81 protein-coding genes and 1 tRNA gene (1 of these 82 only partly in view) are annotated in these 50220 nt (G+C 69.7%); 71 read left to right on the top strand and 11 right to left on the bottom strand.

Going from position 1 to position 50220, the window contains the following annotated elements; all coding sequences use genetic code 11:
* The 25 genes from VG276_28170 to VG276_28050 all read left to right on the top strand — a co-directional run.
* Positions 1-327 carry the end of a PD-(D/E)XK nuclease family protein gene (locus tag VG276_28170; GenBank protein HEV8653166.1) on the top strand. The gene continues 753 nt to the left of window position 1, outside the view, so only the last 327 of its 1080 coding nucleotides appear in the window; its start codon lies off the left edge, out of view; the stop codon is at positions 325-327.
* On the top strand, positions 324-1247 hold the full coding sequence (locus VG276_28165) for a hypothetical protein (GenBank protein ID HEV8653165.1): 924 nt from the start codon (positions 324-326) through the stop codon (positions 1245-1247). Before VG276_28170 ends, VG276_28165 begins: the two co-directional genes overlap by 4 nt.
* Positions 1244-1843 (top strand): hypothetical protein, encoded by a 600-nt coding sequence (locus VG276_28160; GenBank protein ID HEV8653164.1) that lies wholly within the window; start codon positions 1244-1246, stop codon positions 1841-1843. Before VG276_28165 ends, VG276_28160 begins: the two co-directional genes overlap by 4 nt.
* Before the next feature lie 668 nt (positions 1844-2511).
* Positions 2512-2769: a hypothetical protein gene (locus VG276_28155; protein ID HEV8653163.1), complete on the top strand. Its 258-nt coding sequence runs from the start codon at positions 2512-2514 to the stop codon at positions 2767-2769.
* Positions 2762-3064 carry a hypothetical protein gene (locus VG276_28150; GenBank protein ID HEV8653162.1) on the top strand — a complete coding sequence of 101 codons (303 nt, stop codon included), beginning with the start codon at positions 2762-2764 and terminating at the stop codon, positions 3062-3064. The genes VG276_28155 and VG276_28150 overlap by 8 nt, the downstream gene beginning before the upstream one ends.
* Positions 3057-3302: a hypothetical protein gene (locus VG276_28145; GenBank protein HEV8653161.1), complete on the top strand. Its 246-nt coding sequence runs from the start codon at positions 3057-3059 to the stop codon at positions 3300-3302. Before VG276_28150 ends, VG276_28145 begins: the two co-directional genes overlap by 8 nt.
* Complete coding sequence (locus tag VG276_28140; protein HEV8653160.1) at positions 3295-3690, top strand: hypothetical protein; 396 nt, start codon at positions 3295-3297, stop codon at positions 3688-3690. The genes VG276_28145 and VG276_28140 overlap by 8 nt, the downstream gene beginning before the upstream one ends.
* A complete protein-coding gene (locus tag VG276_28135) occupies positions 3687-4193 on the top strand; it encodes a hypothetical protein (GenBank protein ID HEV8653159.1) in 507 nt (168 codons plus the stop codon). The genes VG276_28140 and VG276_28135 overlap by 4 nt, the downstream gene beginning before the upstream one ends.
* Positions 4190-4678, top strand: coding sequence for a hypothetical protein (locus tag VG276_28130; GenBank protein ID HEV8653158.1), 489 nt, complete (start codon positions 4190-4192; stop codon positions 4676-4678). The genes VG276_28135 and VG276_28130 overlap by 4 nt, the downstream gene beginning before the upstream one ends.
* Positions 4675-5334, top strand: a complete 660-nt coding sequence (locus tag VG276_28125) for a J domain-containing protein (GenBank protein ID HEV8653157.1) — start codon at positions 4675-4677, stop codon at positions 5332-5334. Before VG276_28130 ends, VG276_28125 begins: the two co-directional genes overlap by 4 nt.
* Positions 5331-5549 carry a hypothetical protein gene (locus VG276_28120; GenBank protein ID HEV8653156.1) on the top strand — a complete coding sequence of 73 codons (219 nt, stop codon included), beginning with the start codon at positions 5331-5333 and terminating at the stop codon, positions 5547-5549. Before VG276_28125 ends, VG276_28120 begins: the two co-directional genes overlap by 4 nt.
* Positions 5546-5821 (top strand): hypothetical protein, encoded by a 276-nt coding sequence (locus tag VG276_28115; GenBank protein ID HEV8653155.1) that lies wholly within the window; start codon positions 5546-5548, stop codon positions 5819-5821. Before VG276_28120 ends, VG276_28115 begins: the two co-directional genes overlap by 4 nt.
* Positions 5818-6189, top strand: a complete 372-nt coding sequence (locus VG276_28110; protein ID HEV8653154.1) for a hypothetical protein — start codon at positions 5818-5820, stop codon at positions 6187-6189. Before VG276_28115 ends, VG276_28110 begins: the two co-directional genes overlap by 4 nt.
* Complete coding sequence (locus VG276_28105; GenBank protein HEV8653153.1) at positions 6182-6418, top strand: hypothetical protein; 237 nt, start codon at positions 6182-6184, stop codon at positions 6416-6418. The genes VG276_28110 and VG276_28105 overlap by 8 nt, the downstream gene beginning before the upstream one ends.
* Entirely contained in the window at positions 6415-7233 is an 819-nt protein-coding gene (locus VG276_28100) for a hypothetical protein (protein HEV8653152.1), read from the top strand. The genes VG276_28105 and VG276_28100 overlap by 4 nt, the downstream gene beginning before the upstream one ends.
* Complete coding sequence (locus VG276_28095; protein ID HEV8653151.1) at positions 7233-7475, top strand: hypothetical protein; 243 nt, start codon at positions 7233-7235, stop codon at positions 7473-7475. Before VG276_28100 ends, VG276_28095 begins: the two co-directional genes overlap by 1 nt.
* The gene (locus tag VG276_28090) at positions 7472-7756 is read left to right on the top strand and encodes a hypothetical protein (protein ID HEV8653150.1); all 285 of its coding nucleotides are present in this window, start codon (positions 7472-7474) and stop codon (positions 7754-7756) included. Before VG276_28095 ends, VG276_28090 begins: the two co-directional genes overlap by 4 nt.
* Positions 7743-9212, top strand: coding sequence for a DnaB-like helicase N-terminal domain-containing protein (locus tag VG276_28085; GenBank protein ID HEV8653149.1), 1470 nt, complete (start codon positions 7743-7745; stop codon positions 9210-9212). Before VG276_28090 ends, VG276_28085 begins: the two co-directional genes overlap by 14 nt.
* Before the next feature lie 243 nt (positions 9213-9455).
* Positions 9456-9734 carry a hypothetical protein gene (locus VG276_28080; GenBank protein ID HEV8653148.1) on the top strand — a complete coding sequence of 93 codons (279 nt, stop codon included), beginning with the start codon at positions 9456-9458 and terminating at the stop codon, positions 9732-9734.
* A 1-nt stretch (position 9735) separates the two neighbouring features.
* Complete coding sequence (locus VG276_28075) at positions 9736-9957, top strand: hypothetical protein (protein HEV8653147.1); 222 nt, start codon at positions 9736-9738, stop codon at positions 9955-9957.
* A complete protein-coding gene (locus VG276_28070; GenBank protein ID HEV8653146.1) occupies positions 9947-10549 on the top strand; it encodes a hypothetical protein in 603 nt (200 codons plus the stop codon). Before VG276_28075 ends, VG276_28070 begins: the two co-directional genes overlap by 11 nt.
* Positions 10550-10612: 63 nt before the next feature.
* Complete coding sequence (locus VG276_28065) at positions 10613-10900, top strand: hypothetical protein (protein HEV8653145.1); 288 nt, start codon at positions 10613-10615, stop codon at positions 10898-10900.
* Entirely contained in the window at positions 10897-11169 is a 273-nt protein-coding gene (locus tag VG276_28060) for a hypothetical protein (protein ID HEV8653144.1), read from the top strand. The genes VG276_28065 and VG276_28060 overlap by 4 nt, the downstream gene beginning before the upstream one ends.
* Positions 11142-11339 carry a hypothetical protein gene (locus tag VG276_28055; protein ID HEV8653143.1) on the top strand — a complete coding sequence of 66 codons (198 nt, stop codon included), beginning with the start codon at positions 11142-11144 and terminating at the stop codon, positions 11337-11339. The genes VG276_28060 and VG276_28055 overlap by 28 nt, the downstream gene beginning before the upstream one ends.
* Before the next feature lie 58 nt (positions 11340-11397).
* Entirely contained in the window at positions 11398-11682 is a 285-nt protein-coding gene (locus VG276_28050) for a hypothetical protein (protein ID HEV8653142.1), read from the top strand.
* A 607-nt stretch (positions 11683-12289) separates the two neighbouring features.
* On the opposite strand, the gene VG276_28045 is transcribed toward VG276_28050, so the two are convergent.
* The 4 genes from VG276_28045 to VG276_28030 form a co-directional block, all read right to left on the bottom strand.
* Positions 12290-13432, bottom strand: coding sequence for a DNA polymerase III subunit beta (locus VG276_28045; GenBank protein ID HEV8653141.1), 1143 nt, complete (start codon positions 13430-13432; stop codon positions 12290-12292).
* 106 nt (positions 13433-13538) lie between these two features.
* On the bottom strand, positions 13539-13904 hold the full coding sequence (locus VG276_28040; GenBank protein HEV8653140.1) for a hypothetical protein: 366 nt from the start codon (positions 13902-13904) through the stop codon (positions 13539-13541).
* Positions 13905-14074: 170 nt separating this feature from the next.
* The gene (locus tag VG276_28035; GenBank protein HEV8653139.1) at positions 14075-15046 is read right to left on the bottom strand and encodes a DUF3560 domain-containing protein; all 972 of its coding nucleotides are present in this window, start codon (positions 15044-15046) and stop codon (positions 14075-14077) included.
* A gap of 109 nt (positions 15047-15155) precedes the next feature.
* The gene (locus tag VG276_28030; GenBank protein HEV8653138.1) at positions 15156-15332 is read right to left on the bottom strand and encodes a hypothetical protein; all 177 of its coding nucleotides are present in this window, start codon (positions 15330-15332) and stop codon (positions 15156-15158) included.
* A gap of 571 nt (positions 15333-15903) precedes the next feature.
* Between VG276_28030 and VG276_28025 the strand changes: the two genes are divergently transcribed.
* From VG276_28025 to VG276_28015, 3 genes are read left to right on the top strand one after another with little or no spacing between them, the layout of a single operon-like run.
* Positions 15904-16314, top strand: a complete 411-nt coding sequence (locus tag VG276_28025) for a hypothetical protein (protein HEV8653137.1) — start codon at positions 15904-15906, stop codon at positions 16312-16314.
* Between the two features lies 1 nt (position 16315).
* A complete protein-coding gene (locus VG276_28020; GenBank protein ID HEV8653136.1) occupies positions 16316-16714 on the top strand; it encodes a hypothetical protein in 399 nt (132 codons plus the stop codon).
* Positions 16715-16717: 3 nt separating this feature from the next.
* Positions 16718-18370: a hypothetical protein gene (locus VG276_28015; protein ID HEV8653135.1), complete on the top strand. Its 1653-nt coding sequence runs from the start codon at positions 16718-16720 to the stop codon at positions 18368-18370.
* Here VG276_28015 and VG276_28010 read toward each other — a convergent pair.
* On the bottom strand, positions 18367-18540 hold the full coding sequence (locus tag VG276_28010; protein HEV8653134.1) for a hypothetical protein: 174 nt from the start codon (positions 18538-18540) through the stop codon (positions 18367-18369). The two genes, VG276_28015 and VG276_28010, sit on opposite strands and share 4 nt — an antisense overlap.
* Positions 18541-18570: 30 nt before the next feature.
* Here VG276_28010 and VG276_28005 point away from each other — a divergent pair, with 30 nt between their 5' ends.
* The 14 genes from VG276_28005 to VG276_27940 all read left to right on the top strand — a co-directional run bounded on the left by VG276_28005 (position 18571) and on the right by VG276_27940 (position 26951).
* Entirely contained in the window at positions 18571-18819 is a 249-nt protein-coding gene (locus tag VG276_28005) for a hypothetical protein (protein ID HEV8653133.1), read from the top strand.
* Entirely contained in the window at positions 18816-18947 is a 132-nt protein-coding gene (locus VG276_28000; GenBank protein ID HEV8653132.1) for a hypothetical protein, read from the top strand. The genes VG276_28005 and VG276_28000 overlap by 4 nt, the downstream gene beginning before the upstream one ends.
* Positions 18944-19132, top strand: coding sequence for a hypothetical protein (locus VG276_27995; protein HEV8653131.1), 189 nt, complete (start codon positions 18944-18946; stop codon positions 19130-19132). The genes VG276_28000 and VG276_27995 overlap by 4 nt, the downstream gene beginning before the upstream one ends.
* A 1-nt stretch (position 19133) precedes the next feature.
* Entirely contained in the window at positions 19134-20576 is a 1443-nt protein-coding gene (locus tag VG276_27990; GenBank protein ID HEV8653130.1) for a phage portal protein, read from the top strand.
* Entirely contained in the window at positions 20573-21670 is a 1098-nt protein-coding gene (locus VG276_27985) for a hypothetical protein (protein HEV8653129.1), read from the top strand. The genes VG276_27990 and VG276_27985 overlap by 4 nt, the downstream gene beginning before the upstream one ends.
* Before the next feature lie 20 nt (positions 21671-21690).
* Positions 21691-23268, top strand: coding sequence for a hypothetical protein (locus tag VG276_27980; protein HEV8653128.1), 1578 nt, complete (start codon positions 21691-21693; stop codon positions 23266-23268).
* Positions 23268-24113 carry a hypothetical protein gene (locus tag VG276_27975; protein HEV8653127.1) on the top strand — a complete coding sequence of 282 codons (846 nt, stop codon included), beginning with the start codon at positions 23268-23270 and terminating at the stop codon, positions 24111-24113. Before VG276_27980 ends, VG276_27975 begins: the two co-directional genes overlap by 1 nt.
* Positions 24106-24399, top strand: a complete 294-nt coding sequence (locus VG276_27970; protein HEV8653126.1) for a hypothetical protein — start codon at positions 24106-24108, stop codon at positions 24397-24399. The genes VG276_27975 and VG276_27970 overlap by 8 nt, the downstream gene beginning before the upstream one ends.
* 3 nt (positions 24400-24402) lie before the next feature.
* Entirely contained in the window at positions 24403-24738 is a 336-nt protein-coding gene (locus tag VG276_27965) for a hypothetical protein (GenBank protein HEV8653125.1), read from the top strand.
* Position 24739: 1 nt separating this feature from the next.
* Positions 24740-25036 carry a hypothetical protein gene (locus VG276_27960; protein ID HEV8653124.1) on the top strand — a complete coding sequence of 99 codons (297 nt, stop codon included), beginning with the start codon at positions 24740-24742 and terminating at the stop codon, positions 25034-25036.
* 132 nt (positions 25037-25168) lie between these two features.
* Entirely contained in the window at positions 25169-25345 is a 177-nt protein-coding gene (locus VG276_27955; GenBank protein HEV8653123.1) for a hypothetical protein, read from the top strand.
* Positions 25346-25414: 69 nt separating this feature from the next.
* Positions 25415-25834, top strand: a complete 420-nt coding sequence (locus VG276_27950; protein HEV8653122.1) for a hypothetical protein — start codon at positions 25415-25417, stop codon at positions 25832-25834.
* 170 nt (positions 25835-26004) lie between these two features.
* A complete protein-coding gene (locus VG276_27945; GenBank protein HEV8653121.1) occupies positions 26005-26322 on the top strand; it encodes a hypothetical protein in 318 nt (105 codons plus the stop codon).
* A complete protein-coding gene (locus VG276_27940; protein HEV8653120.1) occupies positions 26319-26951 on the top strand; it encodes a hypothetical protein in 633 nt (210 codons plus the stop codon). The genes VG276_27945 and VG276_27940 overlap by 4 nt, the downstream gene beginning before the upstream one ends.
* A 60-nt stretch (positions 26952-27011) precedes the next feature.
* Here VG276_27940 and VG276_27935 read toward each other — a convergent pair whose 3' ends face one another.
* Positions 27012-27257: a hypothetical protein gene (locus tag VG276_27935; GenBank protein ID HEV8653119.1), complete on the bottom strand. Its 246-nt coding sequence runs from the start codon at positions 27255-27257 to the stop codon at positions 27012-27014.
* 59 nt (positions 27258-27316) lie between these two features.
* Here VG276_27935 and VG276_27930 point away from each other — a divergent pair, with 59 nt between their 5' ends.
* The 13 genes from VG276_27930 to VG276_27870 all read left to right on the top strand — a co-directional run bounded on the left by VG276_27930 (position 27317) and on the right by VG276_27870 (position 36596).
* On the top strand, positions 27317-29401 hold the full coding sequence (locus VG276_27930; GenBank protein HEV8653118.1) for a hypothetical protein: 2085 nt from the start codon (positions 27317-27319) through the stop codon (positions 29399-29401).
* Positions 29402-29404: 3 nt separating this feature from the next.
* Entirely contained in the window at positions 29405-30109 is a 705-nt protein-coding gene (locus VG276_27925; GenBank protein ID HEV8653117.1) for a hypothetical protein, read from the top strand.
* Positions 30110-30311: 202 nt separating this feature from the next.
* Entirely contained in the window at positions 30312-30578 is a 267-nt protein-coding gene (locus VG276_27920; GenBank protein HEV8653116.1) for a hypothetical protein, read from the top strand.
* The gene (locus VG276_27915; GenBank protein ID HEV8653115.1) at positions 30568-31020 is read left to right on the top strand and encodes a hypothetical protein; all 453 of its coding nucleotides are present in this window, start codon (positions 30568-30570) and stop codon (positions 31018-31020) included. The genes VG276_27920 and VG276_27915 overlap by 11 nt, the downstream gene beginning before the upstream one ends.
* Before the next feature lie 19 nt (positions 31021-31039).
* On the top strand, positions 31040-32752 hold the full coding sequence (locus VG276_27910; protein HEV8653114.1) for a hypothetical protein: 1713 nt from the start codon (positions 31040-31042) through the stop codon (positions 32750-32752).
* Positions 32749-33651: a hypothetical protein gene (locus VG276_27905; GenBank protein ID HEV8653113.1), complete on the top strand. Its 903-nt coding sequence runs from the start codon at positions 32749-32751 to the stop codon at positions 33649-33651. Before VG276_27910 ends, VG276_27905 begins: the two co-directional genes overlap by 4 nt.
* 2 nt (positions 33652-33653) lie before the next feature.
* A complete protein-coding gene (locus VG276_27900; GenBank protein ID HEV8653112.1) occupies positions 33654-33914 on the top strand; it encodes a hypothetical protein in 261 nt (86 codons plus the stop codon).
* Position 33915: 1 nt separating this feature from the next.
* Entirely contained in the window at positions 33916-34332 is a 417-nt protein-coding gene (locus VG276_27895) for a hypothetical protein (GenBank protein HEV8653111.1), read from the top strand.
* Positions 34333-34461: 129 nt separating this feature from the next.
* Positions 34462-34812, top strand: coding sequence for a hypothetical protein (locus VG276_27890; GenBank protein ID HEV8653110.1), 351 nt, complete (start codon positions 34462-34464; stop codon positions 34810-34812).
* A 1-nt stretch (position 34813) separates the two neighbouring features.
* On the top strand, positions 34814-35215 hold the full coding sequence (locus VG276_27885; protein ID HEV8653109.1) for a hypothetical protein: 402 nt from the start codon (positions 34814-34816) through the stop codon (positions 35213-35215).
* On the top strand, positions 35216-35698 hold the full coding sequence (locus VG276_27880) for a hypothetical protein (GenBank protein HEV8653108.1): 483 nt from the start codon (positions 35216-35218) through the stop codon (positions 35696-35698).
* Positions 35699-35703: 5 nt separating this feature from the next.
* Positions 35704-36171 (top strand): hypothetical protein, encoded by a 468-nt coding sequence (locus VG276_27875; GenBank protein HEV8653107.1) that lies wholly within the window; start codon positions 35704-35706, stop codon positions 36169-36171.
* Positions 36172-36176: 5 nt separating this feature from the next.
* Positions 36177-36596 carry a hypothetical protein gene (locus VG276_27870; GenBank protein ID HEV8653106.1) on the top strand — a complete coding sequence of 140 codons (420 nt, stop codon included), beginning with the start codon at positions 36177-36179 and terminating at the stop codon, positions 36594-36596.
* 26 nt (positions 36597-36622) lie between these two features.
* On the opposite strand, the gene VG276_27865 is transcribed toward VG276_27870, so the two are convergent.
* Positions 36623-36802, bottom strand: a complete 180-nt coding sequence (locus VG276_27865) for a hypothetical protein (protein HEV8653105.1) — start codon at positions 36800-36802, stop codon at positions 36623-36625.
* An 84-nt stretch (positions 36803-36886) separates the two neighbouring features.
* Between VG276_27865 and VG276_27860 the strand changes: the two genes are divergently transcribed.
* The 16 genes from VG276_27860 to VG276_27785 all read left to right on the top strand — a co-directional run bounded on the left by VG276_27860 (position 36887) and on the right by VG276_27785 (position 48232).
* Positions 36887-39868, top strand: coding sequence for a hypothetical protein (locus tag VG276_27860; protein ID HEV8653104.1), 2982 nt, complete (start codon positions 36887-36889; stop codon positions 39866-39868).
* Complete coding sequence (locus tag VG276_27855; GenBank protein ID HEV8653103.1) at positions 39868-40758, top strand: hypothetical protein; 891 nt, start codon at positions 39868-39870, stop codon at positions 40756-40758. The genes VG276_27860 and VG276_27855 overlap by 1 nt, the downstream gene beginning before the upstream one ends.
* Positions 40759-40761: 3 nt before the next feature.
* Positions 40762-43029 carry a hypothetical protein gene (locus VG276_27850; GenBank protein HEV8653102.1) on the top strand — a complete coding sequence of 756 codons (2268 nt, stop codon included), beginning with the start codon at positions 40762-40764 and terminating at the stop codon, positions 43027-43029.
* Entirely contained in the window at positions 43029-43421 is a 393-nt protein-coding gene (locus VG276_27845; GenBank protein HEV8653101.1) for a hypothetical protein, read from the top strand. The genes VG276_27850 and VG276_27845 overlap by 1 nt, the downstream gene beginning before the upstream one ends.
* Positions 43422-43428: 7 nt before the next feature.
* A complete protein-coding gene (locus tag VG276_27840) occupies positions 43429-43650 on the top strand; it encodes a hypothetical protein (GenBank protein ID HEV8653100.1) in 222 nt (73 codons plus the stop codon).
* A gap of 79 nt (positions 43651-43729) precedes the next feature.
* Positions 43730-44170, top strand: coding sequence for a hypothetical protein (locus VG276_27835; GenBank protein HEV8653099.1), 441 nt, complete (start codon positions 43730-43732; stop codon positions 44168-44170).
* A 6-nt stretch (positions 44171-44176) separates the two neighbouring features.
* Positions 44177-44512: a hypothetical protein gene (locus tag VG276_27830; GenBank protein HEV8653098.1), complete on the top strand. Its 336-nt coding sequence runs from the start codon at positions 44177-44179 to the stop codon at positions 44510-44512.
* Entirely contained in the window at positions 44509-44937 is a 429-nt protein-coding gene (locus VG276_27825; protein ID HEV8653097.1) for a hypothetical protein, read from the top strand. The genes VG276_27830 and VG276_27825 overlap by 4 nt, the downstream gene beginning before the upstream one ends.
* Positions 44938-45028: 91 nt before the next feature.
* Complete coding sequence (locus tag VG276_27820; protein ID HEV8653096.1) at positions 45029-45190, top strand: hypothetical protein; 162 nt, start codon at positions 45029-45031, stop codon at positions 45188-45190.
* Complete coding sequence (locus VG276_27815) at positions 45191-46057, top strand: N-acetylmuramoyl-L-alanine amidase (protein HEV8653095.1); 867 nt, start codon at positions 45191-45193, stop codon at positions 46055-46057.
* An 88-nt stretch (positions 46058-46145) separates the two neighbouring features.
* Positions 46146-46439, top strand: a complete 294-nt coding sequence (locus VG276_27810) for a hypothetical protein (GenBank protein HEV8653094.1) — start codon at positions 46146-46148, stop codon at positions 46437-46439.
* Positions 46436-46786: a hypothetical protein gene (locus VG276_27805; GenBank protein ID HEV8653093.1), complete on the top strand. Its 351-nt coding sequence runs from the start codon at positions 46436-46438 to the stop codon at positions 46784-46786. Before VG276_27810 ends, VG276_27805 begins: the two co-directional genes overlap by 4 nt.
* The gene (locus VG276_27800; GenBank protein HEV8653092.1) at positions 46783-47097 is read left to right on the top strand and encodes a hypothetical protein; all 315 of its coding nucleotides are present in this window, start codon (positions 46783-46785) and stop codon (positions 47095-47097) included. Before VG276_27805 ends, VG276_27800 begins: the two co-directional genes overlap by 4 nt.
* Complete coding sequence (locus VG276_27795) at positions 47094-47369, top strand: hypothetical protein (protein HEV8653091.1); 276 nt, start codon at positions 47094-47096, stop codon at positions 47367-47369. The genes VG276_27800 and VG276_27795 overlap by 4 nt, the downstream gene beginning before the upstream one ends.
* Positions 47370-47383: 14 nt before the next feature.
* A complete protein-coding gene (locus VG276_27790; GenBank protein ID HEV8653090.1) occupies positions 47384-47773 on the top strand; it encodes a hypothetical protein in 390 nt (129 codons plus the stop codon).
* Positions 47774-48157: 384 nt separating this feature from the next.
* Positions 48158-48232: transfer RNA gene (locus tag VG276_27785), tRNA-Met, on the top strand.
* An 84-nt stretch (positions 48233-48316) separates the two neighbouring features.
* Here VG276_27785 and VG276_27780 read toward each other — a convergent pair.
* The 4 genes from VG276_27780 to VG276_27765 all read right to left on the bottom strand — a co-directional run.
* Entirely contained in the window at positions 48317-48514 is a 198-nt protein-coding gene (locus VG276_27780; protein ID HEV8653089.1) for a DUF397 domain-containing protein, read from the bottom strand.
* A gap of 58 nt (positions 48515-48572) precedes the next feature.
* Positions 48573-49307, bottom strand: coding sequence for a DUF2637 domain-containing protein (locus tag VG276_27775; GenBank protein ID HEV8653088.1), 735 nt, complete (start codon positions 49305-49307; stop codon positions 48573-48575).
* Positions 49308-49312: 5 nt separating this feature from the next.
* Positions 49313-49801, bottom strand: coding sequence for a hypothetical protein (locus VG276_27770; protein ID HEV8653087.1), 489 nt, complete (start codon positions 49799-49801; stop codon positions 49313-49315).
* Positions 49802-49895: 94 nt separating this feature from the next.
* A partial coding sequence (locus tag VG276_27765) for a hydrolase (protein ID HEV8653086.1) occupies positions 49896-50220 on the bottom strand: 325 nt, incomplete at its 5' end.

Here is a 50220-nt window from a genome sequence, read left to right as displayed (position 1 = left end):
AAGCACGAACGGTGGATTCAGGCTGCCTGCTACGCGCTCGGCGTCACCGAGGTGATCGGCCAGCGCCCAGACCTGGTCCGCTTCATCGACCTCGACAAGGGCCCGTCGACCGACACCTACCCGGTCAAGCCGATGTGGGACATCAAGCTGCTTGACACCTGCCGGTACGCCCGCGACCTGATCGAAGGCCCCCCGGTCGCCACCTTCGGACCGTGCGGGATCTGCTCCTACACGGACTTGTGCTTTGACCTAGCCGGCAACGGCTTCCAGTTCCAGGCGCTCGAAGACCTCGAGCAGCCCGCCGCAGAAGAGGTGACCCCAGCATGACCACCACGGACCGTCCACAGCTCGCCAGGCTGGCGCAGCGCATCGACCAAGGGTTCATCCGCAACACCCGCGACGACGGCAAAGGGGAGGACTACGCGCCCCACCACGCCGTCAACCAGTTGCTGCTGCTGATCCTCGGCCCGTTCAGCTTCAAGCTCGTGCAGATCCACCGCGGTGATGTCCTCGAACGCATCCGCGAGGACCCGAACAAGGGCCGTTTCCTTGAGGGCAAGTCGGTGGTCAAGCTCCACAACGTGGTCGTGGGTGCCACCTTCCGGCTCGCCGCCACCGTGGACGGCGAGCGGGTGGTGATCGAGCAGACCGGTGATGTCGAGCACGCCGACCTGTGGCAGCACGACGGTGCCCGCCTGAAAGATGCCGAGTCGGATGCGCTGAAACGGTGCGCGATGCGGCTCGGCCTGGGCCTGCACCTGTGGGCCGACCGTGGCTACATCCTCGACAAGTGGCTCCCCGTCCCCAAGACACAGGGGAACGGGTCGGCGGCGCCAGCGGACTCGCGGACGCCGGCGCCAGCCGCCCCGCCCCCACAGCCTGCCACCACCCCACCACAGCAGACCCCCGCCGAACCGGCAGAGGCACCCCCCGCCTCGCCGACGGCGGACGCCCGGGCCACCTCGGCGACTTCCCCCGCCGAGGAGGCCCGGGCCACCATCACCCCCGGCGGCCCCCTCGAAGCCGCACAGAACATCGAACAGCTCGCCACCGCGCTCAACCGGTCACTCACCAACGTGATGCTGCGCTTGCGCCGCGCCGGCCAGCTCCCCCCCAACCACCCCCAGAAACTGCCCGAACAGCCGTTCGCCAACATCGACACGATCGACCAGCTCAAAGCGCTCGCCGGCGACGACTTCAACCTGGCCAAGGCGTGGCTGCTCGACGCCGCAGGAGCCCCAGCATGACCCGCCTCTGCTTCCTGGACACCGAGACCACGTCGCTCGACCCGGACCGCGGCGAGGTCTACGAGATCGGACTCATCGTCCGCGACCCGGGCAGCAGTGCCCTCGATTTGGAGTGGCGCTGGTGGCTACCCATCGACCTCGGCCGCGCCGACCCGATGTCGCTTGAGGTCGGCCGCTACTTCGAGCGTCGGCCGCCGCAGAGCCGCACCTGGACAGGCGCGCTCCAGTGGGCACCCGATCAGGCCGGCCAGGTCGAGCAGGCCGACACCTGGGAGGTCGCCGCCTCGCTGATGGAACTGACCGCCAGCGCGCACCTGGTCGGCGCCGTCCCCTCGTTCGACGCGGCGTTCCTCTCGCCGTTCCTGCGCCAGCGGGGCTGCTGCCCGGCATGGCACTACCACCTTTGCTGCGTGGAAAACCTCGCCGTTGGCTATCTCGCAGCGCAAGGCAAACCTGTCGCGCCACCGTGGGTGTCGCACGATCTCTCTACAATGATGGGTGTCGATGTAGAGAGGTACGAGAAGCACACGGCATTGGGAGACGCGCGGTGGGCGAGAGACCTGTACGACGCTGTGATGAGTGCGGGAGGGAGATAACCCGTGCGAACTGCGCCAGGGGCCTTTGCACCGCCTGCTATGCGCGATGGCGGCGGAACCAGCCTGACCGATGCCGGTACTGCGGCGGGAAGCTCGGGGATGAGCCGCTGCGTGGCCGCTCGCACGAGCGGTGCCTCGCCAACCGACGGAAACGCTGGGGGCAGTACCGCATCCGTGTGCTCGCCGGCTATGGCGGGAAGTGCGCGTGCTGCGGCGAGGCCGACCCGAGGTTCCTCACCATCGACCACATCAACGGGGACGGTCGCCTTCACCGGGAAGCCCTCGGCAGGGGGTCAGGCCGCGTCTGGCTTGACATCCTCAAGCGAGGCTTCCCGCCCGAGTACCAAGTGCTCTGCTACAACTGCAATTCCGGTCGCTCAATCAATGGTGGCATCTGCCCCCACCTCGACCCGCTTGGCACTTCCGCTTGGCTGGAGGGCAAGCATCGTGAGGTCGAGCGCTGGATTCGCGAGCGACAGCGGACGTAGCGCACCGGAGGACTTCGAGCGGCACACCGCGCTTGGCGACGCCCGCTGGGTGCGCGCCATCTACGACGCGGTCATGGCTGAGAGGCGGCAGCCATGAGCGCGCAGACGCCCGGGGCGCCTTCGCGGCGGGAGGTGCCCCGGGCCCAACCATCCCAGCCTCCCCGGTCCGAGGCTGGGCTGGTGGATGAGCACCTGCGGCACATGACCGACGGCCGCTGGCACGACGACTGCCGCTACTGCCGGCGACGCCGCGAAGAGGGCGGCACCGGCGTCCCCCCAGCCGAGATCCTTCGCAGTTACGAGCGGCGCAACGGGCCATCCCTCTTCCCCGATCTGCGGGTCGCACTGCTCGCCGGCGCCGACGCGCTCGAGCAGCTGGAGATCGGCGGCGACCTGGTCGCCATCATCGGCCACCTCGGCGGTGAGACCGATGGCTGACGTGGAGGTGCACACCCTCGTGAGCGAGGTGTTGGTGGACGGCGACCCGATGGTGAAGATCACCCACACGCCCGACGGGCGCGCATGCCCATGGCGGGTCACCGCGACCCCACCCGCAGGGCTCGGCGCCCCCGCCGACCGTGACCTGTTCGCCCTGTTCGACACCGAGCCGGCCGCGGTCCAGGCCGCCCAGGCCCTGGCACAGCGGCTGCATACCGCGCGGGAGCTGCTCCGCCAAGCCAACCAGCAGCTCCGCGAGGCCCGGGCAGGCCTCAAGGAGGCCGAGCATGGCTGACATCCTCGCCGCCCAAGCCCTCGATGACCAGCTCCTGGCCGTGTTGCGTGACGCGCAGGGGTTCCCGCTGTCCACCCGGCAGGTGTGTGAGGCGGCCGGGCCGATGGCATGGCCACCCGACTACATCACCTGGAAGCGGCTCGACACGCTCGCCAAGGCGGGGCGGGTTGAGCGGGTCAAGCTGGCGGGCTGGCGGCAAGTCTGGTGGCGAGTCTCCGGGACGGTCGGCGATGGGTAGGCCCAGCGCGGTCTACCAGCCGCAGCTCGCCGGCGAGCGGGAGTGCCTCAACTGTGGTGACCCGTTCACGCCGCTCCCGCACCCGGCGTGGGCTGGCCTGTACTGCCAGGAGGCGTGCTGGATCGCCAACAACGGCGGGCCACGCCGCCACCGCACCGCCTACCGGCCCCGCCCCGCCGCCACACCCCCGCCGCCCCCGCCGCCCCCGCCGCCCCTGGCCACGCCTGTGGCGGATGCGGTGACGCTCGAGGAGGCCGTCGCGGCACTGGAGGTCCGGCTGCCGCACCTGCAGCCGCCACCGCCGCGCCGGCTGGTCGTGGTCGGCGTGACCGCCTGCCCGCGGTGTGACACCACCCACAAGGTCTACGGCTACCGAGGTGCGCCATGAACCTGTGCGGACTCAGCCAGCCTAGCCAGCCAAAGCTGCCCGACGCCGGCCAGGGCACGTGCTGCTACGGCGCAGCGTGCATGGGGCCGGAGCGGTGCACGTGCTGGGAGCCCGTCTTCGAGGTGGAGCAGACCCCACCCGACTCCCAGACCGTCACCTTGCTCGCCGCCGGCGTCCAGCCGGTCACCCGCCAGCGTCCCTGCGACGACTGCGCCTACCGGCCCGACTCCCCAGAGCGCCGCGGCGACCCGAACGTCGCCGGCGACCAGGAGCTCCTCGAGCAGATCGTGCAGCGTGGCGAGCGGTTCTGGTGCCATCAGGGCATCCGCCGTCCGATCGCCTGGCGCCACCCCGCAGGCGTCCAAATCCCCGGCTCACCCGTCAACTATCAGCCGCCGATCATCGACGGCGTGCCGTACCGCGCCGATGGCACCCCCGCCGAAGTCTGTGCCGGCTGGGCGGCGCGGCGCCGCGCGCTCGAGACGCCGGAGCGGCAGCCATGACCAGCCCGGCGCGCCGCCAGATCGACCTGGCCATGAGCGAGGCGCAATGGCAGGCCACCGTCCTCGACCTCGCACTCACCCTGCACTGGCGCGCCCTGCACCACCACGACTCCCGCCGGCAGGTCGGCACCGACAACAACGGCAAGCCGATCCTGGTCGGAGACAAGGACGCCGCCGGCCTGCCCGACTGGCTGTTCATCCGCGAACGACACTTCTTCGCCGAACTCAAAGCCGAAGGCAAACAGCCGACCGCCAAGCAGCTCGAGATCATGGACGGGCTGCGCAAGGCCGGCGCCGAAGTGCACCTGTGGCACCCCTCCGACTGGCCCGAGGTCGTCATCGCACTCACCGGCCGATGGCACGGCAGCCGCGGCCGCGTGCTCGAGCTTCCACCGGAGACGCCCCCCCGGCGGACCATCCCCGACGTCGACCACCGCCGCGGCGATAAAGGCGTCTCCCCCGTGGACACCGGAGGTGCGACGTGAACACGATCCCCGGCGTCACCTTCCGGCCGATCGACCGGTGGCCCGGGTCGATGACCCGGCCGTGGGAGCGCCGCGTCGGCCGCCAGTTCAGCGCCCCCTGGACATCCACCCTGGACCTCCTCGCGCTGGAGCTCCGCCAGCTCAAGGCGGAAGACATCGTGCTGCAACTCGACCTGACAGAGCGGGACATCCGCCAGGACGGGCTGCCCCGCGCCAACGCGCGGCCCCCCGGCCATCCCGGCGTGATCCTGTCGTTCACCAGCCGCCACGGGGCGTTGCAGTTCGCCTGCGACACCTACACCTGGTGGGAGACCAACATGCGCGTCATCGCCCTCACCCTCCAGGCGCTGCGCGCCGCCGCACGGTATGGCGTGGTCAAGACCGACGAACAGTACCGCGGCTGGGCGCAGCTCCCACCGCCGGCGCCGCCCGACGGGCGCATGACGCCGGAGCAGGCCGCACGCATCGTCGCTGAGGGCGCTGACAACCCGGACGCCTGGGAGGACATCCTCGAGAACCTCATGGGCATCCGCCAGGCCTACTACCACGACGCGGCCCGCCGCCTCCACCCCGACGCCGGCGGCAGCCACGAGGCGTTCACCCGCATCCAAGCCGCCATGCGCGTCCTCGACCAGCACGCCAGGAGCCACACATGAGAGTGCCCCGCGTCGGGGAGCACCGCTGCCCCAAACCTGAATGCCGCCAGATCGTCGGCAACCACCTGTTCGCCTGCGCCCCCCACTGGTACGAGCTGCCCCGCGACATCCGCCGCGCCATCTACGCGACCGCCACCCGCCCACTCACCGACCCTGAGCGCGCCCAGATCGTCCGCGACGCGCTCACCGCCTGGGGCGCGGAGACCACGCCATGACCTGCCGTGAGGATCCCGACCAGCACCTGGTCACGTTGAACCTGCGGGCACGGCTCATGCGCCAAGCCGCCGACCAGGTGCGCAGCCCACTGCTCGCCGAGCATCTCCGTGAGACCGCCGAGCGGGTCGCCACCGAAGCGATGATGCTCGTCGCCGACTACGGCGCCGAACGGGCCGAGTGCCACTACCACGGTGACCCTACGTTCGGCGAGGACCCCGACCAGGTGTATGTCGGTTGGGCGCTCCAAGAGGGCGAGGTGCGGACCGGATGAGCGTCCCCATCTTGCATGTGGCCACCACCTCGGCGCTCGCCCTTGACCCCGAGGTGCACACCGTCTACATGGGCCTGCTCCGCGAAGGCAACACTAAGGGCCGTGAGGTGTGGCACTGCGACCATGCCCACCCCAAACGCCCCGGCGCCCGCGCGTGCGCCCGCGGCGAGCTCCGCCAGCGTGCCTTCCCCGAAATGAAAGGCAACTGGGGTGGTGTGACCCGCAACACCGGCCGCCGCGACCCGATCTACCACGAGCTCATCCACGTGCCCATCTGCCCCATGTGCGCCAAGGCGCTGCTACACACCCAGCGCGAACATGAGCGGCTCGAAGCGGCCGCCACCGCGAAGAGAGCCGATCATGCCTGACCCATCCCCCTTCGAGCTGTGGCGCCAGGCCGGCGGCGGCACCCCCGCCTACAGCCGTGAGGAATACCACCGGCTCATGGTCCAACACGGCCACCTCGTCCCCCGGCCAGCCTGCACCTGCGGCGCGGTCGACGCCGTTTCCGAGCACCATCAGGACTGCCCGCGCTACCAGGACAACGACCGGCGACTCCCATGCGGCTGGCTCCCCGGGGAGGACCGGCGGCAATGACGGTGAGCGCGCCACGGCAGACCGTCCGCGGCAACGGCCAGGCCAAGCTCCCCTCCGAGCCTTTGGTCGAAGCCATCCGCGCGTACACCCGCGCGCGCAATCTCCCCCTCACCGACATCCTCGGCCGCAACACCGCCGCCAAACGCGCCTTCGAACGTGCCGGCCACAACCCGACCGTGGCCGTCACCACCGTCGAGAAACTCTGCGCCGTGCTCGGCTGCCACCCCAGCGAGCTGTACGGCGACGCCTACGACCCCAGCGCCGCCCGCCGCCAAGCGCGGCAGCGCCCGGGGTCACGCCACTGGGCCGCCCGCATCCCGCTTACCACCTACCAGGCCATCTACGACGCGATGGCCGCCACGGCGGTCAACGGCCGCTGGACCGGCCACCTCACCAAGCTCGTCGCCGACGTCGCCCCCGACACCCCCTACAACGGCCTGCAACCAACCCTGACCGGACGCGGCTGGATCACCGTCGAACAGCGCGGCATGGGCGGCACCCGCGGCGACGGCCGCGTCACCGCTCGGCCGAGCATCTACCGGCTCGTCCGGCGTCCCGAGGCCGAAACCTGGCCATGCGAGACCTGCGGCGAGCCGATCACCAGCGTCACCGACGACGGCTACCTGATCTTCGCGCTCAAGCGCTACTGCTCCGAGCGGTGCGGCTGCCGCGCGCAGGAGGCCGCCTACGGCCGCAAGCTCGACCGGCTCCGCGAGACCGCCGGCCTGCCACGCACCGGCCGCCGGCGCCTGTCCGCTGCCGAAGTCGACGACGTCGTCCGGCTCCTGCGCCGCCTGCGAATGCGGAGCGGCTGATGGTCACCTTGCTGAGTGTGGGCAACTCCGAGGGAGAGCGCCGCTGCGACGCCCGCTGCCACCAGGCCACCGAGCCCGACTGCGACTGTGTGTGCGGTGGCCGCTACCACGGCAAGGGTCTCGCCCAAGCCCGCGAGCAGATGAGCCAGGACCTCCAAAATGGCCGCTTCGGTGAGGAGATCCGGGTCGCCGTCGAAGCGCTCCGCGAGCAGCTCACTCTCCCACTCGGCGAGACGCCATGAGCGCCCTCGTGGAGTGCCCCCGCTGCCAGGTGCTCCTCCGCGAGCATCCACTCCACGAGTGCCCAAGCTGCCACCGCTGGGCCAACCACCTCGAACCCGACGGACGCTGCCTCGACTGCAACCTCCACTGGACCCACTGCCCCGAGCATGGCCGCCTCGAACACGCCGGCACCAACCACCAGCGGGTCACCGCCCACCAGATCCTCACCACCCTCCAACAACGTCAGCAGCAGCCCAGCAACGTCATCGTCGGCCCCTGGGGTGCCAGTGCCAGCCAATGACCACCACCAGCCACCCCGCAACCCCGACGCCGAGGCCGCGGTCCTGGGCGCCATGCTGCTGGACACCGCCGCCCTGGAGCGCGCCCTCGTCACCTTGGATGCCGGCGACTTCTACAACCCCACCCACCGGCTCATCTTCACCGCCTGCGCGCACCTCGAAGCCGCCAGCCAGCCAGTCGACCCCGTCACCGTCGCCGCCCACTTGGCAGCCGCCGGCCAGCTCGAGCAGATCGGCGGCGCCACCTACCTCCACGACCTGCTCGAAGCCGTCCCCACCATCGCGCAGACCGCCACCTACCTCGACCTGGTCGCCCAGGCGGCCGCCGCGCGGCGCCTCATCGACGTCGGCCACCGCATCACCCAACTCGGCCACGAGCAGGGCCTCGACCCTGACAAGGCGCAGCAGATCGCTGCGGAGCTGCTGGAGCAGGTCGGCAACGCAAGACCGCACGCACTCGTCCGCGACCGCCGCCTCCAGGAGGCCCCCGTGTTCATCTTCGACCCGTTCGCCGACCTGCCCGCCATCTGGGGCGACGGCCAGGAGGTCGCCTGGCCATCCGGCGAGAGCCTCGTCATCGCCGGCCCGCAGGGCGTCGGCAAGTCCACCCTGGCACAGCGGCTCACGCTGGCCCGCATCGGTGTCGGCCCGGCCACGCTGCTTGGCATGCCCGTGGCTCCTACCGCCAGCCGCGTGCTCTATCTCGCCTGTGACCGGCCCGGCCAGATCGCCCGGTCCATGCGACGCATGGTCACCGAGGAGGACCGTGTCACGCTCGCCGAACGGCTGATGGTGTGGCGTGGACCGCCACCTGTCGACCTGGCCAAGGAGCCTCGCGCGCTGCTCAGCCTGGCCCGCAACGCCGACGCCGACACCGTCGTCATCGACTCCCTCAAGGACGCCGCGCTAGATCTAGTCAAGGATGAGGTGGGCGCCAGATACAACCAGGCCCGCCAAATCTGCCTGACCGAGGGTATCGACCTGCTGGAACTCCATCACCAGCGCAAAGCCGCAGCCGACAACAAACGGCCACGCAAGCTCGACGACGTGTACGGGTCGAATTGGCTGACCGCCGGTGCCGGCTCGGTGCTCCTATTGTGGGGTGAACCTGGCGATCCGATCGTCGAATTGAGTCACCTGAAACAGCCCGTTGAGGAGATCGGGCCGATGAAGCTGCTGCACGACGCCGAGACCGGTGGCATCTCCGTCCAGCAGGGTGTTGATCTGCTTACCCTGGTGCGCACTCAGCCTGGCCTGACCGCCGCCGACGCCGCCCGGCTCCTGTTCGACGTGGAGGGCCGCTCCGCTGAGCCCAAAGAGGTGGAGAAGGCCCGTCGGCGGCTCGACTCGCTGGTGCGCCGCGGCCTCGTCAAGCAGCAGCCAGGCACGCGCGGCCGCGTCGGCGGTGCCATCAACCCAGCGACCTACCACCCTGTCGTCGACCTGGACGCCCCATGAGCGACACCAGCATTCCGCCTACGTCCGTAATCACGGGGGTGTTCACGGTATTCACGGCCAGCAAGGCACCCTCACAGAACGGTATACACGCGACATCACGAATCCGAGCGTTTATGCAGGTCAGGGTATTCATGCCACTAATCACGGTTTTCACAGCGGCTGCCCCCCGGGGGGTGCTGTAAAGCACACCCCCCGGGGGAGGCACAGCACGCTACGAAACGGCCAGGAAGGACAACAAGCGCGATGCCCACAATAACCGGCGAGGAGTTCGAGCAGCACATGGACCTGCTCGCCGCAGCCGGCCGGATGCTGCTCCTCATCCCCGTCGACCAGCTCCTCGACATCGTCCACCGCGCCGAAACGCTCGGCCCCATCCTGGACCCGACCACCATGCAACAAGGCGGCTTCCGCCGGCTGCACGAGCAACGCCGCATGCTCGAAGCCGCCCAGGTGTTCTGCAACACCATCCGACAACTATGGCCCGACCAGGCCGCCGCACTCATGGCAAAAGCGGGTGGATGACATGCCGCGCCAGCGGAAACTGCGGATCGAGCTGTACGACGATGCGACCCCACCAGGCGGCAACCTCGACTACCAGACCATCGCCTCCGTCGAAATCGAATTGCCCGCCGGCACTGAGATCCCCGGTGAGCGGATCATCGAGGCTGCCAGGCGCGCCTACGTGCACATGGTTGGTGCCGACTTCCCGGAGTTCGCCCGCCACGGGGGCGCCGATGCCGAGTAGGCGCCGCTGGACCGCCGCGCACCGGGCCGCCCGCCGCCTGGCCGCCGCAGTCATGCTCCGCCAATGGAACCTTGACGCCGGCGCCGGCCGCTTCGACTCACCCGCCGGCCACATCGCCCGCCTCCTGGACGCCGTCGAGGCGACCGGGCTGCGCCTGCACATCCCACGCCGGCCAGGCACCAGCGCGCTGCTGGAGCGATGGGCGCGCGCCCTCGCGCTCCTGGATGTGCGTATCGCCCAGGCCGAGGACGCCGTCGCCGCAGGACGCGGCCAGGCAGACATGCGCACCTACCAGCGCGGCGGCGATCCCGTCGCCGCCCGCATCACCCCCGGCCAGGCTATGCAGTGTGCCGATTGCCCCTACCAGGCTGCCTGCGACTATGGCACCTGCCTGCATGTCGGCGAGCCCCGCACCGGCCCCACCTGGCAGCGGCCGCCCGCCTTCACCGACAAGGACCTCGCCCACCTCCGCAGCATCCGCGACGTCGCCCACGACCGGCTCCGCTACGACCTACGCTGGCTCGAAGATGCAATTGCGAAAAGCGACAACCGGGACGCGCGTGGTGTCGCCGCAGGTCATGAGAGTCATTGACGTTTGCTATGCCGAGTGTTTCGATACCGGCCAGAAGTGCGCCCCTACGCTGAGTTGCCCCCAGTGAGCGATGGCGTGTTCTGGCCCGAGCTGGAAGCGTGGCTGCTGGAACACGGCATCCGGGTCGCCGACTGCTACCAGGTCGCTATCCGCTGGACCGTCGACAGCGTCCATGGCGGCCCGACCTGGAACGGCCCGGTCCGCATGCAGGTCGACCTGTGGCGCAACAACGAGCAGGGCCTCCGCTACGTCGGCCAGGACGGCGAGATCGCCAGCGAAACCCTGATGATCCCCATGCGGCGCCTGCCCGCCGTCGAGGTCGTCCGCTACCGCCCCGAGGCGCCACGGTGAGCGGCGTCATCGTCCACGGGCGGTGGGAGACCTACGGCGATCTCATCCTGCGCGGCTGGCGCCATCAGCGCCCCGAAGTCATCCAGGCTGACCCTCGCACGCTGATCGTTGACGAGCTGCTGGAGGAGATCCGCCAGGGCAAGGCCAGGCCATGGGTCACCCTGGACGGCGAGGTGCTCACCATCCGTGGCAGCAACCGCACCGTCATCTACCGCATCGGCGAGCACCTGGAGGACTACCGGTGCCACGTCCTAGAGTGGCCGGACTGATGGACGTGACCGGGTTCGCCCAGCTCCAGCCGGTCAACATCCGGAATGGCATCCCCTGCTGCCCCTGCTGCAACGAGCCGATGATCCAGGTCGGGGAGAACGAGTGGCAGTGCGCCCTCGGCGTGGCGCTGTGGCGCTGGGTGCGGGAGCGGCTGGACGATGCCCAGTAGGCCCTGCCCCGGCCCCGCCAACGGCACCCCACCCTGCCCTGCGGGTGCGATGGTGACGGTGCGTCGTAACGTCAAGCAGGCCGGCCGCTGCATCCTGTGCCGGGCGGAGCACAACGCCCGTCACAATGCGCGCCGGCCGGACCTGCATGATCCCGCCGAGAAGCGTCGGCGCGCGCAGGTGGTCGCCGCCGCTGGCGGCTGGTGCCAGGGCTGGCCTGGCCATCCGCGGCATCCGAGCGCCGACCTGACCGCCCACCATGTCGACGGACCCGGCGGCGTCCGTCTCGTGGCGCTTTGCCGCTCCAAAAACAGCGCAATCGGGTCACCGAACCGGTCACAGTAGACCAAACGGACGACCAGATTGACCGGAAAGATACGATTATACCCTAATTTTGGGGTGGTTTGGGATAGTTTAGACCGATTTTCCCTGTGGAGTGTCGCCAAGCAAGACAAGCACCACGCTCAAACGTCTGAATCCGGTCGATCCGGCTGGTGGTTGGTTGACATGGTGTCGGACGTTGGCCTACGGTGGTCGGGACACTACCCGCCACGTCGGAGGCCTCCACCGTGACCGCCCAGACCGCCCAGACCACACCTGGTGAGCGCGAGGATTTCGGGCACGCGGAACATGCCGCCTGTGGCTGCGAGCCGGTCGGGCAGAAACAGATAGCCGATCGGCTGGGCGTGAGCGCGAAGACTCCCAACACCTGGTACGTCCGCGGCCTACTCCCCAAGCCTTGGGGGCGGGTAGGGAACGGCCCGGCATGGTGCTGGCCCCATCAGATTGTCCCGTGGGCGAAACAGACCAGGCCGAGCCGTTGGGATCGGAGCGGCGCGAGGGCATGACAGCCTAGGCGCCTACGCGCCCAGCTGCTGCCGCCCTGCTGCCGCCCTGCTGGGCGCGTGCCAAAGGGCCCGGGCGCGCGGCCCGGGCCCCAAGGGTGAAGCGGCTAGGGGATGCGAACGGGCATGATCAGGCCGCGGAAGCCGTTACCATCGGTCACCAAAGCCGGCTTGAGGCTATCCCGGAGCTGCATCGTCCCGTGGTCGACCGCGGCCAGCAGCTCACGTAGGTACAGCGGCTTGAAGCTGGTAGGGGTGAACGGCGTGTAGCCTGCCAGTTTCAGGCCTGGTAGTTCCGCCTCGACCTTGCCGATGTCCTGCCGCTTGCACGAGGCGGCGATGGTCGCGCCGCTCGCCTCGAGGATGATCGGCTCGCGTCCGAACGATGCCACGATCGCCGCGGCGGCCGCCGCACCATCGGTGACGTCGATGGTTGGCACATCGCCCGTCATGGTCGGGATCAGCCGCTCCCAAGTGGAGGGAAACTCGCCCTCTATGGCCCGGGCCCAGAACATCGACGGCCCAACCTGCACGCGCACCTCGCCCGTGCCGTGTGTGTCGGTGCCCGTGCCATGCCACCAGGCGCCGCCCTCGGTCGCCTTGTACAGCGCGATGGCCTGCTTGACCAGGGTGAGCGCCCGGGCGGGTAGCAGGAAGCAAAACGCCGAATCGTCTAGCTGTTCGGTCTGGTAGGTGTGGAGGCGATAGGAATCGGTCGCGGTCGCGGTCAGCGTGCCCTGGTCGCGCTTGACCTGGACCGCGGTCAACACTGGGCGAGCCTCATCGCCGCTGGTCGCTGGCAGTACCCGCCGCGCCCACGTGCCAAGCAGGCCGAGGTCGGAGGTCACGCGCACCTCGCCCTCTGAGACCTCGCCGCGCAACGTCGGATAGTCCTCGAGCGCGTTGACGTGGAGCGCCGCATGCAGGCCGCCAGCATGCATGCGCAGCAGGCCGGCTTCCTGGTCGAGCTCGAGCCGCGCGAGTGTTCCCTTTGGCTGGCGTCCCTTGAGGGTTGCGGCGAGCTCGCGCAACGGCACCACGACGGCACCAGTGTCGACCACCAGCGACGAGTCAAGCCGCGTCGTGCTGGTCAACTCAAGGTCCGTCGTGGTGATCGTGACCGGGCGGCCCCAGCCGGCCGCCTCGATCTTCACTCCGCCCAGAACGGGCAGGGTCGGACGACGCGAGCACGTGCCAGCCGCGACTTTGAGCGCGCGGACGAGCTCGGCATGGTCAACGTCGAAATGCAAACCGCCTGTCCCTTGGGTAGCCGGCTTCGGCGGGGTAGGTGGCGGGGTAGGCCGCGGCGGAGTAGCCGGCTGGGCAGGCTTCGGTGGCTGGGCGGGCTTCGGTGGGCTAGCCGGCTTGCTTGGCGCCGCGCTCGAGATTGGCCGCTTGACCGCTGGCCGCTTGCTTGGCTGCTGCCTGCTTGGCGGCCTCGCGCTTGACCTCCGCGGCGGCCGCGTTGTAGTCGGTTTGGGACTTGCGGTAGTTGCGGCCCGTGTACCGTTTGACGTAGCGGTAGGTGACGCGGCCACCCTCGAGGCGAATCCACGCAACCCATGCTGCCGGGCGCGGTCGATAGTCGGTTTGGTAGCCGTCCGAAGCCTCACCAGACCAGAGCTCGACTTTGACTGTGCGGCCGCCAGCAATCGTGACCTCTGCACGGTCGACAAGGCTTGCCCTGGCAGGAACCGCCGTATTGTTACCATCGCGCATCATCCGCCCCTTCTGGTGGCGTTTCGTCGTCGGTCTCGTCGTCGTCGGTCCAGCAGCGGGCATGGAGGCGGCCGCCCTCAAGCCGTAGTTCCACGTGCAAGCCGGATAGGGGATCCGCCCAATGCAGAACGCCCTCCAAGCCCCGTAGCAGGGCCCAGAGGGCGAGCAGGCGACTACGCACCTTGCACCGTTGGCGGGATCGAGGCCTCGCGGCGGCCGCGCACCTCGGGATAGGGGATTTTGTCGTTCCACGTGTAGCCGCTCGGGACAGTGAGTGACTTCGGATTCACCCGAAGCACTGGGCGCCAACGATTCCAGCGGTCCAGCACCTCGTCGCCCTTGGCGAAATCGCCCGGGCCCCACACTTTCGCGCCGCTCGCCTGCTTGGCTGCCACCACTTGGCGCCAGTGCTCGAGCTCGTCGGCGTTCTGCTGCTGCTGGGCTTGCAGCTGCTCCGCCCATTGGCCAGTAGCCGCCTCATGGTCTTCGACGTAGGCGACCTCGCCGCGCCCGTTCCGGTACTGCCGCTGGTAGCCCTGCAGCTTCCGGGCGATGTCGCGCTGCTCCGCCTCCAGCCGCTCAATCCGCCGCAACGTCGTGCCGAGAGACTCGCGCCGCTGCTTGTACCGCTCCGATGTCGCGGCCGCCTGCTGGTAGTGGCTCGCCTTGCCGTCTTCCTCGATCGAGCGGCGGATAGCGTTGTCGGCCCGCTTCAAAGCGGCCCGATGGCCACGCTCGGAGTGATGGCCGATCAGGATCGGCTGACCAGGCGGGATCGGCTCGAGGATGTCATGGAAGCGCTGGAATGCGGCCGCGGCCGCAGACTCCGCCCGTTCGGCCCGATCGGCGTAGGTGTCCGCGCGCTGTTCCGCCCGGGCCTCCCGTTCCGCCTCCGCCTCCGCGAACGCTCGAGGTGTCTCGTCAATCGACACCTCGACCTGGAAGCCTGCCGCGCGCAGCTGCTTGGCGGCCTGGTCGATGCGCCAGGTCTTCGCGGCCCGATCCCTGGACTGTTGGATGATCCATGCGCGGATACCGGGCGCCCAGCGGAAACCGGCCGTCTTGAGGATCGGCGCCGAACCATCGCCGCGGGCAGTGCCCTCGACAATGGTTCCCTCCGGGCGAGTATGGGTGATGGTGATCATGCTTCGGGCCCTTCCTGGTCTTCCTGCTCGAGGTCGCTCGAATCGGGCACCCAAGGGTTGGGGATACCGCCGTACTCGCGGTCATAGGTGGAGGTACGGTCGATCACCATCACCTCGCCCTGCCATGGTTGGCGGCCTTGTAGCCCTCGTCGTAGGCACGGTGCAGGTCGGCATGTTCGGGATCGGACGGCACCATGCGCTTGAAATGGCGGACTAGGGCCCAGTCGCCATGCTTGGCGGCCTGCCCTGCCCGCTTGCCGATGTCGTAGGCTTCCTGCTCTGTCATGGCCTACCTCGCTCTGCCGTGGTTGGCGCCGCCGCAATGGCAGTCACAGGCCGGGCCTTGTGCTGCCATGCAGGCCGCGGCGCATGGCTCCGGCTTGCTGGTGAAGATCGCCCAGCCCTTGACCGCCTCGAGCACCCAATCGAGCCTGCTCATCCTGTCCGCCCTTCTGTAGGTCAACTACCGACAGTCACAGTGTAGGACAACCACCTACAGTAGTCAACTGCAAACCTACAGGTCAGAGCGGGGATGGGCCTCGAAAATCACGATCGCAAACGCCCTGCTGACACCCCGGCCGACCTGTCTCGCACCATGTACGCATCGGCCCGGGCCGCCCTGGCGGGCATGATCGGTTCGACAGGAGCGGGAAGTTTTGGGCAAGCAAGACAAGTAACGTGGGCGGCGACCGAGCGTTCCAGCGAGAGTGAAGATATGGGCCTATTTGTTCTAGTTTATACCCATATTTTCGTCCAATATGACAGGTTTACACCCTTCTGATCCTGTCAAACTGGACATTAACTCGGTCAATGGAGACACGTTGGATGCCGCATAGCGGCCTAAAGGGGTGAACCGGATGCCGACGGTGCCGAAGTTCGAGCCGCGCCGGCGCAACGCCCGCGTCGGCCCCGTCAAGCTCCCCCCGGAGGGCCGCAAGGGACGCGCGCCGACCTGGCCACTCGACACGGTCCTGACCGTCGAGCAGCGCAAGCTGTGGGCCAAGCTGTGGCGCACCCCGCAGGCGGTCGAGTGGCAGCGGCTCGGCTGGACCCGCGTGGTGGCCCGCTACGTCCGCGTCGTGCTCTGGGCCGAAGAGACGCTCGACTCCAAGGACCTGGCGCAGGCGAGTGCGCTGGAGGACCGGCTGGGGCTGACACCCAAGGCGATGCGGCTGCTGCTGTGGACGATCGGCGACGATGACGCCGGCGAGGAGCTGGAGCAGCAGCGCCCAGCGGACGTGCGCGCTCGCCTGCGAGCGGTCGACTAGCATGACCAAGGCGGCCATCTGCGCGGCCTGCTGGGACATCGTCTCGCCCCGTCGCGCGTGGGAGACGGACCGGTCGTGGCGCTGGTGCGAGTGCGACCACATCGGCGTCCGCTGGCGCGACGGCGCCCTCGGCTTGCTCGAGGTCGCCAGCCTGCACGGCGCCGACGGTGTCCGCGTGCTCGGCCTGAACAACATGTTCCTCGAAGAGGGCATGCGCACGCGCGACGCGGACCCACAGGGCTGGCGCGCCTGGCATGAGGCAACCTGCGAGCAGGTCGAACCGCACTACCTGTTCCACAAGGACAAGCGCAATTGTTGGGCGCTGTTGGTCCGCCCGGGCGAGAGCGGCGACGTGTTTCTCATGGACTACTTGACAGCCAAGCGTGAGGCGGTCGAGTAGCCGATGCCGTGGCGGGGCCCGGAAGTGCCGGGCGAGTTCCCCACGCTCGGCTACCTGATCGGCGAGTGGATCGAGGCGAACTGCGTCATCCCTGACGGGCTGCTGCAGGGCCGCGAGTACCGGCTGACCGACGAGATGTGGCGGTTCCTGCTGCGCTACTACCGCCTCCACCCCGACGCCCGGCCGATCGACGTGGCGATGCTCGAGGCGAAGCTCCGCCACCCCGAGCTCGAGCTGCCCCCCTCGCCGTTCTTCTACCGCGGCGGGCTGCTGATGCGCGCGCAGAAGTGGGGGAAGGGCCCGTTCGCCGCGTCCATCATCCTCGGGGAGACGTTCGGGCCGGTCAGCTTCGACGGGTGGGACGACAAGGGGGAGCCGGTCGGCCGGGAGCAGCCGACCCCATGGGTGCAGATCGTCGCCACGGCGGAGGAGCAGACCGACAACACCTGGCTGTGCGTGTACGAGATGGCCAGCCGCGGGGAGATCGCCAACACCCCCGGGATCGACATCGGCATCGAGGACATCAACCTGCCCAGCGGCGGGAAGATCGAGCCGCGCAGCTCCAGCGGCAAATCGCGGCTGGGCGCGCGGACCACCTTCGACCTGTTCGACGAGACCGGGCTGATGCTCGAGTCCAACGGCGGCGTCCACCTGGCCACCACGATGAAACGCAACATCGGCGGGATGCGTGGCCGGTGGCTTGAGACGACCAACGCCTACGACCCTTCCGAGCAGAGCGTCGCACAGCGCACCCACACCTCCCCAGCCGAGGACGTGCTGATCGACTACCGGCCCCCGTCACGCCGGCCGGACCTCCGCGACGACCAGGGTTGCCTGGAGCTGCTCGACGAGGTGTACGGCGACTCGTGGTGGGTGGACCGCCGGCGGATCCTCGCGGACGCCCGTGACCCGGCGGTGTGCCCGACCCCGGCGGATGCGCTCAGGTTCTTCTTCAACGTGCTCGAGGTTGGCCAGTCCTCTGCGGTGGACGGGGCCCGGTGGGACAGCAAGGCCCGGCCCGGCAGTCTGGTGCCGAACGAGCTGATCTGCCTCGGGTTCGACGGGTCACGCGCGCTCGACCTGACCAGCCTCATCGCCAGCCGCGTGACGGATGGCCGCTGGTTCCACCTGCGGTCGTGGAAGCCGTCCGAGTACCCGGACCACAGGGTGCCGCGCGTGGAGGTCGACCAGGCCGTCACCGACGCGTTCGACGCCTACCAGGTGTGGTGCATGTTCGGCGACCCGTACCGGTGGCAGGAGTACTTCGACATCTGGGAGGCACGCTGGCCGACCCGCCTGGACGGCAAGCAGTCGACCCGGGTGATCGAGTTCCCCACCAACGTCGAGCATCGCATGGACGACGCGATCACCCGGTTCCTTGAGCACTTCGCTGGCGGGTTCACCCACGACGGCGATCCGCTGCTCGCCGAGCATGCGAAGGCGGCGGCGCTGGCGAAGGGGAAGCGGCGGCAGCCCCGCCCGAACGAGGACCCATCCATTCCCCGGTTCTTCCAGCGGATCGTCAAGAAACGCGAGGTGGCCAACATCGACGCGTTCGTCGCTGGGCTGCTCGCCGAGGCGGCGCGTGGGCAGGCGATCGAGGATGGCGCGCTTGCCCAGCGTCGGGTGGTGCTTGAGGGTCCGCTGATGGTCTAGCGGACCGGTGGCAGGCGGTGGAGCTGGGCTGGGGCTTGGCAGGTGGTGCAGACGCCCTTGATCTCCGGGTCCGCCTCGATGCCCAGTGCCGGGATGGCGATGCCGGCCAGGCGCAGGAAGCTGCGATGCCCGTTCGGGCAGACGGCCAGGTAGTCAACCAGCGAGTTCATCCGCACAGCGTATTCCCAGGAGATGAGCCCATGACGGTGCAGGCGTGGCAGCAGATCTTCGAGCGGGTCGAGCGGGAGGCACGCGGGCTGGATCCGGCCAAGGCGCTGCTGGCGGTGATCAGCGCGCCGCTGTTCGTGCTCGGCTTCCTGGCGGTGCTGATTCTCCAGGTCGCGTGGATGGCGGTGGCGTTCGCCTGGTCGGGTGCGCTGGTCGGGTGGCAGCAGGCCGGCGGCCTGGACGCGATCCGTGGCAAGCGGAAGGTGGACCCGTACGCATGAGGTCCGTCGTCGCCAAGCGGCTGCGCTTCGAGCAGGCCCGGCTGCGCGCCGCCGGCATCACGGTGCCCCGCCGGCTTCGCACGTTCCGGCGGTGGCTGGGCCGCTACCAGATCGGGAGGCGACCATGAGGCCGAGCGTCGGACGGATCGTCCACTACGTGTCCTATGGCACGCCAGGGCCGGTCGTCGGGCTGTGCGTGCTGAATCCGACCGGCCTGTTCTTCCACGCGATCGCCGACGGTGGCTGCCGCCAGGACGAGGACGGCAAGGCTGGCGGGACGTGGCACTGGCCCGAGCGGGTCGAGGAGAGCTGACGTGGGCCTGGCCGAGCGCGTCCTGGAGGTTTACCGGAGCCGTCGTGGCGGCGCGGAGCTGGCATCCCCGGTCGCCGGCGCGATCGCCCCCCCGTTCGAGGGCCTGACCGGGCATGCGGCCAGTTACGACCCGGAGAAGTATGGCCAGTATCTGGCCACCTCCAACGAGGTCTACTCCGCGGCGGCGTTGCGCGCCCGGCACATGTCGAGCCTCAACCTGCAGGTCTTCAACGGCTCCGGCCCGGAGCGCACCGAGCTCACCAGCGGCCCCGCAGTCGACCTGCTCCGCCGGGTCAACCCGTTCTGGACCCGCCGGCGGCTCGACCGGATGGACGAGCTGGCCATGTGCCTGTGGGGGGAGTCGTTCTGGGCGGTCGAGGGCGCGCTGGAGGGCAACCCGCAGGAAATCTGGTGGTGCAAGCCCACCCAGATGCGCCCCGTCCCCCACCCGAAGTGGTATCTCGAGAAGTTCCTGTACCTGCCGCTCACCGGCGGGCCGACCATCGAGTTCGCCCCGGGCGAGGTGGTGTGGTTCCGCTACCCGAACCCGAACGACGAGTTCCAGTCGCTGTCGCCGCTGACCGCCGCGTTGCGGGCCGCCGACACCGGCTCGGCGATGCTGCAGGCCAACGCCAACCTGTTCCGGCAGGGCCTGATGGCCGGCGGGCTGATCGTCCCCGACCACGACAAGGTCACCTTCTCCAAGCAGCAGCAGTTGGAGCTGGAGGAGATGCTGGAGCGGCGCTGGAGTGGCGTCGACAAGGCGCACCGCTGGAGCGTGCTCCGCTTCGAGGCGCAGCTCCGTGCGCTGAACGTCACCCCCAAGGATGCCCAGTTCGTCGAAGGCCTGGGGCTGATGGCCCGCCAGGTCTGGAATGCGCTGGGGATTCCCGCGCCGCTCATGAACGACCTCGCCTACGCCACGCTCAGCAACATGCGGGAGTTTCGTCAGCAGCTGTGGACCGACGCGCTCCGCCCGGACTCCCAGTTGCGCGCCGACGAGATCGTGCAGCAGTTCCTCCCCATGTTCGCCCGCACCCGCGGTCGCCCAGCGACCGCCGATCATGCCGAGTTCGACTACTCCCAGGTGCCCGAGCTGCAGCAGCTCGCCAGCGAAGGGTGGGACCGGGACCGCCGGGCGATCGAGATCGGCGCGCTCACCATCAACGAGTGGCGGCGCCGCCAGGGCCTCCCCGAGGTCGCGTGGGGTGACGCCTGGTGGGCGCCGGTCAACAAGAGCGCCGTCACCGGCGCGACCAGCAAGCCGCAGGGCGACACCACGCCGACCGGCGGCAACGGCGGGGATGGCGGCAATGGCGGCGGCAACGGCCAGGTCGACCAGCAGGAGGCGGCCAGCATGATGGCCGCCCTCGAGCTGGCGCAGATGGAGCTGCGGCACGGCCCATTCGCCCTCAACGGGCGCAACGGAAAGGGGCACCGATGACCGAACCACGGCGCGCGCTGACCCGCGGGCTGCTGCAGTCGCCCAGCGACGACGAGGCGCTCACGTTCACCGCGAGCACGACCCGGCTGAACCGCTACGGGTTCCGGCTGCGCCACGAGGGCTGGCGGATCGACAACTACAACGCCAACCCGGTGGTCCTGTGGATGCACATCCCGTTCCTCCGCCCGATCGGCCGGGGCCGCGCGTCGCTGCGGGACGGTCGGCTGCTCAACACGATCACCTTCGACCGGGACAACCCGTTCGCCGCCGACGTCGAGCGGCAGTACCGCGCCGGGTTCCTCAACGCCGTGAGCGTGGGAATCGACTTCGTCGACAAGAACGGCGCGCCGCTCACCGGCCGGCTGACCGCGGAGCAGATCGAGAAGGAGGCCTACTACGACCTCGCCGAGGTGTCGTCGGTGCCGGTCCCGGCCGACCCGGGCGCGCTCAAGGCCAGCCGCGTGTCGCTGGCGGCGCTCAGCATGTTCGGGCGAGAACTCCTGGAGGACTTCGGCGACCCCGAGCAGCTTGCCGGCTGGGAGGCGCTGATCGCCGACCCGAAGCTGCCCCCCGCCGGTGCGCCGCTGGCCCCACCCGACTTCCCCGCCCCGCCAGCGCCGGGCATGACCGGTGATCGGCTCGACCGCATGGAGGCGACCGTCAACCGGCTCATGGACCTGCTCGAGCAGACGCTGGGCCGGGCGCTGGAGGTCCCCCGGATCCAGCAGGCGCTGGTGGCGATCCCCTCCCACACCACCGCAGTGGAGGACTCGGAGTGGGACGCCGACGCAGCCGTGTCGGGGATGCCGAACGAGGCCGCCACGCTGCGCTACTGCCACGCCTGGCGTGACGCCGCCGGCGACCAGGACGCCAAGGCCTCCTACAAGTTCCCCCACCACCGCGAGCAGGGCGGCCCCGCCAACCTCGGCGGCTGCCGCAACGGACTGGCGCGCCTGGAGGGCGCCGACATCCCCGAAGCCGACAAGACGGGTGTCAAGGCGCACCTGCAGAACCACCTCGACGCCCAGACCCAGGAGGGCTGGACGCCGGCACCCAACGCTGTGCAGGACTTCCTGGCAGCCATCCGCCTCTGAGCGGGAAAGGAGCACGGCACATGACCGTCACGCTCGACGCGCTGGCCCTGGACATCCGCCAGCGCCTGGACGGCATCAGCGAAGACCTGTCGGCGCGCACCAGCGATGTGGCGCTCACCGGGATCGTCCGCGGCATCATCGAGAGCCTCGGCGACGACCCCGAGTTCCAGCGCAAGATGCGGTTCGGCGCCGGCGCCGACGATGGCAAGCTGGTCGGCACCAAGTACCGCCGCTGGGGCCTGTCCGTTGCCGACATCGAGTTCCTCCACGAGCTCCAGACCTCGTTGAAGGGGCAGAAGAAGGTCAACGCCGTCGGCATCTACGAAGGCCCCTCGGAGACCCTGAACAGCACGTTCGGCCAGGTCACCGACGCCTACTACCTCCCGGAGGCGCAGGTCCGCGAGCTGGACCGCAAGGCGATCGACGACATGTTCCCTCGCCTCCCGCTGACCATGTTCCACGGCCCCGACCGGGCGCTTGCCCGTCGTGGCGCGTGGGAGCAGACCACCGCCTACCAGCAGGCCATGGTCGCCCTGGCCGACACCGGCGCGATGGACACCGCCGAATCCGGGTTCGGGCAGCAGCTGATCGGCGCGCAGTACGTCGGCACCCTGTGGGATGCGGCCCGCCGCGACTCCCGCGTCTTCGGCCTGATCGAGTCGTTCGAGATGACCGACCCGACCGCGTTCCTCCCGGTCGAGGTCGACATCCCCGAAATGCTGTTCGTGCCGGAGTCGACCACTTACGACAACACCACCGGCCTGCCCACCGCCGGTGCCTACGCCACCGTCAAGACCGGCTCCAACCGGGTGCAGGTCAACGCCAAGAAATTCCTCATCCACCAAGTCTGGTCCGGGGAGATCGACGAGGATTCGATCATCCCGTTCGTGCCGTTCCTGCGCCGCCAGGCGGCCACGTCGATCGCGCACTACAGCGACAGCCTCGTGCTGAACGGCGATGACACTGCCTCGGCGACCGGCAACATCAACAGCGACGACCAGACCCCAGGCGCCACCAAGCACTACCTCGCCTTCGACGGGATCCGCCACGCCTACATCGTCGACAACACCGCCAACGCCGTGGACGGCGCGGCCGGCTACCCGACCCTGGTCAAGCTGCACACGCTGCGTGGGCTGATGCTGGACCGCCCGCGGCTGGTCGACTGGGGCCACCCCGCCGACCCCAACGACCTGGTGTACGTGAGCGACCCGGAGACCGCCGACCGGATCGCCCTCATCGACGAGGTCCTCACCGTCGACAAGTACGGCCCCCAGGCGACCGTGCTCACCGGCGAGATCGCCAAGATCGCCCGCTACCCGCTGGTCGGGGCGATGGCGATGAACCTGACCGCTGCGGACGGCAAGAGCGACGCGGCCACCCCCGCCAACAACATCAAGGGTGGCTGCCTGGCATTCAACCGTCGCGGCTTCAAGACGGGCTGGCGCCGTCGGGTGATGGTGGAGACGGAGCGGCTCCCAGCGACCGACCAGACCCGCCTGGTCTACTCGCTGCGGCTGGGCTTCGGCCGGTTCTCGCCGACCGGTGCGGCCTCGGCGATCGAGGCGGTCGCGGCGCTCTACAACCTGCTCGTCACCTGATGAGCACGGTCGCTGGCGGGCTCGACCTCGACGCGCTGCACCTTGCAGCCGGTGCGCACGGGCGCCGCGCGGACGGGACCAGCCTGCTCGAGGCGGCCGCCTGGTGGGCCGGGGAGGCGCATTCGGACACGCCCGCATGCGTCTCCCCGGTGCTGGCCACCCTTGGTCGCAGTTGGGCGGCCGCGTTGAACGACGGACCCCGGCAGCGGCTCAAGCCGCTCATCCCGAAGCTGGCGACCAGCGCCGACGACGGGCGCGACCGGTGGCGGGCGCTGCAACTTGCCGACTGGCTGGTCCGCAGCGCCACGCCAGCGCTGCTGCGCTGCGCCAGCCTAGCCGGCCACGCCACCCCACTTGAGCGGGCCGCGCCGATCAGCGACTGGGAGTCGGCGCTTGCAGTCCAGCCGACCGTGGAGGCGGCCGGATATGCCGCGCGGAGCGGGCTGGAAGCCGCGTGGGCAACATCGAAGACGGCCAGCCAGGCGGTCGAGGCGTCCACCTGGGCGACCCATGCCGCTGGCGTGTTCTCCGCACGGGATGGGTGTCTGCTCGAGCTGGACCGCGCCGACGGGCTCACGCTGACCGGCGCGCTGGTCGCTGCGCTGCGGGCCAGCCAGCGGCAGCAGGCCGACGGTGGAGCGTTGGAGCGGGTCTGCTCGATCGGCGCCGCGATGGCGGTCCGCCAGGCGGTCGAATGCGTGAGCGCCACCGCGCTGACCGCCGCGCTCCGCGCACCATCCGACAGCGCGTGGGCGGTGCTGCGGCCCACCGTCCGCTACCTCCAGGACGCCATGTTTGGCCTGTTCGGACAGCTGTGCGAGGAGACAGGAGACCAGGATGAGTGAGCTGCTTGAGGGTGAGGTCATCGTCCGGCGTGAGGCGGACGGGCGGGTGGTGGTCGAGCAGGCCCCGCCGATAGCGCGGATGAGCCTGGCGCTGCTGGCCAGTGCCGACCAGGTCACCATACGGGTCTCCGGCGACCGGCTGGTCCTCGGCGGCCAGGTCGTCTACCGCGTGACCGGCTGGGACCAGCAGTCCCACGCGCTGCTGCTCGAGCGGGTGCCCGGTCTCACCAACGCCGAGGCGGCGGCCGAGGCTTGGCCGGCCGGGTTCGGCACGAAAGGAGCATGACCGATGCCAAGAGAGAAGATCGCCACCTGGCCGAGCGATCGGGCCAGCCGGGTGACCGTGCGCGCCAGCGAATCCCTGACTGCCGACCGGGTGCTCACCGTCGCCGAGATCGAGCAGTTCCAGATGTTCGTGTTCGCGCCGACCGCGGCCCGCAACCTCGACCTGCCAGCCGAGGCGGCCAGCGCCGGCGCGTACCTGTTCATCTACAACGCCTCCGGCGGCGCGTTCTCGCTCACGGTCCGCAACCCAGCCGCCGCCACCATCGCCACCGTCGCGCAGAACAAGGCGGCGATCCTCTTTTGCGACGGCGCCGCCTGGCGTGCCCTGGTGGGAGCCTGACATGCCCCGCTACGAGGTCCTCAAGGACTATCGCAGCGGCGGTCACGGTCCGTGGGAGAAGGGCAGCAAGATCGAGCTCGACGCCGACGACGCCGAATGGGTCAACCGCGACTCCTCCGACACCCTCAAGCAGATCCCCGGGCTGGGCGAGGAGGCCAAGACCGGCACCCAGCCGGCGGGGGAGGAGACGGCGGGGGAGCGATCAGCAGGCAGCCAGGGCGCCATGACCACCGCCGACCACCCCGGCATCACCCGTCCCAGCAGCAGCAGCCGCTCGAGCAACCGTCGGCGGGGCTGACCCGGGGAGGGCGGGCGGGCGCCCCATCCCAACCCCAAGGGGGAGCGCCCACACACCGCCCAGCAACCGCATTATCGCAGGCCAACCGGCCCCCGTTCCCGTTCCATCCACATCCCAGAAGGGAGCAGCATCATGCGAACCAAGCGCACGCTCGTCATCGCCGCGACCCTCGCCGCGCTGTTCGGCGCAGCCACCGTCGCCCACGCGGACTCGCCCCCGCCGACCAACGGCGGCAACGGCGCCGGCCAGTCTGGGCAGTGCACCGGCAACCCGGCCGACCGGCCGGAGGTGTGCCCGGCGACCAAGTAGCAGTTCCCTGACCCCACGGTGGCCCGCTCAGCGGCCGCCCACCTGACCATGCCACCCGAAGGAGGCATCTTGAAGCGCATCCTGCTCGTCCTGGCCACGCTCGTCGGAGCGCTGACGCTGGCTGTGCCGGTCGCCCATGCCGGTGAGCCCCACTTCATCGACTCGGCATTCTCCGTGGCCCGCTCCGGCGACACGCTCACCGTCGGCGGCAAGGAAGCCGGCCTCGGCGACGAGGAGCAGATCGTCGTCACCGTGTCCGCCGACGCCGCCTGCCTCAACCCGGGGGAGAACTTCCCGCAGGCCGCCAACAAGCAGACATTCTCAACCACCATCACGGTGCCCGTGCAGAACGGCAAGGCCGACTACCAGGTCACCCTGACCTTCGCCGTCCAGCCCAGGTGCAACCCGCCCATGTCGCTGGTGATCGGCAACGTGACCGTGTTCGACAGCACCAACAGCCTCACGTTCACGTTCCCCGGCACGTTCTGAGCTGTCGCAGGGCGGGCGGCGGGCCGTGGCCGTGGTCCGCTGGGCGGGCGCTCAACCCTGCCCCCACAGGGGAGCGCCCGCCACCCAGCGTCAGCGCCCAGCATGGCAGGCCAGCAGGCCGCCGTGACCTTCCCGTGATCATCTCGTGAGCAGTCCGAAAGGAATCGACCGTGGCCGACGTCTACCCCTATCTGGCGCCCGGCGACCCGGTCACCCTCGACCTGGTCACCGGTGCCAGCGGCATCACCGGCAAAGTCGTCGCGGTCGACCTGACCGACGACGGCAGCCTGCGCTGCTTGTCGATCATCGACGACCCGGGCCGCTCGGACCCGCTGCGCATCCGCGGCGATCTCGTCGCTCTCTGGCGGCGGGGCGAGCCGGTGCGTCGGACTGTCCCACAGGGCATCGCTGTGCCTGCTGGCAACCTGGAGCAGATCCGCGCGGCGCTGCCCGGCCAGCCCAACGGCATGCAGGGGGGCCGCCAGTGAGCGCGATCCTCACCGACGTCTGCGTCAACGCGATGCTGGACTCGGCGGTCGCGGGCGCGCCCGGCACGGCGCTGTTCCTCGGCCTGCACACCGCCCTCGGCGCCGCCGGTGCCGAGGTGACCGGCGGCAGCCCGGCGTATGCGCGGAAGGCGATCACCTGGAACGCGGCCGCGTCCCGGGCCAAGGACATCGCCGCGGCGCAGACCTTCGACGTGCCGGCAGCCACGATCCGTGCTGTGCAGCTCTGGTCGGCGTCCACCGCCGGCACCAGCCGGGCGTGGCTGCCGGCAGGGAGCACGGCACGCCGCGCGTTCTCGGTCATCGCCGGGGACCTGGCCGGCAACACGATCCAATCCCCAGCGCACGGCCTGTCCGCGGGCCAGTCGGTGGTGTTCTGGGCCACCATCGGCGCGGCCCTCCCGACTGGCCTGGCGGAGGACACCGAGTACTTCGTCATCGCGGCCGGGCTGACCGCCGACGTGTTCGAGGTGTCGACCACCCTCGGCGGCTCCGCGGTGGACATCACCGCGATCGGGGATGGGGACGTGCAGAAGTTCACCCCAGAGGTGTTCGCCGCGCAGGGCACCTACCAGGTGAGCTCGTTCCCGATCAGCCTGCCAGCCGGATAAGAAGCGGCCCCGGCGGGCGACGCCGGTTGAGACCGCCGCCCACCAGGACCACCAGGGAGCCTACGGGGTGACGATGGCGGGGACCAGCTCATGCTGGGTGGTCCCGGTGGGGCAGTTCCCCTGGCTCTTGTCGAGCGCGTAGATCGTCTTGTACGGCTGCGGCTGGTTGGCGGTGCACACGTAGAACGTGTGGGACGGGTCGGGGCTGGAGGGGGTCGCGTCGGGGATGTCGGCCAGGGCCGTCCCACCGAGGGCAAGGACCGCCCCGACCAGCACGCCCAGCAGGGGGCCGCGCAGCTTCCGCACGTCAGTGTCCTTTCGTTGGGGTTCCTTGCGCTCACGTCGTACCCCGGGAGGGGTTGGGTATGCCGCTGTCGCTTGACACGATCCAGGTGCAGCCGTCCAATTCGAGCAGCTTCACCGGGGCGTCGGGTAGCGCGACCCTGCCCAATGGCACTGCTGCCGGGTCGACGGTGCTGATCGTCGTCTCCACGAATTCGGTGCTGATGAGCTCGCCCGGGTTCACCGACGATTCCGGGTCGCAGAGCGGCAACTCGCGGGTGTTCATCCTCCGCAAGTCGAACGTGGGCGCCGGGGAGACCTCGTGGACGCTGACCGCCAGCGCTGGCACGTTCAGCCGCTGGACCGTCTATGAGCTGGCCGGCCTGGACCCTGTCGCTCCGGTCGATGTGAAGAAGACCTCCACCACCGCCACCACGTCTGGGACCAGCGCGTCGACGGGGACGCTGCCCCGCTCCACCGCCTACGACGGGCTGGTGGTGGCCGCCCATGCCAGCTACAACTCGGTCTCGACGACCCCGACGACCTTCTCGGCCGACACCAACGGGTTCACGGAGGTGGATGAGGGGTCGGCCGACGATGGGGTGAGCAAGGCGGTCGACCTGTCGGTGTCGATGAAGACCACCGAGGTGCTGGACACGTTCGAGTGTGCCGCGACCGCCTCGGCCACGTTGACGGGGACCAGCTCGGCCAGCGCGACGATCGTGTGCTACGCCGCGGAGGGTGCCAAGCGTGAGCCGAACGTCGCGCACTTCTGGGGGTTCTTCCCAGGTGTGTCGTCGACACCGGCGGGCCTTAGCGTCGGCAACGCCGGCAGCCGCTATTTCGAGACGGTGGTCGGTGTCCCGGCGATCACCGCTGACGGGTTGCAGCTGACCGGGGCGGCGTCGGCGCAGAGTGTGGCGGCCGCGTCGATCACCACCGCGTTGCAGGCCGCGAAGGCGCATGTGACCCGGATCCGGTTCCGGCTCGATTCGCTGTCGGGGGACCTGGAGCTAGCCACGCTGACCGACAGCGGCGGCGCCAGCACCGTCGTCCGCTACGTGAGCGCGAGCCAGAAGATCGGGGTGAAGGTCGGGACCGGCACCGAGGTCCTCTCCGACGCCACCGTGACGACCGGGGTGTTCTACAACCTTGATGTGCGGGCGATGGGGACCACGACCGCACGCACGGTCGACTGGCAGCTGGACTATGGGGCCGGCCCGGTCGTCCAGACCCAGGCGACCTTCACCGCCGGGGCGGTCCTCGGGTCGCTGGTCCCGGTGCTTGGCTGGTCGGCCGCGCAGACGGGGACGGTCACCTTCGCGTACGCGCTGTTCTCGATCATCGCGGGGCACTACCCGCTCGGCGACTGGACGATGGTGCTGCTGAAGCCGGATCCGGCCGGCACCCTCACCCTCTCGGGGACGGCCGCGAACTTCGCGTTGATGGCCAGCAACGCTACGGGGGGTGCGTGGAACGCGACCACCGCCCGCGACTCGATCGACGAGGTCCCCCCGACGGTCGGCGCGTCCGCTGACGGGTTCTGCCAGGTCACCGCCGCCGCCTCCGACTACGTTGAGATCCCGATGGAGACCTGGCAGGCCGCCCCCACCGGCAATATCCGGGCGGTGCGGATGTGCGCGTGCGGGTGGGCGGCCTCGGCGACCGCCGCGACGATCGGGTTCCGCGGGTGGGAGGGGTCGGCTGAGACGATCCTGCTCGCCACCGTGGACACCAACTTCGACAACACGTCCACCCCCGGGTGGGTGTGCCAGATGTACCGGCCCGCGAACGGGTGGACACAGGCAAAGCTGGATGCGCTTGCGTTCCGGGTCGGGTTCTCCGACGACGCCACCCCCGACATCGGCATCCACGCGATCTACGCGGAGGTCGCCGTGCAGACCACCGCCACCCAAGCCATGTTCGGGACAAGCGGGGATGTGACGGTGAGCGCGTCCTATGACGCGGTGACCGGTGGGGTCAGCGGCCTGGCCACCGCCACCCCGGCGGAGCGGGGCGTCACGCTGCATTACGAGGTGAACGCCAGCCCGACGGATGTGGCCGTGGGCGCCGCCTCGTCCGACACGCAGGTGGTCGACGCGCCGGACCATCCGACCGTCAACTACGTGGCGATCTACCCCGACCCCGAACCGACCCCCTCGAGCTGAGCGATGCCGCCCACTGTCGTGGCCGTCGGCGTGGTCGACTCGGCCACCCCATGGGTTCCGGGCCTGCCAGCCGGGTGGGCGCAAGACGATGTTCTGCTGATCGTCGGGGAGAACACCGGCGGGGAGCCGGCGCAGGCGGCGACCGGGTACGCCCACGTCACCGGCAGCCCCGTCGTTGAGGGTGTCAACACGCAGCTCAACGTGCTGTGGAAACGCGCAACAGCATCGGAGTCCGCCCCGACCGTCACCGGTCCGAGCAACCACGCCGTCACCCGCATGATCGCCATCCGTGGCTGCCCGCTCTCAGGGAACCCGTGGAACGTGGTCGCCGCGGCGGTCGAGGCGACCTCGGACACGTCGGCGACCTGGCCGGGGGTGACGACCACCAGCGACGACTGCCTGATCCTGGAGATCATCGCCACCGGCGCGGACATCGCCACCGCACAGCTGGGTGCGCTCACCAACGCGAACTACTCGAACATCGTGGAGCAGATGGACAACTGGGTCACCACCGGCGCTGGTGGTGGGATCGGTCTGGTCTCGGCGACCAAGGCGACCAAGGGCGCGACCGGCCAGAGTACGGCCACGATCACCACCGCGAGCAGCAAGGCGCTGATGACCCTGGCGTTCCCGCCCGGCCCACCACCACCCGCAGGGCGGTTCGGGCGCTACCACCCCCAGCAGCTCGGCTCCCAACCGTGGCGATAGGAGGCCGGGATGGTGGCGCTGCCGTACCTGTCGATGACCCTGCCGTGTGATGTCTGTGCTGGAAACGTACCGGTTCGTTCGACGTATGTGTGCTCGGCGTGTGGCGCGACCGTTCACCAGCGTTGTGGTCGGATGGTGGAGATCACCCCGGCGAGTGCTCATTTTCTGTGTGCTGCATGCCTGGAGGGATGGAGGGCCCGCCGTGGATTTGCCGTTCGACCTGCCTGATGGGTCCGCCCTGATCGAGTTGTCCCCCGATGTGTTCCCGCGGCTGGACGGCCATGAGCTGGTGGCGAGCTGGCATGTCGGCGGCCCCGACTACATGCTGCCTCCCGACCTGAGCGTCGCTGGTCTCCTCGGCGACGTGGACGCGGTGACGGTCACCGTGCATCAGCGGTACGAGACCGGACGGCTGGTCCCCAACACCTACGAGATCGGCGTGTGGAGGCGGGTGGCTGATGGCGGCTGAGCTCGGCAACGTCTACACCATCCGGCAGACCGCCACGATCTTGACCGCGATCACGATCATCCAGGCGGTGGCGTCCGCGACCAAGCCGCTGGTCATGATTCGCGGGTGGGTGACCGAGTCCGCGTCGCCGACCGCCGCGCAGGCCGGCATCGAGATCGTCCGCAAGAGCGCCGCCGGGACCACCACCGCGATCACTCCCGTCCCGGTGCGCCCGTCGCAGGGCACCGTCAGCGCGACCGCGGGGCACAACGCCACCGCGGAGGGGACCGTCACTGACGTGCACGACGGGGAGGGCATGAACGTGGTCAACGGGTGGCTGTGGCTGCCAACCCCCGACGAGCAGATCGTCGTCCCGGCCTCCGGGATTCTTGGGAGCCGGTTCGCTGCGGCGCCGGCCACGCAGACGTGGCGGTATGGCTGGACGTTCGTGGAGATCGGCTAGCCCAGGGGGAGGCTAGCCCATGCCCGTCCGCGGCTACTACGGCAAGCTCCGCAAGCGGTATCAGGCCGAAGCTACCGCTGTCCGGAATCAGCGTCGCATGCGGGCGCTGGACCCGGGCATTCTCCCGGTCCCCCTGCAGGTCGCGGGGTTGCGGCTGTGGCTGGCCGCCGACCTGATCAGTGGCCTGTCCGGCGGTGCCGCCGTGGCGACTTGGGCGGATGCGAGCGGCCGCGCAAACGACGCGACGCAGGGGACCGGCGCCAACCAGCCCACCTACCAGACCGCCGTCATCAATGGCCTGCCGGTCGTCCGGTTCGACGGCAGCAACGACTGCCTGCTCCTAGCCACCAGCGACCTGCTCGCCGCGACCAACGCGATCGGTGCGATCAGCTTTTTCGCGGTCGCCAAGCTGAGCGCGACCGCCGCGACCACCAACGACTACCTGTCGATCTCCACCGGCACCGCCGCCAACTCGGCCCGCCTCAAGGCGGGGCAGCGCGCCCCCGCCGGGTCGGGGGTGTGGGGGATGACCGCCCGCCGCCTCGACGCCGACGCGGCCGCCAACATCGAAGATGCAAACGACGACACCGCCTGGCATGTCCATTCGGCGATCATGGACTACGTCAACGGCGACGGGTTCCTCAACCTCGACGGGACGCAGATCGGGTCGAACCTGGCGCTGACCAGCTCGGGGACGACGTCGGCGACCAACGCGCTCGCCGCTGCGGTCGGTGGCCGCGCGGATGGGCTCGGGGAGTTCTGGGCTGGCGACATCGCCGAGCTGATCATGTACGTCGGCGCTGCCAAGATCGCCGACGCGGACCGGGACCTGGTCACCAACTACCTGCTCACCAAGTACGCCATCACCGGTGGTGGTCAGGCCAGCTCCGGCGCGGCATCCGGCGAGCAGCGCACCGCCGGCACCAGTGTGGGCGTCAAGGGCGCCGCCGGCGCCACGGCCAGCGCGCAGCGGGTGTCGGGGCTGTCGACCGGCAGCAAGGGCGCCGGCGGCGCCACGCAAGGGCAGGCCCGGACCGCAGGGCTGGTCGCGGGCCGCAAGCAAGCCGCCGGGGCGACGGTCGGGGAGCAGCGCACCACCGGGCTCGCGGTCCGTGGCGCGCCGTTCGCCACCGGAGCGACCAGTGGCCAGCAACGCGTCACCGGCCAGAGCGCCGGGACCAAAGGCGCCGCTGGCGCGCAGAGCGGCCAGCAGCGCACCGCCGGGCTGGTCGCGGTCCGCAAGCAGGCCCTGGCAGGCACCAGCGGCGCCCAGCGCAGCGTCGGTACAGCGTCGGCGCGCAAGCAGGCGCTCGGCGCGACCGTCGGGGAGCAGCGCACCACCGGGCTGGCCACGACCGCCCCACCGCCACCGTCGGCCGGGACGGTCGGGCAGCAGCGGGTCACCGGCCTGTCGACGGGCCGCAAGGGCGCCATCAGCACCCAGAGCGGCCAGCAGCGCACGACCGGCGCGACCGCGGGGATCCACCGCGCCGTCGGTGCCACCAGCGGCCAGCAGAGGATAGGCGCCACCACCGCCGGGGCGAAGGGCGGCCGGGGTGCGACGGTCGGGCAGCAGCGGACCGCAGGCACAGCAGGAATGGGGCTGCCGGTCGTCCCCGGCCACGGCACCATCACGCTCGGCCCGCCCGCCGGCGCCGGCGGTGTCGCCCTCCAGCCGGCCAGCGGCAGCGTCGCGTTGGAGCCTGCCAGCGGAAAGGTGACCATCGGATGAGCGCCCCCACCAACCTGTCCTACGACATCGGCGACGCCGTCCCGCTCGTCTACACCATCAGCCAGGCCGCCACGGTCGTGCTCACGGTCACCGATCCTGACGGGGTCACGTCCACTCCGGGCACCACACAGGGTGTCGGCCCGCCGGCAACCCCAGGCGGCCCGGCGACGGTGACCTACACGGCCAACGTGCCCGCGACTAAGGCGGGCCCCTGGCGTGCCACGTTCGTGGCCACCGGCACGGTCACCGACACCGAAGAACAGATCTTCATCGTCCGCCGGCCGGTCGCCGCCGACATCTACTGCACCATCGGCCAGATCCTCGAACAGGCCGGCGCCGACGCCGACAACCTGCCCGAGCCGCTGCTGCGCCGCGCCGTCCAGGCCACCTCCCGCGCGATCGACCGGGCCACCGGCCGCCGCTTCTGGCCCGACCTCACCCCAACCATCCGCCTGTACCGGCCCCGCAGCCACACCAGCGTGATCACCCACGACATCGCCACCACGACCGGGCTGGCCGTGGCGACCGACGAGGCCGGGAACGGCACCTACTCGACCATCTGGGCGCCCAGCGACTACCAGCTGGAACCGTTGGACGCGGCAGCGGACGGGGAACCGTGGTGGCTGATCCGCGCGGTCGGCGACCGCCGGTTCCCCGTCCGGGACCGGCGGCGTGCCACGTTGCAGGTGACCGCCCGGTTCGGCTGGCTGACCATCCCCGACGACGTCAACCAGGCCGCCATCTTGAAGGCCACCAAGCTGTTCAAACGGCGAGAGTCGCCGGATGGGTTCGCCTCGGGGATGGGCGAGTACGGCCCGGTCCGCATCAGCCGCTACGAAGACCCGGACGCCTGGCTGCTGCTCGGCAACGTCATGCGCTACTCGACCCCGGAGACCTAGAGATGACCCTGCGGCAGCTCAAAATCACCGCTCCCACTGGCTTCGGCCGGCCCGCCACAGTCGAGCTCGATGGCGAGCCCATTGGGCAGGACCTGCGTGGCGTCGACCTGCGCATCGACGCGGACGAGATCGTCACGGCGACGCTCCACCTACTCCATGTGGCCAGCGAGTTCAACGGTCAGGCCGCCGTGACGCTGCCGGAGGAGACCCAGGCGCTCCTCAAGCGGTTGGGCTGGACCCCACCGGCCGAGGACGGCGGCTGAGGTGCCCCCCCCGCCATCCCTCGAGGCGATCCTCGGGGCGATCGAGACACGCCTGGACACCATCCAGGGCCTGTCGGTCGGTGACATGGTGCCCGCCGCGATCAACCCGCCCCAGGCGGTGGTCGGCGTGCCCGAGATCGGCGACTACCACACCGGGGTGGCGGCGCTTCGGACGGTCCTGCGGCCCACCATCACCGTGCTGGTCTCCTCCGCGATGACCGCGCTCGGCCAGCATCAGCTGGCCCGCTACGCCGACCTGGCCGGCCCCCAGTCGATCCCCGCGCTGATCCTGGCTGATCGCACGCTCGGTGGGGTGGTCAGCGACTGCCTGGTCCGCAGCTTCCGCCCGCTCGGCCTCCAGGATGTCGGCATCGTCGGCTACTTCGGCGGCGTGTTCACCCTCAGCCTCAACCCCTGATCTGGCGCTGCCGGGCCCGGTCGCCCACCTCCGGGATGGTGCGACACGCACCGGCCATCAGCCCGGGTCGCCCGCGGGCCTCCCGGCAGCAGGCGAAGCCTACCAGCCATACCACCTGAAAGGAGCAGCATGGCTGCTTTGGTTACCAACGTTGCGCCGCTGAGCGGGCTCGCGCTGTCCACGCTGCTGGCCGCGGCCAGCACACCCGCCAACGGCGACGACTACGAGACCGGCCCGGGCCTGTTCCTGCTCGTGCAGAACGGCGGCGGCTCACCGATCACGGTCACGCTGGTCACCCCCGAGCTGGTCGACGGGGACCTGACCGTCGCCGACCGCACCTCCGTGTCCATCCCGGCGACCGCTGGCCTGGCGATGATCCCGCTCACCCAGCGGTACCGCGACCCGGCCACCGGCCGCGGCACCGTGACCTTCTCCTCGACGACCAGCGTCAAGGCGATCGTCGTGCGGACGCTGATCTGAGATGGGCGTCCGCATGCGCCACCCCGACCTCGAGCAGGAGATCGAGGTCGCCCCGTCGGCGGTGCCACATCATCAGCGGGTCGGCTGGGTGGAGATCGAAGGGCAGACCGAGCAGGGCGAGCGGTGGCCTGCGGAGCTGCAACGGTTCGAGGGGCAGCAGCAGATCCGCATGCGCCACCCCGACCTGGAGGGCACCCAGATCACCGTCGCCGCCTCAGCGGCCCCCATGCACCTGGAGCGCGGCTGGTACGTCGTCCCCGACGAAAACGCGCCGCCGGCGGCCCCACGTGAGCCGGAGGCGGGCGCAGACGACCAGCCGCACACTCCGGCACCCCCCGCTCGGGAGAAGCCCTCCAGTCGCCGCCGTGCCAGCAGCAGCAGCCAGTCCAGCAAGGAGGAGTAGATGCCCGCCACTCCAATGACCGCGTCGGCCCGATACTCACCGATCGGGATCACCAAGGTCTACTTCTGCTCGGCGATCGCCAACAAGTCCGCCCCCACCCGCGCGGAGCTCAACGCCGGCACCGAGCTGAGCGGCGAGATCTCCGACATTGGCGGCTGGGAGCCGACCAGCGACTCGATCGACACCCCCGACCTGGCCAACCGGTTCGTCGGCAGCGTGCCCGGCCGGATCAAGGCCGACGAGTCCTCCCTCACCTTCTACCGCTCCTCCAACTCGGTCGACGTGCGCGGCCTGCTCCCCCGCGACACGGTCGGCTTCATCGTGTTCCTCGACGAGGGCGACGTCGCCGCCCGGAAAATGGACGTGTTCCCGGTCACGGTCGCCTCCGCGCCGAAGGACCGCAGCATGGAAGAGGCGGGCCGGATCGTCGTCAACTTCAAGATCTCCAGCACCCCGGCCGAGAACGTCACCATCCCCGCCTAGCTCTGATGGCGACAGTTCGGGTCAACCGCAACCTGGAGGCCGAGCTGACCGGCCACCTCGGGGAGGGTGGGCCGCTGGAGCGGGCGCTTGGCGACTTCGCCGACGAGATCGCCATCGAAGGGCAGTGGATCGCACGCCGCGAGTTCTACCGCACCGGCGCCTACATGGACTCCATCGAGGCCGAGAGCGGCATGAACGAGCATGGTGAGCTGGTTGGCCGGGTGTATGCGACCGATTTCAAGGCGCACTGGGCCGAGTTCGGCACCCAACACATGGCCGCCCGTCACATCCTGGCCCGGGCCGCGCAGCGGGTCGGCTTCCGGGTCCTCGTCGAGGGGACGCTTGGCACGTTCGGCCCGCCGACGCTGCTTGCGGTCAAGGCGATCGGTAGGCGGCGCCGCCGGCAGATCGGCGGCCGCCGGCAACGCGCGATCAGCGGGTCAACCGGGCGCCGCGCGATCACAGGAAGGTAGAAGCGATGGCCACGCTGGATCTCAACGCACGACGGGCCGCCCGCAGCGAAGCCGAGAACACCCCACATGAGCTGACGCTCGGCCACGACAAGGACGGCAACCCGCTGGTGTTCAAACTCAAGCCGCGGATGCCGGTCGAGTACATGGATCTGCTCCAGGCGGACCGGGGCGGCGCGGCGTTGCAGCTGCTGCTGGTCGACCCGGACCAGTGGGAGTTGCTCCGCGGGGCAGAACCCGACGTCGGCGAGCTGGAGGCGATCACCCGGCTGTACACGATGAGCTCGGGGGAATCCGCTGGCTCGCCGAGGTTCTCGACCAACGGTGGGCCGAACTCGAATGCGCCTTCCAGGCCTACTACCGACTCGATCTTGCCGGTGTCTGCTGGGGAGCGGGCGCTGTTGGCGTCCGACGGATCTTCACCCTGATCCGTGGTCTGCCGCTGGACCTTGAGTTAGCGGGCTACCAGCAGCGCCACCCAGATCGCCGCGGCCACCCCCAGCACGATCGGTATGGCCATCAGTATCAGCGCGCACCCTGACCCGCGCACAGCCCACGTCGCCGACCGTTCCGCCTTGTGTGCCTGTCGTTCCACCTCGGCCAGGTGCTCGTCGCGGCTCTTGCCGTCTGCCATCTGATCCCCCTTCCCTCGTCCGCAGTATGACCCGTCCGCGTCGGCTGTGACGCTGGGGTCATTCGACCATGATCGGGAGTCCCTTTGGCTGTTAGCGCCGGCGACGCCTACCTGGACATTCACCCGCAGCTGGCGACCGGCTTCGGGCCGAAGCTGGCCCAGCAGGTCCAGCGTCCGGCCACCCACGCCGGCGAGCAGGCCGGCCACCATTTCGGCCGGACGTTCGTGTCCGGGTTGAAGACCGCCGGCATCGCCATCGGCGCTGGCGTCGCCACGATCGGTGTGCTCGCCGGCCGCGGGATCCTCAAGTCGACTGCGGCCGCCTCGGACCTGAACGAGACTGTGTCGAAGACCAACGTGATCTTCGGCAAGAGCAGCCCGGTGATCCAGCGGTGGGCGCGTGGCACGACCACCTCGATGGGGCTGACCCGCAACCAGGCGCTGACCAACGCGGCCGCGTTCGGGGACATGTTCCGCCAGCTCGGCATCGGCCTGCCGACCACCACCAAGATGTCGCAGAAGCTGGTCGGGCTGGCCAGCGACCTCGCGTCGTTCTCGAACGCGGACATCACCCAGGTCCTCGACGCCCAGCAAAGCGCATTCCGCGGCGAATACGACGCTTTGCAGCGGTTCATTCCGAACATCAACGCGGCGCGGGTGGAGCAGGAGGCGCTGCGGGAGACGCATAAGAAGAGTGCGAAGGACCTGACCGCCGCCGAAAAAGCGCAGGCCACGTACTCGATCATGCTCCGCGACACGACCCGAGCCCAAGGCGACTTCTCGAGGACGAGCCAGGGACAGGCCAACCAGCAGCGCATCCTCACCGCGCAGTGGGGCGGCCTGAAAACCGTCATCGGCCAAGGATTCCTCCCCGCACAATTGGCCGTGACCAGGGCGCTGACGAGCAAGCTCATGCCCGCCCTGACCGCCCTGGCCGGCAACCTCGCACCCCGAGTCGGCGGGGGGGTCACCCGCATCGCCCGCTCGTTCGCCGACGCGATCCCCACCTCGAAAGAGCTGGGCCTGGGCCTCAAGGCGCTCGACGCGGCATTCTCCGGCGAGGGGATCACCACCGGCTCTGACTCGTTCGTCGGCAAGATGGAGCGGCTCGGCGTGTTCGGCCGCAAGGTGGTCGACTGGGCTGTCGACTTCCGAATCCACCTGAGCGGCCTGGGCAAGGAGGCCAGCAAGGCAGGGCCGGCGCTGGCAGCGCTCGGCGGCGGCGGCGGGGTGTTCACCAGCTCGCTGGCCATCCTCGCGCCGATCCTGGACGTGGTCGCCCGCAACATCCACAACCTGATCCCATGGCTGCCCGCCATCCTCGCCGGGTTCCTAGCCATGAAAGCGGTCCGCGAGGTGACCGCCCCCATCCGGGATCTGGGGCAAGTGGTCGCCAACATCTCGTCCCCGCTGACCGCCGTGGCGATGCTGGCCAACGCCCGCGGCAGCCGCGCGCTCGCCCTGGCGATGAAAGAGCAGGCGGTCGCCAGCCGTGGCGTGGCGGTCGCGCAGACCGAAAGCAACGTGGCACAGAACGCTGGTGTGCTCGCCTCGGTCCGCGCCCGTGTGGCGGCCATCGCGCAGGGCCTGGCACAGAAGGCGGTCGCGGCAGCCACCAAGGTGTGGGCCGGGGCGCAGTGGCTCCTCAACGCCGCCATGAGCGCCAATCCGCTGGTGCTTGTGGGCCTGCTGATCGCGGGTCTGGTGGCAGGCATCGTCATCGCCTACCAAAAATCGGAAACATTCCGCAAAGTCGTGCAAAGCGTGTGGAGCGGGATCAAGCAGGCGGTCGGTACGGCGGTGAACTTCATCATCGGGCTGCTGCGAGGCTGGCTGGACGTGCAGTTCAACGTCGTCGCCGGGATCCTGCGGGTCATGGGCAAGCTCCCCGGACCGATGGGCGCGCCGTTCCGCAAGGCAGAGGAGGCCGTCCGCTCCGCGAAGAAGACGGTCGACGAGCAGCTCGGCAAGATCCAGGAGCGGGTCAACCGGCTCACCGGCAAAGACATCCCGGTCACCGCCAGCTTGAAGTTGAATTTCTCCCCGACCTACACCCAGCAGGACTGGGTCGCCGACCGTGCCCGCGCCGGCAGGATGGCCGGCGGTGGCAGGCTCCGCGGCCGCGGCGGACCCCGCGCCGACCGGATCCCGCTGTGGGGCAGCAACGGCGAGTTCATGGTCAACGCCAAAGCCACCAACCGCTGGCTGCCAATGCTGCAATGGATCAACGCGCAAGGGCTCGCCGGCGGCGGACCGATCGGCCGGATCGACACCCAGGGCCGCACGGTCAACAAGATCGAAGCGTTCGGGACCGGGGTGCGCCAGCATGCCGCCCTCGCCGCGTTCCTCAAAGCGTTCGGCGGCGGCGCGATCAAGGCGTTCATCCGCAGGACCGACAGCCACCCCTACATTTGGGGTGGGGTCGGCCCCGGCGGGTGGGACTGCTCCGGCATCACCGGCAGCGTGTACGCGCTGATGCGGCACCTCAACCCCTACCGCCGCTACTTCACCACCGCCTCCAACTTCCTCGGCCTCGGCTTCCGACCGGGCGCTGGCGGGTCCTACACGATCGGGGTGAACCGGGCCGGCGGCCACATGGCCGGCAACTACCGCGGCCTAGCGTTCGAGGCCGCCAACACCCGCGCCGGCATCCGGGTCGGCAGTGCCGCCCGCAGCGTCTCGTCGTTCCCAGCGCAATACCACATGGCCCGGGGCGGCCTGATCGGCGGGCTGGCCGACTGGCTGGGCCAGCAGCGTGGCCTCGCCGTCGGCGGGGATCCGGCCAAGCTCCGCATCGAAAGCCTCGACCAGGGCGGGATGCTCCTCCCCGGCCACCTCGGCTACAACGGCACCAGCCGCGCCGAACCAGTCGGCATCGACTACGACGCGCTCGCCGCGGCGATGCGGCGGGCCGGTGTCGGCCAGGTCGGCATCAACATGCGCGAGCTCGCCGACGTGATCGTGAACGCGATGCGGCGGGCCGGTGTCGGCCAGGTCGTCATGGACGGCGCCCGGGTCGACCGGGTCCTGGCCACCGCAGCGACCCGCAACGCAAGGCTTCACTGATGGCGGGCCAATTCTGGCTTGGCCCGCCTGGCGCGCTCGTGCAGATCCGCGCGCCGTCCGCGTTGGACCCGACCCTGATCCGCAAGGGCGGCGCCCACGAGCTCCTCGCCGGCGGCAGCGTCCGCGACACGCTCGGGTATCGGCGGCGGTTCCAGTTTGAGTGGCAGAACCTGCTGACCACCGACGAACTCGCCCAGCTCGAGAACCTCTACCTGCTCGGCGGGCCACTTGTCTTCGTCGACCCCAGCCGGCGGAATCTGCTGACCGCCAACCAGTCGACCGGCACCGACGCGCTCGACACGACCGAGGGGTTCTCCGCGCCGTTCCAGGGGACCGTCACCTCCGACACGACCCAGTTCAAGAGCGGCAGCCGGTCGTTGAAGTGGGACACGGTCACGTCGCTGACGGTGACCAACCGTGGGGTGTATCTGCCGACCACGGCCGGGTCGACACCGGATGCGACCTGGGCGGCGATCCTCCCCTCGACCGTCTACACGTTCTCGTCGTATGTCCGCGCGAACGCGGCGATCACCATGTACGCCGCGATTGACTGGCGGACCGCTGCCGGCGCGGCAACCGGGTCGACGGACTTCGGGAGTGCGGTGGCGGTGTCGACGACGGACTGGTCGACCCGGCTCACCTGCGCGAACAAAACCTCCCCCGCGACGGCCGCCTACGCGGTCCCCTCGGTGCTGGACTCGACCGCCCCTGGAGCGATCCGCCTGGTATTCCACGACGAGCTCCAGCTCGAGCAGACCGCCGCAGCGTCGGCATGGGCGATCGGGACAGGCACCCCCCGGGTGTACTTCGACAGCTTCAGCTCCACGTTGGAGCGGGCGTGGGACGCCGACCCCCGCTGGAACGCAACTGCTGTCCTGGTGGAGGTCTAGCGTATGCAGTCCGCTTCCGGTGCGCTCGCCACCGCGATCCTCGGGCAGGAACGCCGTCCCGTCTGGCGGCTCCGGGTCGACTGGAACCGGTCGGGGAGCTACACCGACCTGGCTGTCAAGGACCTGTCCGCCGACGTGGTCGACTGCACCATCACCCGGGAGCTCTCCACCGACCTCCCCGACGCGGCGAAGCTGTTCGCCGGCAGCGCCGCAGCCAGCGCCACCATCACGCTCGCGCACGGTGATCTGGCCGACCCGTCCAAACACACCGCCTGGTACTACTCACCCGCCAACGCCGCCAGCCCGCTGGCGGCCTATAAGCGGCGTGGCGCCCCCGCGACCCTGGAGGTCGGCTTCGTCGGCTCGAGCGGCCCCGAATACCTCCCCGCGCTGGTCGGGTCAGTCCGCACCCTCGAGGTTTCCTCCGGCGGCAGGACCGCAACATTGCAGCTGGTCGACCGGGCTGAGACGATGCGGCAGCAGGTCACCCTGCCGATGATCGTCGCCGATGGGGAGACCGCTGCGGGTCTGAAAGTCCGGCCGGGACTGCGGACCACGTTCCTGGCCGACTGGATCTTCCGGCAAAGCGGCTACTACTCGTCCCCACCTGCCCGGTCGGGCTGCCGGTTCCTGGCCACCATGCACGGGTCCGCCTGGCCGGAGATCGGCATCGCCTCGCAGCTGTACGGCGTCAACGGCCTCCAGGTCCCCTTCTCGGTCACCCCCGAGTTCCCAAGCTACGACGCCAAGTTCGTCCAGGCGACGATCACCAGCGCGCTGAGCGACCCGAGCCTGCGGTACCTGCTCGGTTCGGGGACCACCATGTCGGCCAACAACGGCGCCGAGCTGCTGTTCGAGGGCTGGTTCAAGCTGCGGAGCACCGCCCAGGACCAGCCGCTGTTCTGGGTGTTCCGTGGCGGGTCGGGCGCGACGTACGCCTCGCTGTACTGGCAGACCGGCAACAACCGGCTGGTGTTCACCACCAACCGCGGGCTCGGCAACGGGGCGGTCATCGGCCCGACGGTCACCCCCGGGACCTCCAGCTGGCATTACATCGCCGTGCAAGCGTCGTTCACCTCCACCGGTGTCGACGTCACCTTCCGCTACGACGGGACCACCACCGGGCCGACGACCATAGCGACCTCATCGGTGACCGGGGCGGAGAGCTGGGACACCATCACCCTCGACCAGGGGATCATCACCGGGTTCGCGACCGGCGGGAACAATCTGTTCGCCGAGGCGGTCCAGCTCACCACCGAGTCGACCATCTCTACATGGAATGATGGGTTCGTCCCAACCGTCGACCTGCATGTCTCCGCAGCGATCGACTCGAAGATCCTGGCGGTCCCCCCCGCCACTGAGGAAGCCTGGTCGCTGCTCCAAACCATCGCTGGTGCGGAGTTCGCCACCACCGGGTTCGACGAGACCGGCCGGCCGTTCTGGTGGCCGCGGGACCGGTGGACGACCCCGCCGTACACCACCAGCCAACGCACCCTGTCATCCACCACCGCGCTCGAGGAGCTTGCAACCGTCGAAGCGGTCGACCAGGTCCGCAACAAGATCGTCATCCGTGCGAGCCAACCGCAGATCCAACCGTCGGGGATCGTGTGGCGGTCCGTGATGGCCCATCCGATCCCGACCAGCGGCCGGACCCTGTATGCACAATTCGACAATCCGGTCGCCAACCTCGACACCTCGGTCGCGCATCAGCTCGCCGGCGGGTCGAGCCGCTATCTGGCGTCCACCGCCCGCGATGGGGTCGGCGGGCAGATCTCCAACCTCGGGTTCACGGTCACTCCGTTTGCGACCAGCGCCCTGATGGCGGTCACTAATCCCAACGGCAGCCAGGTCTACCTGGTCGCCGACGACAACGACGGTGGCACCACCGGCGCGCCCTATCTCATCCTGGAGGGACAGTTCGTCCTGTTCGACCAGTCAGCAGACAACACCCGCCTGCGGGTCGAGGTGTCCGACGCAACCTCGATCAGCGACTACGGTGAGCAGCTGTTCGAGGTCCCCGACAATCCGTTCCGTCAGGACCCCGACCAGATCAACGGGATCGCCGCGGACCTGCTCACCGCGACGAAACAGCCGGGCCCTGCCTACAGCAACGTCACCATCGTCGCCGACCCGCGGCTCCAGCTGGCCGACAGGGTCACCGTGCAGGACCCTGGCGGGCTGGAAGTCGCCGCCGACGCGCACCTGTCACGTATCGAACTCACCCTCAATGAGAATGGGATGCGGCAGACCGTGAACTTGAGGAGTGCCTGATGCCGGAGACGGCCAAACTGTCGGACCTGCCGGTCGGCTCGACGCTGCTGCTGCCCTGCCGGCTCACCGCCCGCGGGACGGGTGGAGTCACCCTAGACGTGCTCGCCCCCGGCGGGGGTGGCGCGACCGTGACAGGGCAGGTCCAGATCGCCCGCCCGTCGGGGACGGTCACCGGCGCGTGGACCAGCGACCCGGCCGACCAGCCGGTGCGGGTGGTCGCCTATGCGCTACAGGTCGGCAATGTGGTCCGCAACCGGGAGACCGGTGAGGTGCTGGTTGTGCAGGCCGTCGGACTCGGCCCGACGGCGGATCGCTGGTCGAGCGCGACGTCGGGGTCACCGTCGTATTCGGCGGACGGGTGGATGGTCATCGGGTCCGCGACGATCCCATGACCCGTCGATGAAGGGCGTCAGCGTGATGACGACCAACCGGCTCGACCGCAACGGCCTGCTCATCAGGGACGGCCTCATCCCGGGTCAGCCTCGGGGCTGGTTGCAGTTCCGCACATGTCGGCGTTGCGAGTGGTTCGGCCACGCCCCGATCCATGTGCGGCTGCTGCAACTGACCCGCTGTAAGCGATGCGGGCTCGCCTTGGCCGTCGACGAACAGGATCCCGTATGAGCCCGCTCGGCCTGCTGCTCCTGTGGGGCCTGCTGTGGATCGGGATCGCGGAGTGCATGGATGAGCGGATGGGCCGCCGATGATCCGCGACTCGCTCCTCACCCTCGACCATCGGGTGGCGCTGCTGGCCGAGTGGATGCGGCGACGGGTCGGGTACCGTGGGGCCGCGCTCGGAGCGTTCGCCACCTTCGACCTCGTCTGGGCATGGTCGCTGATCGACCCGACCGCCGCCCGACCCCTCAAACAGGCCCCCACCTACCATGTCGTCCTCGCGTTGGCACCACTCTGGGTATGGGCGCTGGGGATGGCCGCCATCGGGGTCCTGTTAGGGGTACAGGCGTGGATGGATGATGACCGGCTCGCCTACGCCGCCGCGATCGGGATCAAACTGATCTGGGCGACCGCGACGGTGGCGACATGGCCGGTCGCACACTGGCAGATCCTACGTCCCACCGTGATCTTCCTCACCCTCGCCACCCTCGTCAGCGTGTGCGCGGCGGGCCTGCCGGTCAGAGAGTAGGCGAACGTGCCAGCGTGGCTGCCAGGGATCCTCGTCGCGCTGGTCGGCATCATCCCCGCCTTCCTGGTCTTCCAGCAGGCCGACAGGGCTCGGAAGGACACCGCCAGCAAAGCCACCCGCGACGACGTCCGCGACGCGTTCGACACCGCCCGGAAACTCTACGAGGGCGGGATCGCGGAGGCCGAGCGGCGGATCGAGAACTGCAACCGGCGGGTCACCGCGCTCGAGGGCGACCTCGAAGCCGCCCGGATCCGGGAGCGGAGCCTGCGCCGGTGGGTCGGCCAGCTCGAGGCCGCCCTCCGCGACGCTGGCGTCGCGACCCCCAACGGGGAACCGCTATGAAAGCAGCGCTCGGCATCGTCGCTGTGGTCGTGTTCGTGGTGGCCGTGGTCGTCTCGGCGAACACCTTCGAGCCGACCCTGCCGACGACGACCACGCTGCCGCCCATCACGACCGAGCCGGTGCCGTCGTCCGGTCGGGCGCCGCCGACGACCACGTCTCTGCCTTCGTCGACGGCCCCGGCCGGACCACCCGGGCCGCCAGTGCCGGGCCCGCCCGGCGCGCAGGGGCCGCCAGGACCGGCCGGAGCGTCAGGCATTGTCATCGTCGCCCTGCCACCGCCACCCACGACCGGGCCCGTGGCCACCACCCAGCCGGCGACCACGACCACGGTCGGGGCGACCACGACCACGACAACGAGACGATGCCGGGTGCCGCAGAGCACGGTGAACCCGGCGACGACACAGCGGCCCTGTCTGCCGCACTGACGTAGGAGCCCGCTTCCCGGCGGGTTAGGCCGGCCCGGTTCCCATCGCCGGGCCGGCCGTCATTTGGGAGATGGGAGGATGGAGGAGAGCTATGCCACGCCAACCTGATCTGCAAAGCCCCGCCGCGCAGCTCCCACCCCCGCAGGGTGACTGCATCGCCGACACCCCCGCGTTCCTGCTCGAGCAGGCGGCCGCCTACCACGGCAACGCCGAGCCGGAGCCGATCCCGGTCGACCCGGAGGAGCTGACCTGAATGGCCCTCCTCGACTTCGCCGGCAGCCCACACGGCGGTGACCACTGGCTCCTCCCCGAGTGGAACACCCAAGGCAAGATCACCCCGACCGCGATCATCGACCACTCCCAGGTCGGCTCCACCCTCGGCACCTACTGGTTCTTCCACGACTCCACAGGGGTCGAATCGCACTTCTCGGTCCGCGGGATCCGGTCCGGCGCCCAGGACGGCCAGATCATCCAGTTCATGGACACCGCCCGTCGCGCCGACGCGAACCTGGCCGCCAACGACGAGGCCATCTCGATCGAAACCGAGGATGGGGAGCTGGTCAACGGCACCTGGGTGCACGACCCGAACGTCCAGCCGTGGACCCGCGCGCAACTGGAAAGCCTCCGCTGGCTCCACGACAAGCTCGTCGAAGTGCACCCGACCATCCCACGGCGCACGGCCACCACCCCGTGGGACTCGCCGCGGGGACTGGGCTACCACAGCCTGCCGGGGATCAACACGTTCGCCCACCCGGACATCAACCCGTGGACGCCGGCGCTTGGCAAGACGTGTCCCGGGTCGGTTCGGATCAGCCAGTGGGGCTTGATCTTGCTGCCCGCGTTCCTGCACCCAGAGGAGGAGATCGACTTGACCAAGCAGGAGTTCAAGGAAGCGTGGAACGAGCTGACCGCGCAGGGAATCATCTACGGTCAGGACAACTGGGCGGACGCCTTTCGGGTGTATGCCGACAAGGGGGACAAGCTCATCGCGGCAGTGAAGGACACCAACCTCAAGCTGCAGGCGACGCTGGACGCGCAGGCGGCCACCAACGCCAAGCTCGACCAGCTCATCTGGCTGCTCACCCCGGCGGCCCCGGCGGCCCCGCCGCCAACACCATGACCTCGCCTGGCGTCGACCGGTTGGCGGAGCGGCTGGCCCCTAGGATCGAGCGGCGCCTGCTCGAGCTTGCCCGGCGTCGGGGCGGGCGGTGACCACCACCTACGACCTCGGCAGCGGCCACCAAGCCCGTCTCTACCGCACGACGACCGCCGAGTGGCCGATCGGCGCGGTCGACCTGCACCAGGCGCCGGACGGGTCGCCGTGCGGATGCAGCCTGCCGTTTGCCGATAGCCCCGTGGCGTGGCGCACCCAGGCGGACGGGTCGGTGCATCCCGGCTGGCAGGTCATCTCCCACGACCCCCTCACCCTGGCACCGTCGGTCGTGTGCCCGCGCTGTGGCGCGCACGGCTTCATCATCGACGGAAGGTGGCGATCAGCATGACCCAGGCGCATCCGCCCGGGGTCGATGTGACGACGCGGCTCACCTACGGGGATGTGCGCTGCCAGTGCGTCCGCTGGCACCGCCCGGTCCCGGCTGAGGAGGAGAGCCACCACATCATCCCGGTCGGTGCACCGTTCCACGGCCCCGCCAACGGCGACCAGGTGCTGCTCTGCCCGACCTCCCACAGTGCCGTCCACGCCTGCTTGCGCGTGCATCTCAAGGCCCGCACGCAGGACCGGAAACCGACCAAGGCCGAGCTCCGGCCCTACACCCGCTACGTCCGGAAGCTGGCCCAGGTCGCCATGGACGCGCTCGGCCCGCAGGCCGACATCCCGCTGGACCCGTGAGCGCCCCGCTCGACCTCGGCCACGACCACACGCTCCGCTACACGAGCTGGGCGCCGGACCGGGAGCTCAACCCGCAGTATGCCGACCTCCCCGACGTGGAGCGGATCGGCGCGATCATCGCCCACCGCCGCCCGGACGGTTCGCTGTGCGAGGGCGCGATCTTCTTCGACGGCGACACTGCGCGGCGGGTGCTGCCAGACAAGCCGCGGTGGACGGTCGAGTCATGGGAACCGCTCACCCTGAGTCCGTCGCTGCTGTGCCACTGCGGCGACCACGGGTTCATCCGGGAGGACCGATGGGTGCCAGCGTGACATATCCCGAGGGCGAGCCCGGCGTGGTCGACCTCGGCGAGCGGCACTTCGCAATGGCCCTCATCACCAACGACGCGGTCGTCGGCTATCTGTGGTGGCATGACTGCACGACGGAACCCAAGGGCTGGTCGTGGCTCGGGCAGTGGGGCGACCGTCGCTCAGGCCACCAGATCGTGGACACAGACCCGGTCCACATCGAGCCATCCATCCTGTGCCCGCAAGGCTGCGGCGACCATGGCTTCGTCCGCGAGGGCCGCTGGGTCCCCGCCTGAGAAGGGAGGGCATCATGGACACCCCGAGCAGACGCCCGGAGCCGCTCCGCGCCCGGGCGCTCATCGTCGCCACGGCCGCCGCCGCCATCCACATCCTGGCCGTCAAAGGCTGGATTCCCGCCCTGAGCGATAACAGCGAGCAGGCGGCCGCGGCCGGCGTGGTCGACGTGGTCGGCGCGCTGGCCACCTGGTGGCTTGCCCGCTCGCACGTCACCCCGACGTCGGATCCGCGCTCCAGCGACGGCAAGCGGCTGGTGGTGGCCGGCTCGGAGAGCCCGCCGGCGGCGAGTCGAATCGCCGAGCAGCAGCCACCGCGACCCAAGCGTGGGGGCTACTCGTCCGGTGCGACGCGGGCCAGCGACCTGCCACCGCCCCCACCTGACCCAGGCAAGCCCAGCCCCTGACGGTAGAATCCGACCGCCACGGCTAGGCCATGGCTGGAGCCCCGGTGTCCGGGCGCACAGCGCCCCTGCCCTTCACGGGTGGAGGCGCTGCTGCTGTTAGAATCCTCGGCAGAATCGCCAAAGAGGGGGGCCACCATACCGCCGGGTCCTACCCGGGCTGGTGGTGGCCACGCTGAGAGAACGGTCGTTCAGGCGAGCTGCCCGCCGATCCTGACTCGCCGGGGATGGTGGGCCTGCCCGGCACCAGTGGGTGCCCGGTCGACAAGCTACGAGTGGCGAGGGGCGGCCGATCGAGCAGTCTCAGCACCCCGCCCACGAGAAAGACAACGAGCGCCCCACCTTTTCGGGTGGGGCGCTCGTTGGCGTTCGGGCTAGAATCTGGTCCGGCCCGTAGGGCAGGCTGGCCAGCCCGCTGGGTTCATAACCCAGAGGTCGAGGGTTCAAATCCCTCCGGGCCCACGACAACCAAATAGAGGAAGCGCCCCGGTCCCCACCGGGGCGCTTCTCACGTTGCCTACTCGGCGGGCCGGTTGGGCTGCTCGCTCATGGTGTGCCTTCGGGGAGGTCGAACTCGCTGGCTTTCACCCCTGCCACGAACGAGGCCCACTCCGCCGTGGTGAAGGCCAGGCGGGGCCCGCAGGGGTCTTTCGAGTCGCGCATGAGGACCACTGGCGGTTCGATGGCGACCTCCACGCAGCCGTTGCTGGCACTCCGCGAACTCTTCCGCCACTTCTCGGTCATGACCGGCCCTCGGTCGGGCTGATTCACCGGGTGCCTCTCCCCCATCGCTCTCCCCCATCTACCTGCGGTGGTTCCCGTTGGTCGAGATCCCCCGTTCGGACTTCACCTCGGCGAGGGCTTTGGACGCCCATGAACGGTCCATGGTGATGCCCTCTGCCTTCAATTCTTTCATGACGCTCGAGTCGGTCGTCCTGGCGAGTGCCGTGTCCGACTTGAGACGGAGTTTCGCACGCGCAAACTCCGCAACCGACAGGTGTCCTGTTTGGCCGGCTTGCGGAGACGTCGGCCTGCGGATCTGCGCGGCCAACCGCCCCGGCACCTCACGAACCGGCGGAATCTCACCCGGGTCGAAGCCCATCAGGTGCGAGGTCCACCGGCAGATCGCCACAAGCACGTTGAACGCGAGAATCATCAGCACCGGGGGAAGCGCCGCGATCAGCATTCCCACCTTGTCACTGCCGGCATGCAGGATGTTGATCCAGATGCTACCAACCGCACAGATCGTCATGATCGTCAGCGGCCCGAACGGGTAGCGGCTGATCTTGCGCGGATCCGGCGCCAATGGCCGCAACGCCACCGCGACGATCGCGGCGAATTCGGCGATCAGAAACCCGGCGTCCAGGATGAGCGGATAGACCTTGGCGGCCTTGGCGGAATAGTGCCCGTGCGCGAGCACAAGATGGTAGGCGGCGTCGTAGCTCAATGCGACCGCCACGGCCGCAAGGCCGGCGGTGAGCACGGCCGCGCTGATGATGCCGACCTTGGCCAGCGGCGGGAAGTCGATCCACTGCATTCTGGCTACCTCCTTCTGGTCGTGGTGGTGGGCGGGCTGGTGGTGGGGGAGTGCTGCTTGACCCAGGCGTTGGCCTGGTCGCGCAGATGGGTGAGCCAGGTCTGGATGGGACGGGTGAGGTCGGCAAGGTCGAGTGCCTGTGCCGGCGCGGGCGCGGCGGCGGCCGGCTTCGGTTTGGCGTCGGCCGGCTGTTGGGGGTGCGGCTGCGCGACGGTCAGCGTCACCACCGTGGCGATAATGACCACCAAGGCATATTCGGAGAGGGCGCGCAGGAGCGCACGCAACCCGCCGTTGGCGTGGTAGCTGCCGAGGATCGTCACGACCAGCCAGCCCAGCCCGATCACCAGCCAGCCGCCAAGCGTGCGGGTCAGCCCGATCGCCCCGCCGGCGGCGGCCAGGGCCAACACGAGGATGGCGTGGCGGAGCAGCCGCCGATGGCTGGCCTTTTCGGGGAACAGGGGAGTGGTGTTGATCTGGGATTGGCGGGTGGCCATCAGGACCTCCAACGGGGGAGCAGAACCCGCAGTGCCTGGCCGATGGCGAGGCCGATGGCGACAGCTGCGGCGAGATCGAGCGGGCTGAACCGGGTCACGGGTGCCTCCTCTGGTAGGAGCGGGCAAAGCCCAGGACCTGGCGGACGTACCACCAGGCGTGGTTGTAGGCGTAGATCGCTTGGCTGATGTTGCGTGGGGCGCCGTTGGCGCACAGCAGCCGCGCCGCCGCAGGGATCGCGTCGGCGGGGTCGTACACGTTGCCGCCCCGGCCGTAGGCATCCCACGTCGAGGGCGGACCGTTGCGGATGTTGAACTGCATCGGCCCCGAGCAGCAGCCGAACCGGTTGACCCCGGAGACGACGCCCGGAGCACGCGAGCGCCCATGGTTGGTTTCGACCTTCCCGATGCCGGCCAGCACC

The organism is Actinomycetes bacterium (genome assembly GCA_036000965.1).
Lineage (GTDB): Bacteria > Actinomycetota > CALGFH01 > CALGFH01 > CALGFH01 > DASYUT01.
This window is presented reverse-complemented; position numbering and strand designations above follow the sequence as displayed.

What these genes read in the sequence shown, in the direction of transcription:
- VG276_28165 (HEV8653165.1), top strand. Translation starts at nt 324, where the DNA reads ATGACCACCACGGACCGTCCACAGCTCGCCAGGCTGGCGCAGCGCATC.
- VG276_28160 (HEV8653164.1), top strand. Translation starts at nt 1,244, where the DNA reads ATGACCCGCCTCTGCTTCCTGGACACCGAGACCACGTCGCTCGACCCG.
- VG276_28150 (HEV8653162.1), top strand. Translation starts at nt 2,762, where the DNA reads ATGGCTGACGTGGAGGTGCACACCCTCGTGAGCGAGGTGTTGGTGGAC.
- VG276_28145 (HEV8653161.1), top strand. Translation starts at nt 3,057, where the DNA reads ATGGCTGACATCCTCGCCGCCCAAGCCCTCGATGACCAGCTCCTGGCC.
- VG276_28140 (HEV8653160.1), top strand. Translation starts at nt 3,295, where the DNA reads ATGGGTAGGCCCAGCGCGGTCTACCAGCCGCAGCTCGCCGGCGAGCGG.
- VG276_28135 (HEV8653159.1), top strand. Translation starts at nt 3,687, where the DNA reads ATGAACCTGTGCGGACTCAGCCAGCCTAGCCAGCCAAAGCTGCCCGAC.
- VG276_28130 (HEV8653158.1), top strand. Translation starts at nt 4,190, where the DNA reads ATGACCAGCCCGGCGCGCCGCCAGATCGACCTGGCCATGAGCGAGGCG.
- VG276_28120 (HEV8653156.1), top strand. Translation starts at nt 5,331, where the DNA reads ATGAGAGTGCCCCGCGTCGGGGAGCACCGCTGCCCCAAACCTGAATGC.
- VG276_28115 (HEV8653155.1), top strand. Translation starts at nt 5,546, where the DNA reads ATGACCTGCCGTGAGGATCCCGACCAGCACCTGGTCACGTTGAACCTG.
- VG276_28110 (HEV8653154.1), top strand. Translation starts at nt 5,818, where the DNA reads ATGAGCGTCCCCATCTTGCATGTGGCCACCACCTCGGCGCTCGCCCTT.
- VG276_28105 (HEV8653153.1), top strand. Translation starts at nt 6,182, where the DNA reads ATGCCTGACCCATCCCCCTTCGAGCTGTGGCGCCAGGCCGGCGGCGGC.
- VG276_28100 (HEV8653152.1), top strand. Translation starts at nt 6,415, where the DNA reads ATGACGGTGAGCGCGCCACGGCAGACCGTCCGCGGCAACGGCCAGGCC.
- VG276_28095 (HEV8653151.1), top strand. Translation starts at nt 7,233, where the DNA reads ATGGTCACCTTGCTGAGTGTGGGCAACTCCGAGGGAGAGCGCCGCTGC.
- VG276_28090 (HEV8653150.1), top strand. Translation starts at nt 7,472, where the DNA reads ATGAGCGCCCTCGTGGAGTGCCCCCGCTGCCAGGTGCTCCTCCGCGAG.
- VG276_28080 (HEV8653148.1), top strand. Translation starts at nt 9,456, where the DNA reads ATGCCCACAATAACCGGCGAGGAGTTCGAGCAGCACATGGACCTGCTC.
- VG276_28075 (HEV8653147.1), top strand. Translation starts at nt 9,736, where the DNA reads ATGCCGCGCCAGCGGAAACTGCGGATCGAGCTGTACGACGATGCGACC.
- VG276_28070 (HEV8653146.1), top strand. Translation starts at nt 9,947, where the DNA reads ATGCCGAGTAGGCGCCGCTGGACCGCCGCGCACCGGGCCGCCCGCCGC.
- VG276_28040 (HEV8653140.1), bottom strand. Translation starts at nt 13,904, where the DNA reads ATGATGCGCGATGGTAACAATACGGCGGTTCCTGCCAGGGCAAGCCTT.
- VG276_28035 (HEV8653139.1), bottom strand. Translation starts at nt 15,046, where the DNA reads ATGATCACCATCACCCATACTCGCCCGGAGGGAACCATTGTCGAGGGC.
- VG276_28030 (HEV8653138.1), bottom strand. Translation starts at nt 15,332, where the DNA reads ATGACAGAGCAGGAAGCCTACGACATCGGCAAGCGGGCAGGGCAGGCC.
- VG276_28025 (HEV8653137.1), top strand. Translation starts at nt 15,904, where the DNA reads ATGCCGACGGTGCCGAAGTTCGAGCCGCGCCGGCGCAACGCCCGCGTC.
- VG276_28020 (HEV8653136.1), top strand. Translation starts at nt 16,316, where the DNA reads ATGACCAAGGCGGCCATCTGCGCGGCCTGCTGGGACATCGTCTCGCCC.
- VG276_28015 (HEV8653135.1), top strand. Translation starts at nt 16,718, where the DNA reads ATGCCGTGGCGGGGCCCGGAAGTGCCGGGCGAGTTCCCCACGCTCGGC.
- VG276_28010 (HEV8653134.1), bottom strand. Translation starts at nt 18,540, where the DNA reads ATGAACTCGCTGGTTGACTACCTGGCCGTCTGCCCGAACGGGCATCGC.
- VG276_28005 (HEV8653133.1), top strand. Translation starts at nt 18,571, where the DNA reads ATGACGGTGCAGGCGTGGCAGCAGATCTTCGAGCGGGTCGAGCGGGAG.
- VG276_28000 (HEV8653132.1), top strand. Translation starts at nt 18,816, where the DNA reads ATGAGGTCCGTCGTCGCCAAGCGGCTGCGCTTCGAGCAGGCCCGGCTG.
- VG276_27995 (HEV8653131.1), top strand. Translation starts at nt 18,944, where the DNA reads ATGAGGCCGAGCGTCGGACGGATCGTCCACTACGTGTCCTATGGCACG.
- VG276_27985 (HEV8653129.1), top strand. Translation starts at nt 20,573, where the DNA reads ATGACCGAACCACGGCGCGCGCTGACCCGCGGGCTGCTGCAGTCGCCC.
- VG276_27980 (HEV8653128.1), top strand. Translation starts at nt 21,691, where the DNA reads ATGACCGTCACGCTCGACGCGCTGGCCCTGGACATCCGCCAGCGCCTG.
- VG276_27975 (HEV8653127.1), top strand. Translation starts at nt 23,268, where the DNA reads ATGAGCACGGTCGCTGGCGGGCTCGACCTCGACGCGCTGCACCTTGCA.
- VG276_27970 (HEV8653126.1), top strand. Translation starts at nt 24,106, where the DNA reads ATGAGTGAGCTGCTTGAGGGTGAGGTCATCGTCCGGCGTGAGGCGGAC.
- VG276_27965 (HEV8653125.1), top strand. Translation starts at nt 24,403, where the DNA reads ATGCCAAGAGAGAAGATCGCCACCTGGCCGAGCGATCGGGCCAGCCGG.
- VG276_27960 (HEV8653124.1), top strand. Translation starts at nt 24,740, where the DNA reads ATGCCCCGCTACGAGGTCCTCAAGGACTATCGCAGCGGCGGTCACGGT.
- VG276_27955 (HEV8653123.1), top strand. Translation starts at nt 25,169, where the DNA reads ATGCGAACCAAGCGCACGCTCGTCATCGCCGCGACCCTCGCCGCGCTG.
- VG276_27930 (HEV8653118.1), top strand. Translation starts at nt 27,317, where the DNA reads ATGCCGCTGTCGCTTGACACGATCCAGGTGCAGCCGTCCAATTCGAGC.
- VG276_27925 (HEV8653117.1), top strand. Translation starts at nt 29,405, where the DNA reads ATGCCGCCCACTGTCGTGGCCGTCGGCGTGGTCGACTCGGCCACCCCA.
- VG276_27915 (HEV8653115.1), top strand. Translation starts at nt 30,568, where the DNA reads ATGGCGGCTGAGCTCGGCAACGTCTACACCATCCGGCAGACCGCCACG.
- VG276_27910 (HEV8653114.1), top strand. Translation starts at nt 31,040, where the DNA reads ATGCCCGTCCGCGGCTACTACGGCAAGCTCCGCAAGCGGTATCAGGCC.
- VG276_27905 (HEV8653113.1), top strand. Translation starts at nt 32,749, where the DNA reads ATGAGCGCCCCCACCAACCTGTCCTACGACATCGGCGACGCCGTCCCG.
- VG276_27900 (HEV8653112.1), top strand. Translation starts at nt 33,654, where the DNA reads ATGACCCTGCGGCAGCTCAAAATCACCGCTCCCACTGGCTTCGGCCGG.
- VG276_27890 (HEV8653110.1), top strand. Translation starts at nt 34,462, where the DNA reads ATGGCTGCTTTGGTTACCAACGTTGCGCCGCTGAGCGGGCTCGCGCTG.
- VG276_27885 (HEV8653109.1), top strand. Translation starts at nt 34,814, where the DNA reads ATGGGCGTCCGCATGCGCCACCCCGACCTCGAGCAGGAGATCGAGGTC.
- VG276_27880 (HEV8653108.1), top strand. Translation starts at nt 35,216, where the DNA reads ATGCCCGCCACTCCAATGACCGCGTCGGCCCGATACTCACCGATCGGG.
- VG276_27875 (HEV8653107.1), top strand. Translation starts at nt 35,704, where the DNA reads ATGGCGACAGTTCGGGTCAACCGCAACCTGGAGGCCGAGCTGACCGGC.
- VG276_27870 (HEV8653106.1), top strand. Translation starts at nt 36,177, where the DNA reads ATGGCCACGCTGGATCTCAACGCACGACGGGCCGCCCGCAGCGAAGCC.
- VG276_27865 (HEV8653105.1), bottom strand. Translation starts at nt 36,802, where the DNA reads ATGGCAGACGGCAAGAGCCGCGACGAGCACCTGGCCGAGGTGGAACGA.
- VG276_27855 (HEV8653103.1), top strand. Translation starts at nt 39,868, where the DNA reads ATGGCGGGCCAATTCTGGCTTGGCCCGCCTGGCGCGCTCGTGCAGATC.
- VG276_27850 (HEV8653102.1), top strand. Translation starts at nt 40,762, where the DNA reads ATGCAGTCCGCTTCCGGTGCGCTCGCCACCGCGATCCTCGGGCAGGAA.
- VG276_27845 (HEV8653101.1), top strand. Translation starts at nt 43,029, where the DNA reads ATGCCGGAGACGGCCAAACTGTCGGACCTGCCGGTCGGCTCGACGCTG.
- VG276_27840 (HEV8653100.1), top strand. Translation starts at nt 43,429, where the DNA reads ATGAAGGGCGTCAGCGTGATGACGACCAACCGGCTCGACCGCAACGGC.
- VG276_27835 (HEV8653099.1), top strand. Translation starts at nt 43,730, where the DNA reads ATGATCCGCGACTCGCTCCTCACCCTCGACCATCGGGTGGCGCTGCTG.
- VG276_27825 (HEV8653097.1), top strand. Translation starts at nt 44,509, where the DNA reads ATGAAAGCAGCGCTCGGCATCGTCGCTGTGGTCGTGTTCGTGGTGGCC.
- VG276_27820 (HEV8653096.1), top strand. Translation starts at nt 45,029, where the DNA reads ATGCCACGCCAACCTGATCTGCAAAGCCCCGCCGCGCAGCTCCCACCC.
- VG276_27815 (HEV8653095.1), top strand. Translation starts at nt 45,191, where the DNA reads ATGGCCCTCCTCGACTTCGCCGGCAGCCCACACGGCGGTGACCACTGG.
- VG276_27805 (HEV8653093.1), top strand. Translation starts at nt 46,436, where the DNA reads ATGACCCAGGCGCATCCGCCCGGGGTCGATGTGACGACGCGGCTCACC.
- VG276_27790 (HEV8653090.1), top strand. Translation starts at nt 47,384, where the DNA reads ATGGACACCCCGAGCAGACGCCCGGAGCCGCTCCGCGCCCGGGCGCTC.
- VG276_27780 (HEV8653089.1), bottom strand. Translation starts at nt 48,514, where the DNA reads ATGACCGAGAAGTGGCGGAAGAGTTCGCGGAGTGCCAGCAACGGCTGC.
- VG276_27775 (HEV8653088.1), bottom strand. Translation starts at nt 49,307, where the DNA reads ATGCAGTGGATCGACTTCCCGCCGCTGGCCAAGGTCGGCATCATCAGC.
- VG276_27770 (HEV8653087.1), bottom strand. Translation starts at nt 49,801, where the DNA reads ATGGCCACCCGCCAATCCCAGATCAACACCACTCCCCTGTTCCCCGAA.